50 protein-coding genes and 2 tRNA genes (1 of these 52 running past the window's edge) are annotated in these 57,671 nt (G+C 36.5%); 19 read left to right on the top strand and 33 right to left on the bottom strand.

Annotation, left to right across the window (positions count from 1 at the left end; translation table 11 throughout):
• From Q8P68_05505 to aroF, 5 genes are all read right to left on the bottom strand, one after another.
• Positions 1-1,363, bottom strand: the beginning of a protein-coding gene (locus Q8P68_05505) for a hypothetical protein (protein ID MDP4008617.1). It extends 1,760 nt beyond the left edge of the window; the window shows 1,363 of its 3,123 coding nt (coding positions 1-1,363); it begins with the start codon at positions 1,361-1,363; the stop codon falls past the left edge of the window.
• Positions 1,364-1,444: 81 nt separating this feature from the next.
• Entirely contained in the window at positions 1,445-1,990 is a 546-nt protein-coding gene (locus tag Q8P68_05500) for a shikimate kinase (GenBank protein MDP4008616.1), read from the bottom strand.
• Between the two features lie 2 nt (positions 1,991-1,992).
• Positions 1,993-3,315: a 3-phosphoshikimate 1-carboxyvinyltransferase gene (gene aroA, locus Q8P68_05495; protein ID MDP4008615.1), complete on the bottom strand. Its 1,323-nt coding sequence runs from the start codon at positions 3,313-3,315 to the stop codon at positions 1,993-1,995.
• Positions 3,316-3,323: 8 nt separating this feature from the next.
• Positions 3,324-4,370, bottom strand: coding sequence for a 3-dehydroquinate synthase (gene aroB / locus Q8P68_05490; GenBank protein ID MDP4008614.1), 1,047 nt, complete (start codon positions 4,368-4,370; stop codon positions 3,324-3,326).
• Positions 4,371-4,411: 41 nt separating this feature from the next.
• Positions 4,412-5,470, bottom strand: a complete 1,059-nt coding sequence (aroF, locus tag Q8P68_05485) for a 3-deoxy-7-phosphoheptulonate synthase (GenBank protein ID MDP4008613.1) — start codon at positions 5,468-5,470, stop codon at positions 4,412-4,414.
• A gap of 495 nt (positions 5,471-5,965) precedes the next feature.
• Between aroF and Q8P68_05480 the strand changes: the two genes are divergently transcribed.
• On the top strand, positions 5,966-6,394 hold the full coding sequence (locus Q8P68_05480; GenBank protein ID MDP4008612.1) for a hypothetical protein: 429 nt from the start codon (positions 5,966-5,968) through the stop codon (positions 6,392-6,394).
• A gap of 96 nt (positions 6,395-6,490) precedes the next feature.
• Positions 6,491-7,324: a TatD family hydrolase gene (locus Q8P68_05475; GenBank protein ID MDP4008611.1), complete on the top strand. Its 834-nt coding sequence runs from the start codon at positions 6,491-6,493 to the stop codon at positions 7,322-7,324.
• A gap of 7 nt (positions 7,325-7,331) precedes the next feature.
• Here Q8P68_05475 and Q8P68_05470 read toward each other — a convergent pair whose 3' ends face one another.
• From Q8P68_05470 to Q8P68_05405, 14 genes are all read right to left on the bottom strand, one after another.
• Complete coding sequence (locus Q8P68_05470; GenBank protein MDP4008610.1) at positions 7,332-9,566, bottom strand: hypothetical protein; 2,235 nt, start codon at positions 9,564-9,566, stop codon at positions 7,332-7,334.
• Between the two features lie 129 nt (positions 9,567-9,695).
• Positions 9,696-11,078 carry a class II fumarate hydratase gene (fumC, locus tag Q8P68_05465; GenBank protein ID MDP4008609.1) on the bottom strand — a complete coding sequence of 461 codons (1,383 nt, stop codon included), beginning with the start codon at positions 11,076-11,078 and terminating at the stop codon, positions 9,696-9,698.
• A gap of 42 nt (positions 11,079-11,120) precedes the next feature.
• Entirely contained in the window at positions 11,121-11,750 is a 630-nt protein-coding gene (locus tag Q8P68_05460; GenBank protein MDP4008608.1) for an RlmE family RNA methyltransferase, read from the bottom strand.
• 13 nt (positions 11,751-11,763) lie between these two features.
• Positions 11,764-12,279 (bottom strand): hypothetical protein, encoded by a 516-nt coding sequence (locus tag Q8P68_05455; protein MDP4008607.1) that lies wholly within the window; start codon positions 12,277-12,279, stop codon positions 11,764-11,766.
• Positions 12,280-12,293: 14 nt separating this feature from the next.
• Positions 12,294-15,005 carry a hypothetical protein gene (locus tag Q8P68_05450; GenBank protein MDP4008606.1) on the bottom strand — a complete coding sequence of 904 codons (2,712 nt, stop codon included), beginning with the start codon at positions 15,003-15,005 and terminating at the stop codon, positions 12,294-12,296.
• Positions 15,006-15,112: 107 nt separating this feature from the next.
• A complete protein-coding gene (locus Q8P68_05445; protein MDP4008605.1) occupies positions 15,113-15,868 on the bottom strand; it encodes a type II secretion system F family protein in 756 nt (251 codons plus the stop codon).
• Complete coding sequence (locus tag Q8P68_05440; GenBank protein ID MDP4008604.1) at positions 15,869-16,582, bottom strand: type II secretion system F family protein; 714 nt, start codon at positions 16,580-16,582, stop codon at positions 15,869-15,871.
• Positions 16,563-17,792 carry a CpaF family protein gene (locus tag Q8P68_05435; GenBank protein ID MDP4008603.1) on the bottom strand — a complete coding sequence of 410 codons (1,230 nt, stop codon included), beginning with the start codon at positions 17,790-17,792 and terminating at the stop codon, positions 16,563-16,565. The genes Q8P68_05440 and Q8P68_05435 overlap by 20 nt, the downstream gene beginning before the upstream one ends.
• The gene (locus Q8P68_05430) at positions 17,792-18,511 is read right to left on the bottom strand and encodes an AAA family ATPase (GenBank protein ID MDP4008602.1); all 720 of its coding nucleotides are present in this window, start codon (positions 18,509-18,511) and stop codon (positions 17,792-17,794) included. Before Q8P68_05430 ends, Q8P68_05435 begins: the two co-directional genes overlap by 1 nt.
• Before the next feature lie 2 nt (positions 18,512-18,513).
• On the bottom strand, positions 18,514-19,200 hold the full coding sequence (locus Q8P68_05425) for a hypothetical protein (protein MDP4008601.1): 687 nt from the start codon (positions 19,198-19,200) through the stop codon (positions 18,514-18,516).
• Entirely contained in the window at positions 19,200-19,706 is a 507-nt protein-coding gene (locus Q8P68_05420; GenBank protein ID MDP4008600.1) for a Tad domain-containing protein, read from the bottom strand. Before Q8P68_05420 ends, Q8P68_05425 begins: the two co-directional genes overlap by 1 nt.
• Positions 19,696-20,091, bottom strand: a complete 396-nt coding sequence (locus Q8P68_05415; protein MDP4008599.1) for a pilus assembly protein — start codon at positions 20,089-20,091, stop codon at positions 19,696-19,698. The genes Q8P68_05420 and Q8P68_05415 overlap by 11 nt, the downstream gene beginning before the upstream one ends.
• Before the next feature lie 12 nt (positions 20,092-20,103).
• On the bottom strand, positions 20,104-20,280 hold the full coding sequence (locus Q8P68_05410) for a Flp family type IVb pilin (protein ID MDP4008598.1): 177 nt from the start codon (positions 20,278-20,280) through the stop codon (positions 20,104-20,106).
• Between the two features lie 19 nt (positions 20,281-20,299).
• Positions 20,300-20,575 carry a hypothetical protein gene (locus Q8P68_05405; protein ID MDP4008597.1) on the bottom strand — a complete coding sequence of 92 codons (276 nt, stop codon included), beginning with the start codon at positions 20,573-20,575 and terminating at the stop codon, positions 20,300-20,302.
• 181 nt (positions 20,576-20,756) lie between these two features.
• Between Q8P68_05405 and Q8P68_05400 the strand changes: the two genes are divergently transcribed.
• The 3 genes from Q8P68_05400 to Q8P68_05390 all read left to right on the top strand — a co-directional run bounded on the left by Q8P68_05400 (position 20,757) and on the right by Q8P68_05390 (position 24,918).
• Positions 20,757-23,513, top strand: a complete 2,757-nt coding sequence (locus Q8P68_05400; protein ID MDP4008596.1) for a type IV secretion system DNA-binding domain-containing protein — start codon at positions 20,757-20,759, stop codon at positions 23,511-23,513.
• A gap of 2 nt (positions 23,514-23,515) precedes the next feature.
• Positions 23,516-24,736, top strand: a complete 1,221-nt coding sequence (locus Q8P68_05395; protein ID MDP4008595.1) for an LCP family protein — start codon at positions 23,516-23,518, stop codon at positions 24,734-24,736.
• Positions 24,737-24,843: 107 nt separating this feature from the next.
• Positions 24,844-24,918: transfer RNA gene (locus Q8P68_05390), tRNA-Met, on the top strand.
• A 69-nt stretch (positions 24,919-24,987) separates the two neighbouring features.
• On the opposite strand, the gene Q8P68_05385 is transcribed toward Q8P68_05390, so the two are convergent.
• Complete coding sequence (locus tag Q8P68_05385) at positions 24,988-25,995, bottom strand: TMEM43 family protein (GenBank protein MDP4008594.1); 1,008 nt, start codon at positions 25,993-25,995, stop codon at positions 24,988-24,990.
• Positions 25,996-26,261: 266 nt separating this feature from the next.
• Here Q8P68_05385 and Q8P68_05380 point away from each other — a divergent pair, with 266 nt between their 5' ends.
• Complete coding sequence (locus Q8P68_05380) at positions 26,262-26,837, top strand: sigma-70 family RNA polymerase sigma factor (GenBank protein MDP4008593.1); 576 nt, start codon at positions 26,262-26,264, stop codon at positions 26,835-26,837.
• Positions 26,838-26,870: 33 nt separating this feature from the next.
• Complete coding sequence (locus Q8P68_05375) at positions 26,871-28,544, top strand: hypothetical protein (GenBank protein ID MDP4008592.1); 1,674 nt, start codon at positions 26,871-26,873, stop codon at positions 28,542-28,544.
• Here the strand turns inward: Q8P68_05375 and Q8P68_05370 are convergent.
• Positions 28,528-30,681 (bottom strand): LPXTG cell wall anchor domain-containing protein, encoded by a 2,154-nt coding sequence (locus tag Q8P68_05370; protein MDP4008591.1) that lies wholly within the window; start codon positions 30,679-30,681, stop codon positions 28,528-28,530. The two genes, Q8P68_05375 and Q8P68_05370, sit on opposite strands and share 17 nt — an antisense overlap.
• 46 nt (positions 30,682-30,727) lie before the next feature.
• Complete coding sequence (gene trmB, locus Q8P68_05365; GenBank protein ID MDP4008590.1) at positions 30,728-31,405, bottom strand: tRNA (guanosine(46)-N7)-methyltransferase TrmB; 678 nt, start codon at positions 31,403-31,405, stop codon at positions 30,728-30,730.
• Between the two features lie 123 nt (positions 31,406-31,528).
• Here trmB and Q8P68_05360 point away from each other — a divergent pair.
• Positions 31,529-31,605: transfer RNA gene (locus Q8P68_05360), tRNA-Met, on the top strand.
• A gap of 6 nt (positions 31,606-31,611) precedes the next feature.
• Here the strand turns inward: Q8P68_05360 and Q8P68_05355 are convergent.
• Positions 31,612-32,028 carry a hypothetical protein gene (locus tag Q8P68_05355; protein MDP4008589.1) on the bottom strand — a complete coding sequence of 139 codons (417 nt, stop codon included), beginning with the start codon at positions 32,026-32,028 and terminating at the stop codon, positions 31,612-31,614.
• 113 nt (positions 32,029-32,141) lie between these two features.
• Between Q8P68_05355 and Q8P68_05350 the strand changes: the two genes are divergently transcribed.
• Positions 32,142-33,443 (top strand): cyanophycin synthetase, encoded by a 1,302-nt coding sequence (locus Q8P68_05350; protein MDP4008588.1) that lies wholly within the window; start codon positions 32,142-32,144, stop codon positions 33,441-33,443.
• Positions 33,444-33,513: 70 nt separating this feature from the next.
• Here the strand turns inward: Q8P68_05350 and cysS are convergent, their stop codons facing one another.
• The 3 genes from cysS to Q8P68_05335 all read right to left on the bottom strand — a co-directional run bounded on the left by cysS (position 33,514) and on the right by Q8P68_05335 (position 37,356).
• Positions 33,514-34,899, bottom strand: a complete 1,386-nt coding sequence (gene cysS, locus Q8P68_05345) for a cysteine--tRNA ligase (protein ID MDP4008587.1) — start codon at positions 34,897-34,899, stop codon at positions 33,514-33,516.
• Between the two features lie 7 nt (positions 34,900-34,906).
• Entirely contained in the window at positions 34,907-35,161 is a 255-nt protein-coding gene (locus Q8P68_05340; GenBank protein MDP4008586.1) for a YggT family protein, read from the bottom strand.
• A 77-nt stretch (positions 35,162-35,238) separates the two neighbouring features.
• Positions 35,239-37,356 (bottom strand): hypothetical protein, encoded by a 2,118-nt coding sequence (locus Q8P68_05335; GenBank protein ID MDP4008585.1) that lies wholly within the window; start codon positions 37,354-37,356, stop codon positions 35,239-35,241.
• Positions 37,357-37,531: 175 nt separating this feature from the next.
• Between Q8P68_05335 and Q8P68_05330 the strand changes: the two genes are divergently transcribed.
• On the top strand, positions 37,532-39,076 hold the full coding sequence (locus Q8P68_05330; protein ID MDP4008584.1) for a 7TM domain-containing protein: 1,545 nt from the start codon (positions 37,532-37,534) through the stop codon (positions 39,074-39,076).
• 15 nt (positions 39,077-39,091) lie between these two features.
• Positions 39,092-41,530, top strand: coding sequence for a DUF1704 domain-containing protein (locus tag Q8P68_05325; GenBank protein MDP4008583.1), 2,439 nt, complete (start codon positions 39,092-39,094; stop codon positions 41,528-41,530).
• A 2-nt stretch (positions 41,531-41,532) separates the two neighbouring features.
• On the opposite strand, the gene Q8P68_05320 is transcribed toward Q8P68_05325, so the two are convergent.
• The 4 genes from Q8P68_05320 to Q8P68_05305 all read right to left on the bottom strand — a co-directional run bounded on the left by Q8P68_05320 (position 41,533) and on the right by Q8P68_05305 (position 44,578).
• Positions 41,533-41,919 carry a response regulator gene (locus Q8P68_05320; GenBank protein ID MDP4008582.1) on the bottom strand — a complete coding sequence of 129 codons (387 nt, stop codon included), beginning with the start codon at positions 41,917-41,919 and terminating at the stop codon, positions 41,533-41,535.
• A gap of 22 nt (positions 41,920-41,941) precedes the next feature.
• Positions 41,942-42,742: a HAMP domain-containing sensor histidine kinase gene (locus tag Q8P68_05315; protein MDP4008581.1), complete on the bottom strand. Its 801-nt coding sequence runs from the start codon at positions 42,740-42,742 to the stop codon at positions 41,942-41,944.
• Position 42,743: 1 nt separating this feature from the next.
• Entirely contained in the window at positions 42,744-43,934 is a 1,191-nt protein-coding gene (locus tag Q8P68_05310; protein MDP4008580.1) for a HAMP domain-containing sensor histidine kinase, read from the bottom strand.
• Positions 43,935-44,071: 137 nt separating this feature from the next.
• Complete coding sequence (locus Q8P68_05305) at positions 44,072-44,578, bottom strand: prepilin-type N-terminal cleavage/methylation domain-containing protein (GenBank protein MDP4008579.1); 507 nt, start codon at positions 44,576-44,578, stop codon at positions 44,072-44,074.
• A gap of 191 nt (positions 44,579-44,769) precedes the next feature.
• Here Q8P68_05305 and Q8P68_05300 point away from each other — a divergent pair, with 191 nt between their 5' ends.
• Genes Q8P68_05300 through pilM form a run of 7 tightly spaced genes read left to right on the top strand, consistent with a single transcriptional unit; the run spans position 44,770 to position 51,750 of the window.
• Positions 44,770-46,443: a GspE/PulE family protein gene (locus Q8P68_05300; GenBank protein ID MDP4008578.1), complete on the top strand. Its 1,674-nt coding sequence runs from the start codon at positions 44,770-44,772 to the stop codon at positions 46,441-46,443.
• 15 nt (positions 46,444-46,458) lie between these two features.
• Positions 46,459-47,538: a type II secretion system F family protein gene (locus Q8P68_05295; GenBank protein ID MDP4008577.1), complete on the top strand. Its 1,080-nt coding sequence runs from the start codon at positions 46,459-46,461 to the stop codon at positions 47,536-47,538.
• A 22-nt stretch (positions 47,539-47,560) separates the two neighbouring features.
• Positions 47,561-48,019: a prepilin-type N-terminal cleavage/methylation domain-containing protein gene (locus Q8P68_05290; GenBank protein ID MDP4008576.1), complete on the top strand. Its 459-nt coding sequence runs from the start codon at positions 47,561-47,563 to the stop codon at positions 48,017-48,019.
• Positions 48,006-49,853 (top strand): hypothetical protein, encoded by a 1,848-nt coding sequence (locus Q8P68_05285; protein ID MDP4008575.1) that lies wholly within the window; start codon positions 48,006-48,008, stop codon positions 49,851-49,853. Before Q8P68_05290 ends, Q8P68_05285 begins: the two co-directional genes overlap by 14 nt.
• The gene (locus tag Q8P68_05280) at positions 49,843-50,385 is read left to right on the top strand and encodes a prepilin-type N-terminal cleavage/methylation domain-containing protein (protein MDP4008574.1); all 543 of its coding nucleotides are present in this window, start codon (positions 49,843-49,845) and stop codon (positions 50,383-50,385) included. Before Q8P68_05285 ends, Q8P68_05280 begins: the two co-directional genes overlap by 11 nt.
• Positions 50,386-50,393: 8 nt before the next feature.
• Positions 50,394-50,792, top strand: a complete 399-nt coding sequence (locus Q8P68_05275; GenBank protein ID MDP4008573.1) for a hypothetical protein — start codon at positions 50,394-50,396, stop codon at positions 50,790-50,792.
• Between the two features lie 4 nt (positions 50,793-50,796).
• The gene (gene pilM, locus Q8P68_05270) at positions 50,797-51,750 is read left to right on the top strand and encodes a pilus assembly protein PilM (protein MDP4008572.1); all 954 of its coding nucleotides are present in this window, start codon (positions 50,797-50,799) and stop codon (positions 51,748-51,750) included.
• A gap of 57 nt (positions 51,751-51,807) precedes the next feature.
• Here pilM and Q8P68_05265 read toward each other — a convergent pair whose 3' ends face one another.
• Positions 51,808-52,902, bottom strand: coding sequence for a SpoIIE family protein phosphatase (locus tag Q8P68_05265; protein ID MDP4008571.1), 1,095 nt, complete (start codon positions 52,900-52,902; stop codon positions 51,808-51,810).
• Complete coding sequence (locus Q8P68_05260) at positions 52,903-55,299, bottom strand: HEAT repeat domain-containing protein (GenBank protein MDP4008570.1); 2,397 nt, start codon at positions 55,297-55,299, stop codon at positions 52,903-52,905. It abuts the gene before it with no gap.
• Between the two features lie 186 nt (positions 55,300-55,485).
• Here Q8P68_05260 and murJ point away from each other — a divergent pair, with 186 nt between their 5' ends.
• Complete coding sequence (gene murJ, locus Q8P68_05255) at positions 55,486-57,102, top strand: murein biosynthesis integral membrane protein MurJ (GenBank protein ID MDP4008569.1); 1,617 nt, start codon at positions 55,486-55,488, stop codon at positions 57,100-57,102.
• Here the strand turns inward: murJ and Q8P68_05250 are convergent.
• On the bottom strand, positions 57,020-57,418 hold the full coding sequence (locus Q8P68_05250; GenBank protein MDP4008568.1) for a hypothetical protein: 399 nt from the start codon (positions 57,416-57,418) through the stop codon (positions 57,020-57,022). The genes murJ and Q8P68_05250 overlap by 83 nt on opposite strands.
• Between the last annotated feature and the right edge of the window lie 253 nt (positions 57,419-57,671).

Below are 57,671 nucleotides of genomic sequence, written 5' to 3'. Positions count from 1 at the left end.
TATCTGTCTTTATCCATCCTTTGTTTATGTCAAACACGTAGCAGATTTCTTCTTTGTGATCTACGAAATGTAGATTTCTTGCGTAGTACTTGCCGTCAGCTCTACCAAAGAACCATGGTCCGTTTTCTTCTGTGAAATCCGGCATATCTACTCCATCCGCCTCTAACTCTTCTTTGCTATTCAACATTCTTTCCGGAACGATCATGATTAATTGTAAAAGTTCGTAGTTTGCTTGGAATATTTCACTTGATTCACTACTTTTGATTAATTCACTACTTCTTCCTACTATGCTACCGTAAATTTCCATACCATCTTTTAAGATTCCTGCTATTTTCTTACCTTCCTCTCCCCCGAATTCATTGTTCGGATCTACTAGCTTAGTTAGTGCAGGGTTGAGTTTCTCTGTATTGTAGCCATAAGTTGCATATAGGTAATCCACCCCATCTTCCAACTTTTTGTCTTTCGGTTTATATGGCACTACGAGTCGACCGTTCACTATGGCTATTTTGTTTTTTGTTATATTTTTCTTATCAAAAATTTTGTAAACATCGAGTTTAGTTTCTCTCGATAGGGCCGGTTGGCTGTTTATTGCATACCAGAGTAGGGCGGCTTCAGTTGGATTTGAGGCATTCCTCTTTACCAAATCAATCCTTACCTCGAAAGAAAGTACTTCTGTACTAATCTTGCTTTTTGCCATTAGTGTCGCTTTTTTTTCTGAATAATCATGATTTATCTCCGCAAATTGTCTGATAGTTCCAACTTTTCCTATGTCAGTTATTAGACCTTCCATTGAATTATAGTTCTTATCTAGAAAATCAAAGTGTTTTTTTGCAGTATCAACAGCTTCTATCACTTGATTAGATAAATCTTTCGCGGTCATATCTTCTGAATCCACTTCTTTGAATCCAGCTGTCTTTACGTGGTTTTTAAGATTGTCTTTGAGATATTGTCCAAGCGTATTCCCTTCTATTTCAATAGGCGTAGCTCCTTTTATTTCATATTTCCCGTCTGTATTTATGAAAAATCCAAATATAGCTTCACTTTTCGCAGGTTTATCACCTTTTCTTTTGAAAAATGAATGGATTTCATCATTACTTCTTGCCGCTTTATGCAATAGGTGGTTGAGAATCGCTTTATCTTCATTTTCCGGTAGCTCTTTTATGCCCATCAAATCATCGAAATTCGCATTCATATAGTTCAATCTATCCTCTTCTGAAAGTTCTTTCGGTGTCGCAGTTGGAATTTCTTCTGATGATTCATCACTTTTGAAAACTAGGCGGTTTTCTATGTGAAAGCCTTTGTGTGAGCCGTTCGTACCGAATTGGCAGTAGAAATCTTGCATTGAGATTTGAAATATATTCATTAAATCTCTTAATTCTACCAGAAAAACCGAATTTTTTCAATCCTGAAGAGGGTGGCGGGCGTGTTATTGTGCTCAGAGGTGTCAGATTGCTATTTTCTCTTTTACTAGAGCGATAATCCGCTCTGCTTTCGCTTGTATGTCAGCGTGCCTATCCAATGATTCCCCTGATACGTCAAATACAATATCGGCTGAATTGAAGTATTTTTCCTTTCTTTCTAACCAGATTTTATTTATTTCATCTTCCGGATTTTTGTCGATTAATGTAGGTCGATCTTGATTGTTTTTCTTATCTTTTTTGAGTCTATTTTTTAGAACATCAACGTCGCAGTTGAGTAAAATTATGAGTCCATTCTTCTTTAAATTTTCGATATTTTTTTCATTTAGAATTATTCCGCCTCCAGTTGAGATTATCGCATTGTTTTCTTGACTAATCGACTTGCAAATTTTGGCCTCTTGCTCGCGAAAGTGGGGCCAGCCTTCCTCCTTTACTATCTGAGTAATATTTTTGTTCAAAGCTGTGGTTATCACACCATCTAGATCAAAAAAATTGTACGATAAAATCTCTGCGATTTTTTGCCCAATATCAGTTTTACCGGACCCCCTCATTCCTATCAAAACTATGTTCATTTTTAGTCTTTTATAAGTTCGGTTTTGACGTTGAATTTTTCTAAATCTTTCCAGAAATCAGGATATGTTTTGCTTACGCAATCCGGATTTAGAATTGTTATTCCGGGGACTACTGTTCCGAGTATGCCGAAGCACATTGCGATACGGTGATCATCGTATGTTTCTATTTCAGCTCCATGATATTTGTGAGGATGACCTTTCACCTCTATTCCATCTAGCATTTGACGTGCTTTGCAGTTAACTTTGTTCAATTCCTGCGTCATAGCGAGTATACGATCAGATTCTTTTACACGTAAATTTGGGATGTTTTTGAGTCTAGTACGGCCTTTTGAGAATGTGGCAACTATTGCCATGGTTAGTGCAACGTCAGGCATAGTATTCATGTTTATGTCTCCTATGGATTTTAGATCATCTAGTTTTTCCGGGCCTTTGACAGTTATACCTTGTGTTTCTCCTTTTTTAATTTGGCAGCCTGATTTCTCGAGAAGGTTTACGAGTTTTATGTCACCTTGTGCGGATTTATATTTCGCATTGGTTACAGTGACTTCAGTTCCGTGTAGAGCTGCTAGTGCAAAAAAGTAGCTGGCAGAAGAGGCGTCAGCCTCTATTTCATAGTTCGTGCCATGGTAAGTTGCTTTGTTGTTTATGATAAATCTTTGATATCCATTGCGTTTACCTTGGCTGACGCCGAAATCTTTCATGACTTTGAGTGTCATATCGACATATGGCTTTGAGGCTAGGACACCTTCTATCATGACATCGGTGAGCTTTTCTGTGTATGGACTTATGAGCAGTAGGCTTGAGACAAATTGTGAACTGATTTCACCCGGTACTTTGATTTTACCGCCTTTAAATCCGCCTTTGATCAAAAGTGGTGGATAGTCTTCTGTTCCTAGGTATTCTATTTTAGCTCCGCCGGACCGGAGGGCATTTACGAGGTCTTTGATTGGGCGATTTTTCATGCGTGGATTTCCAGTGATTATACATTCAAAATCTTGCATTGCTAGTGCTGCTGCCATAAAACGTATTGCCGTGCCTGCGTTTTCGAAATACAGTTTACCGTTTGGTTTTTTAAATTTCCCGCATCCTCCATGTACCGTTATCGTCGTACCTTTTTGAATTATTTTGATTCCAAGTTCTTTTAGAGCTTGTATCATAACTTCTGTGTCATCGCTGATAAGCATGTTTGTTAGGACGCTCTTGCCGCAGGCAAGAGCGGCTGTAAGAAGAGCTCTGTTCGCATAACTTTTTGATCCTGGAACGGCTATCTCAAAATGTTTAGGGATCTTATTTTTGTCGATGGGATGCATTTGAAGTTTTTCCATGGTTTGTTTTACATTTCAACTATTGCGGCAGTGCCGATTTTTGGAACTATTACGTAACTTTGGATGTCGTTTACTCGTTTTTTATCTGATTTTATACATTTATTTAATGAACTTGCTGAAATTTTCTTTGGTAGCTTTGTTGGAAGCCCAGCTTTGGTTAGGAGTGCCTCTATCCTCGCGGCATGACTTTGTTTCATCCATTTGTTTTCAACTGCAATTGAGTTAATTCCGCACATCCCGATAGAAACAGCATACCCATGTAGGATACTGTATTTGCTTATTTTTTCGATTGCGTGACCATATGTGTGTCCGTAGTTGAGTATCATTCTTATCCCGGCCTCCTTAGTGTCCCTTGAGACGATATCCGCTTTTATTCTTATGGATAATTCAATTGTTTTTTTGAGCTTCCTCATGTCTTTTTTCAGAATTTTGTCATTATTTTTTTCTAAAAATTTAAATAGGGATTTGTTCCTTATAGTAGCCATTTTTATAATTTCTGCATAACCATTTTTTAGCTCATTTTCCGGCAGAGTGCTTAATGTTTCTATATCAACAAAAACAGTTACCGGTTGATGAAATGCACCTATTAGGTTTTTGCCTGATTTTGTATTTACACCGGTTTTACCCCCTATCGATGAATCTGCCATTGAGAGTAGTGTAGTTGGTATTTGTATGAAATTTATGCCACGCATAAATGTTGAAGCGAGGAATCCTGCGATGTCGCCAACGACCCCACCTCCGAGAGCAAGTATGCAAGTATTTCTGTCGCATCCAAGACCAAGCATTTTATCGAGTAATGTTTCTATAGTTTTGAGATTTTTACTTTTCTCCCCAGATAAAAACGATAGAAGTTCTACATCAAGATCATTTTCTATTAATGCTTTTTGTAGCTTTATTCCATATAGTTTACGGACGGTCATGTCTGTAACTATCACATATTTTGAATAATGCAGTTTTTTTAAATACTTTGGGATTTGCTTAATTATGCCTTTGCCAATACGTATTTTGTAATCTTTGCGTTTATTTTCCTCCGGTATGAGAGTGATAGTTGGCATAGTATTACTTTTAACTTATCGTTTCAATTTATAGCGTATTTTTATTTTTTGTGCACGCATTTAAGTTCACATTTTATATCAGAGTTTGCTAGGCGTTTCCCTATAGCTACGGCAATTGGTGCGAGCCCTTCCATTACTATTTCAAATTGTTCCGGCCTCAAGGCTTGTGCTCCGTCGCACATAGCAGTTTCCGGGTTACAGTGAACATCTATTATGAGTCCGTCTGCACCAGCCGCTATCGCCGCCTTACTCATCGCAGGGATGAGTGACGGCCTACCTGTCCCATGACTTGGATCTACTATCACAGGCAGATGTGTTAATTCTTTTACAAGAGGCACCGCATCTATAGCGATTGTATTGCGAGTTGAATCTTCAAATGTACGAATCCCTCTTTCACATAGAATTACATTCGGATTTCCTTCTTGCAAAATGTACTCTGCGGCTAGGATCCATTCTTTTACTGTTGCTGACATACCGCGCTTTAGCATAACCGGCTTCTGTGATTTACCAACCTCTTCGAGTAAGCGGAAGTTTTGCATATTTCGCGTACCTATTTGCAAAATATCTGCGTATTTACAAACCATAGGGACGTCTCGCGGATCAAGTACTTCAGTGATTACCGGCATATCGTATTTATCCCCTATTTCTCTTAAAATTTTTAAACCTTCCTCGCCGAGCCCTTGGAATCCGTATGGAGAAGTACGAGGTTTGAACGCTCCTCCGCGTAGTATATTCGCACCCGCGGACTTAACGGCTTTTGCGGCTGCATCCACCTGCTCAAACGATTCAACCGCACATGGGCCGGCTATCATAGCGATAGTGCCTCCACCTATTTCCACTTTCCCTACTTTTACAATAGTAGGTTCGCTTTTCGTTTCTATACTTGCTAATTTGAATGGTTGTAAAACCGCCATTACATTGCTAACCCCCGGGAAAGCTTTTATGTGATTGATATCTAAAATTCTTTCATCTCCGATAATTGCTATTACAGTTCGTTCAGTCCCGTATAGTGGTACCGGTTTTAGACCGACCTCTAATATTTTTTCCATTATGTAGTCGGATTGACTCTGAGGAGCGTTGCCTTTCATTACGATAATCATATTTGTTGTAGTTAAAAGTTTTGGTTTATTTGTATGCTGGGTCAGTTTTTTAGGCAAGATAGGGTAAATGTCTGTTTTTTCTTACCTGCGGTATCTTAACAGTCAGTGATTCGATGCGCGAGATTAAATTCTTTTTCATAGTTTTTTTGGTTATGAATTATTTATTAAATAAAAAAAACTTCCTTTTTTGTGAGGAAGTGTGTTTAAGTCTTTTGTCTTAAGTCGCTTTATCTGCGATAGCGATCATCCTTCCTCACTTTTACTGGTGCATAATAAAAGAACCCAAAGAAAAATCGGAAGAAATTTTGCACAGCTTGTAGAAAGTTCTTTTGTTCCATATAAGATGATGATTACTCTAATATTCTATACCAATTATTTTCATATTGGAAGTAATTTTAAATGAATAATAAAAAAACATTAAAAATAACCTCTTCCATTTTTTAGAGAATTTTTAATTTTGTGTGGTAGTGTTTTTTTTATTTTAATCTAAAATATATGAAATATGAGACTAGAAAACAGGAGGCTAGGAATTATTATTCTGCACTTAAGAGTGTGTATTGTCCTTATTTAAAAGATAAGATAAGTTTCCCGTTACAGTCTTGGTATCACATTCTTTATAAGCGTGGGCATATTCAACGTGATAAAGATCAGCAAATGGTTCGCTTTAGGTATTTGCGTTCTGTTGAAGAAATTTTGCGTTATTCTGGTACTTTACAAGAATACGAAGCAAGACAAACTCTTATTAGGCATAATGATAAAGTCGTTTTGTTTTGGGGTTTTATTGCGATAATAAGAGGTAAAAAGTTGAAAGTTGTTATTAGGCAGGTTGGTATGGGTAAAAAACATTTTTATAGTGTTATCCCAAATTTTGTTACTAGAAAGTTTGCTGATTTGGAACTAAAAAAGACACCTGTCGACAGATGATTTCCGTCAGAAGCTTTCGCTTCACAAGCGTCTAACTTGATGATATCAAAAGTTAGGCTACAATGCAATTGTAATCATATTTATTATAACCCACCTATGTCTCAAGATATTCGGCTTATAGATACACATTCACATATTAATTTTGATTTGTTTGACGATCGGCGAGAGGAGGTTATTGAAAATTATAAAAGAGTAGGTGGGGGTAAAATGATTTTGGTTGGTTGTGCGAAGGATTCGAGTGAAAGAGCTGTTAAGTTTGCAAAAGAATACGATAATTTTTATGCGACAGTTGGTGTTCATCCGACATCAGTCAACGAGTTGACGGATGATTTCCTTGCGTGGTGTCATGAAAGGGTTATTTCATGTGAAGCCGTTGCAATAGGAGAGACCGGCCTTGATTATTATCATATGACTTTCTCTGAGGAAGAGCAGATTGAGGCTTTGCGAAAACAGGCGAGATTGGCCAAGGAGCTAGATATACCGCTAATCATTCATTCGCGTGATAAGGGGATGGTGAGTTCAAAGATTGATATGGATAACAAACCAAACCCTGGTGCTGTTGGTCCATGTGGTCAGATGTGTTTTGATGTTTTGCAAGAAGAAGGCATAGTTAAAGCTATATTTCATTGTTTTTCTTATAATTTAGATTTTGCAAAGAAGGTTTGGGAGGCTGGGTATTTGACCTCTTTCTCAGGGATTGTGACTTATCCAAAAAACGAATATCTTCGCGCAGTTGTTTTGGCTGCTCCAGCCGATATGTTTCTTATCGAGACAGATTGCCCATATTTGAGCCCACAATCAAAACGAGGTCAGGACAACGAGCCTGCTTTTGTTTTCGAAACCGCCAAAGAGATCGCTAAAGTTCGTGGGGTGTCAGTAGAAGAGATTGGTGAGTTGACTGCTCAGAATGCTGAGAGGGTGTTTTTCTAAAATTTAGTTATGCTGCAGTATTTAATTCCTCAATTTGTCTGTTTATATTAGCTATAGCATATAGGTCATCATTTACAGCCAAGTTTACGTCACAGTGGGCGCCTCTTTCGCCATTCTCAATATCTCGGCGGACTTTATTTAATAGTTCGATTTTTTCTTTTAATAACTGCGCATGTCTTTGGTAACCTTCATTTTGACTTCTATCATACATATACATCAAATGCATTGATGCGATATTTAATCTTAGAGCTTGATCATTTAATTGCGTTCCAGGGAAATATTGTCCCGGATAAAAATTCCCATGTAATTCGAGTGAGCGTAAGTATTCATATATTTTATGATGTGCCGGTGAAGATGGGGACATTATCTCACAATAATCTTTTGGGTCGTATATTTGGAACTCGCAGCCGGTTCTGAGTGGTTCCGGCATGCGTAATAATAATTTCATACATCTAAATAGTTGATTTGAATTACCATTTAAGCCGCGTAGTTCAGTGTCTTCTATAGTAGCATTCCCAGGTTTTTCTAAGCATGGCTTTCTGCCAAGTAATGAATCGTAAATCTCTTGTGCAGAGTGAGTTTGCCAAGTTCCAACATTTTTTAAATCCATTCCTCCATTTTTTTGGCATAGAGAAACACCTCTTATTTCCTCAGTTTTTGGTATCTCGATTTTTATTTCCTTTAAATATGAGTAGATGAAGTACAATTTATCTTTCATAATTACTTCTTTTGCTTGTAACATGTTTCTATTCTCATCTATCGGATACATAACAATCCCATCTCTAACTAAATCCAGGAGTTTTTTTGGATCGCCTCCTGAATTTTTTATATGCGCTTTCAGTGCAATTGAAAGTTTTTCTTTGATCGGTTTTTCACCGAAGAAGAAGGTCGCATACCTTATATCTGACAATGGTGATTCCCAAATTCTTGCGCGCTCGTTTACTTCAAGTGTGTATTCATCATTTTGTATTGTTGAACGATCTCCTTTTGCATTTTCATAATAAGTAAAACTTGCCCAGTCCGGGTTTCCTTCTTCATCTTTTTCAAAATCAAATGATTCACGAGCTTCGGCCATTACATCTGCAGATTCTTCTACATGCCTATATTCATGGTTAGTTCTAATCCTAATGAATTTCAGCATAGCGTAGGCGCGTAAAGTAGCTTGGTTACGCCAGTCTATAGAGTTTTTTGGATTCATTGTAAATGCAAGTAACTCGTAGAAATTCATTATTTCGAGTTTTTTCAAAAAATGAGCCTTGTCATAGTCTTCAAAATCACCAGGTTCTCGCATTTTACGTTGGAGGTCTTTTATCATTCTTTCACCTGTATTTAAAAATTCTGTCGCTTTGTAACTAGACCATTTAAGTATTTGTAAGATACTGAGTAAGCTTGCTCCAGATATTTCACCTAGTTGGATTTCCCCTAATAAATCCAAAAGTACAAGTAATTTAATTACGACTTCCTCCTTATCACTTTTTAAGAAAGATAATGGTATACGTGGTGACCTGCTATCGATATCTCCGCTCCGGCTATCATCATTATTCTGCATTTGTTCTTTTGCAACAGTTCTAGCTTCATTAAGAGTATGCTTTGCTAGACTTACTTTCTCATTATTCATATCATTGATATCTAGGATTTTTACGCGTGCGAATCTAGTCATAATGTCCTGAACTGAGAATTTGCCATCTTGCGTCTCAATTTCTTTATGGTTCCTCATTAATATGCTTAAATTCTTTTTATATTGTTTTATAAGTTTTCTTGATAATTCCGTTAGGGTTTCTTCATTACCTTTTGGAAATCCTGACTCTATAATCCCCAGTTTGAATAAAAACATTAGATTATCTTGAATCATTTTTTTTTGCTTCCCTTGACCTATTGGAAATGATTGCATTTCAAGGCCAAATGGCCCTGTTTTACATGGATTATTTGACAATGCGAGCCGAAGCTCCGGGCTAAAGTCAGCTATTTTTCTTTTTGTATTAATGTATTCAACTGCTTTTTTGAAATCTATGATTTTCGCACCATCCTCCGGCCCATCAATGTAACAATCTTCCCATGAATTAGGGTTGTTTTCCGATTTTTGTATTTTTATTGATGGTAAAGATACTTCTGAGATGGTTAGGTCACTCAGTGCATCCGTGATAGCTAGCCTAGTTTGCTCGTATCCATCAGGAAGTGTTGGTTGATGCATTGCATATGGAATTCTATCTTCTTCTAATTGTTTTTCTGCAAGTTCTGCCATTAGTTTTAATTAAAGTTCCTAATCTATATTAGTTACGGAATTATAACACAAAAAGGCGTGTTTGTCTAAATTGTAATGGCAGAATTTAAAATGTCAACACTTAATGGCTATACCATAATGCTTTCTCGTTTAAATCATATTTTCAGGACGTACCCACTCAGTGAATTGCTCTTCTGTGAGTAGGCCGCTTTGGATGGCTGAGTCGCGGAGGGAGATGCCTTTTTCGTGAGCGTATTTGGCGATTTTAGTTGAGTTGTCGTAGCCGATGTGTGGATTGAGTGCGGTTACTAGCATTAGTGAGTCTTCCATCAATTGGTTGATTCGGTCTTTGTTTGCTTTGATGCCGGTTATGCATTTTTCAGTGAAACTTCCGGTGCAGTCTGCGAGTAGGCGGATGGATTGGAGTACAGCGTATGCCATGACTGGTTTGAATACGTTTAGTTCGAAATGTCCCGTTGCCCCGCTCATTGTGATAGTTGTGTGGTTCCCCATTACTTGTGCACAGACCATTGTGAGGGCCTCGCACTGGGTTGGATTGATCTTTCCCGGCATGATTGATGAGCCCGGTTCGTTTTCCGGAAGTGAGATTTCACCGAGGCCAGAGCGAGGGCCGGAGCCGAGTAGGCGAAGGTCATTTGCTATTTTCATTAGGCTGCATGCTAGTGTATTCATAGCTCCACTAGCCTCAACAATCGCATCGTGTGCAGCTAGTGCTTCGAATTTATTTTCTGCAGTTATAAATGGAAGGCCTGTTAATTCTGATACGGTTTTTGCAAATTTTTCTGCAAATCCATGCGCGGTATTTAGTCCAGTGCCGACCGCTGTTCCACCCTGCGCTAGTTCGTATAGATTTGGCAATGTGTCTTTTATCCTTTTGACTCCTTTTTTTACTTGTGTGACATAGCCTGAAAATTCTTGTCCGAGTGTAAGTGGAGTTGCATCTTGGCAGTGAGTTCGTCCGATTTTTATAATATCTTTAAATTCTTCTTGTTTTTCTTTTAAGGCTGCATATAGATCTTCAAGAGCTGGGATTAGTTCATTATGAATTTGCTCGACCGCTGAGATGTGCATAGCAGATGGGAATGTGTCGTTTGTAGATTGTCCTTTGTTTACATGATCATTTGGATGCACCGGAGTTTTAGAACCGATTTCCCCACCTAGCATTTCAATTGCACGATTTGCAATTACTTCATTTACATTCATGTTTGACTGAGTCCCTGAACCTGTTTGCCAAATTGTTAGTGGAAAATGATCGTATAGAGTTAGATCGATTACTTCGTCTGCAGCTTTCATTATTGTATCAGCGAGCGCCTCGTCTAGAACTCCTAGGTCTTTGTTTGTCATTGCTGCCGCTTTTTTTACAATTCCGAGGGAACGTACAAGTGGACGAGGAAGTTTTTCATCTCCAATTTTGAAATTTATCAAAGAGCGTGCGGTCTGCGCTCCGTAATAAGAATTTGTTGGTACTTGTAGCTCTCCGAAACTGTCTGATTCTTTTCTAAATTCCGTCATTTTGAAAGATGGTTTATGTGATTTCTGCCTTTAGAGGATAATCTATGCAGAATTTTTATCAAGGCAAACTAGGTATACCTCAAAACTTCTATCTCTAACTGCTTTTGGCTTAACTACTCTTACGAGTTTAAAAAGTTTTTTGGTGTTTTTGAGGAATTCATCGAAGTCCGCGCCCTGAAATACTTTCATGAGGCAGTTGCCATGGATTTTTAAATGTCTTGCGGCGATTTCCAGTACTTGTTGATTTAGTTCAACTGATCTCCATTGATCTACATCTTTTTGTCCGGAGGTCTTGGGAGCGAGGTCTGAGAGTACTACATCAAACTTTGTTGTTGCAGGCGTATGAATGCCTTTTGTCTCAAGAAACTTTTTGATTAGCTCATCCACACTGTTGTCCTCATAAATATCGCATATTTCTGTGTGTACATTTGGTAATTCTAAATCTATTTCTTGTAAGTCCAGGCCGAGTGCAGCACCATTCTCGCCGATGACTTTTGAAGTGTATTGCAAAAAACTCCCCGGTGCAGCCCCTAGATCTAGAACTAGATTCCCTGATTTTAGGATTTTGAGTCGTTCTTGAATTTCTTCTAACTTAAAAGCACTTCTAGCCTTATAGCCTTCTTTTTTTGCTTTGTGAAAATATTTATCTTGAGGGTTGAATGGTTTTGGCACAGTGTGTTATATTTTATCCTGAAGGTGTATTTTCATATTTTGCCCAAATGGCCTTCATCAACTTAGGTGATTCTCCTGTAATAATGTGAATCAACTTATCGATTCTAAAATAATCAAATTCCCGTATATCATCTTTGATTAACATGATTATTCGTCTTAGCTCTTCTTCTTCTTTACTTGAATATTCCATAACCTTTCTTTTATCTTTGGGTAGTTGGATGCCTATTTTTTGAAAATGTTTCATTGATGGACGATCTCCTAAAATCACATCAAGAATATATAATGCAAATGCTCCTTTTTCTGGAGAGTCTTTAAATTCATCATATGTTATCTCGAAAATATCATGTGCAAGTTGTATCATTTCAGAATTTGAAAGATTTAATATGGCATCATGGAAATCTTCCATAAGTTTCTCTTCCTCTTCATAATTCATACCGGTACTTAATAGCTCAGGCTCTTTATTAGCAATTACGACTCTGATGTAGGCGCGAATAAAGGCTTTATCTAAATTTTGTTTTGTTGAATTCATTGTATATAATTTATTTAGAATGATACTCTTGAAAACTCAGGTAACTCAAGGCCAAATTGTTCTTTGAACGCTTCACGCACAGCACTCTGCCCTTCAATATCACTAGCATTAGGTTTGTAGTGCCCTGACATATTATCCCATGATTCTATTGATTTACCATCTTTACTGATGTTCATAGTCCCAGCATAATCAACATTTCCTCCTTTTGATATGAATGAATGTTTTTCTCCAAATTTCAATTTGCCGTCTTGTAAAATATAATCAACTGTTTTAATAGAGCGTCTTTCATTGTTAACAAAGTACCGTATTTTACCGTCACTAGTCTTTTGTAAGTTATAAAGCCTTCCAACCTCATCATTTGATAAAAGGCTTTTGTATTTCCCAGGTTTTGTAATTATTTGGCTTACATCCTCAGCGCTATCTAAAATTTTAGCATCTTTAGAAAAAAGATTTTTTATTAAATTTAATATGCCTTCTGAGTTTTTTGTAGCTTCAGCAACTTTCGCCACCCTTGCTCCTTTTGATGCGAGAGATATTTCACCTATTCCTATAATCAATGTTGTAACATCAAGGCCAAGCATGGTTGCGAGTTGGGTTGGGTTGTCAGCTTTTACCCAGTCAGGGTTTATAGGGCCGTGAAGGTCAGATGGAATTAATCGTTGAGCTGAGCTTAATTCTGTTTTATTGAATCCAAATGTACTTATTAATTGTTCATTATATTTGTCTGGAATAAATGAAGATGAAGTTATAATTAAACGTCCTAGTAATTTTATTCCATTTTCTCCAAGCGTTGAAAGTGTGACGAGAGTTTGAGGGCTTGTTAAGACTTCTACTAGTCCAAGAGCCCATTTTCCAGTTCCAATCGCTATGTCTTCCCTTGTCTGTTTAGGCATCATGAGTACACCTAAAGCTGGGTTTGTTATTGTAATCCCGGCTATAGTGACCACTTTTACCGGCACTTTCACCTTATCATAAATGGTTTTTGCAACTTGGCTGGTTTCTTTGACTTTTGTAGCAATAAACTGTCTTATATCTTGTACCTTTGTGATTGCTTTTTGGTATGTCTCGATTATAGGAGTTACTATTTTTTCTGTTACATTCTTGTATATTGTGCTTGCGACTTGTTTTGTGATGTCAAATGCTTTGTTGACTGTTCTCTCCGCTTTTTCGGTTACATCGTACGCCACTTGTTTTATGACAGGTACGAGTTTCTCAGTGAATTTTACTACACTTTCGTATATGGTTTTTGGGACCTGAATTACTTGTTTTACTTTTTCTGTTACATATTCAGTTACTTGTTTGAATTTCGTCACTGCCTGTTGATACGTTTCAACTATTGGTGTGATGATTTTTTCTTTGACTGTTTCGTAGATAGTTTGTGGGATTTGTTTTGTAACTGTAAATACTTTGTCCACAATACGTTTTGCTTTCTTATATACTGTATATGCCACTTGTTTTACAACTGGGACTAATTTGTTTACGTAGTTTGTAACGGTTTTGTAGATGGTTCGTGGGACGCTGATAACTTGCTTTACTTTTGTAGTTATATATTCAGTTACATTTTTGAATTTTGTAATTGCACGTTTAACATAAGTTACAACAGGTGTTATTATTTTCTGTACTACTTTTGTGTATTGAGTTACTTTTTTCTTAAGCCATCCCCATCCACTCTTGATCCAGCTATATATGGTTTTTGGTATATATTTTGTTACATATGAGACCCTATTGACTACTTGTTTGACGGTTTCGTAGACAGTGTAAGGAACTTGTTTAACTACTTTGACGGTTTTGTTCACGTATCGCGTTACATTCTCATATATAGTTCTTGCTACCTGAGTACTTTCTTTTATTCGTTTACTTACATATTCAGTTACATTTTTGAATTTTGTTATGGCCGCTTGGTACGTTTCGACAACAGGCCGAACAACTTTTTCTTTAACAGTTTTATATATTGTGCGTGGTACTTGTTTAGTTATTTCAACCACTTTATTTACAGTTCTTTTTGCTGTTTCGTAGACTGTGTATGGTACTGTTTTTACTACTGCGACAGTCTTATCGACTAATCTTGTTACGGTATCGTATATTGTTCGCGGCACCTGAACTATTTTTTCAAATGTTTGCTTCACATATTCCGTAACAGGTTTTAATTTAGTTACTATTTTATCGTAGGTTTCAACGACTGGTTTGATTATTGTTTCCTTCACGGTGTTGTAGACAATCTCTGGTACTTTTTTGGTAACTTCTATAACTTTGTCAACCGTCCTAGTTGCCGCTTCATATACTGTTGAGGATACTTGCTTTGTCGTTTCCACCATTTTTGTGACATTCTTGGTTACATTCTCATATATGGTTCGTGGAATATTTTGTATTTTGTAAGTTATTTCATCTTTTAATATATCTGCGGTTTTTTTGACTATGGCCGTTGCACCTATGATACCAAAAATAGCTGCAAAAGGTGTTTTTGGCTTTGGTTTTTCAGTGCTTTTGCCTATAAGTGAACTTGGATCCTGTCCTGCCGCAGCTTTCTTTTCTATCTTAAAGAATTGGATTTTATCAATATTCCCTTTGTTCAAATTTACCTCATCATATTTTTTGTTTGTTGTTGATCTAGAAATAGGTGTACTGAAATCAGCAAACGCAATATAATTGACAGTATATAGTGATATTATTATCACTGCTGACAACGGCAAAAGCAATTTTTTAAATTTTCCAATCTTCTTAGCCATAGAGAGGGGTTAGGTAAGAAGTAAAACATTCGCAATTTATGTTTTAATTTTTGTGAATACAAATATTATTTGTTGACTAATACTGGTATCATTTTGAGTTCTGCATATTACGACATAAATAATCTTAGTATGCCAGGCATTAGGTATATAATCAGCAGGGCAGGGAATATACAGAACACCAATGGTATCGATATTTTAACTGCTGCTGTTTGGCTCAACTCTTGCGCCCTTTGTTTGCGGCGTGTTCGTATCAAATCAGATTGGATTTTTAGAGTTTCCGCTATGGATACACCTAGTTGTTTTGCTTGCTTGATAGCACTGACGAATTTCGTAAAATCATCAATAGATATTCTGTCAGCCATATTTTGCAAAGCTTCCTCTTGGCTTACACCAAATGATATCTCACCTTTAGTTTTGCTTGTCTCCTCTCCAAGCTCACCCTTTGTTTTGCTACTTACATAGTCAAATGCGTTGTTGAAATTGAGTCCGGACTCTATTGCCATCGTGAGTGCATCTATGAAATCTGGTAATTGCTTTTTTATTTTTCTATTTTTTAATCTTAAAATTCTGGTAAATATTGTTTCAGGAAGAAAGCATATTGTCAGATCCATGGCCAAATTTAAAAATATTCCTTTTAGAAATAGGCCGGTTACCAATATATATATAAAGAAAAAAATAAATGTGAAATTACAAAGGAATTGTTTGATTCTCATTATTTCCAAATCACTTAATTGTATGTCATCAAGTAAGTGAAGTTGTTTGTTTAATTTCTCTTTATTTGTAAATTTTTTGACAAACCATCCAGGTTGAGTGAATGGGAGCTTTGGTATCTTGTAAATGAATTTTATTAAACTTTGATCCATTTATAATTTTATATGAGTAATATTCCATATGAGTCGAAACCCTATGATTTCGAGCAATACGGCTAGTATCAAGAAGAATTGTCCGGTTATAGTGTCGTACATTGGAGCGACGTATTCTGGGCTTATTATAGAAAACATAAATAATGATAATGGAAATAGCATCGATACCAATATTCCTGAAAACCGCCCTTGTGCAGTGAATGTTTTTAAGTCGTTTTGTAATTTTACTCTTTCGCGAGTGACATCAGCGATGTTTTCTAGCATTTCGATAAGGTTGCCACCGATTTTGTATTGCATCAAGATACCATCTACTACTAGGTTTATATCCGAGTTATTTGCTTTGTTTTTTAGGTTGTTCAGGACTTCTTCCGTTGAAAAGTTATATTCAAGCTCTCTTACCGTTTCGGTTAGGTATCCTTTGATTGGACTTATAGATTCTCTGGATACAAATGATAATGCTTGCTCAAATGAGTAGCCTGCTTTCATTGCATTTGAAATGGCACGTACGGTTTCCGGTATTTGTTCGCTAAAGCGGCGCTTTCTTTTTATTTCGGCGAATTTTTGTACTATATATATGAAGGCCATCGGACTTACTGCAATGAAAAATGAGAATAAAAACTTAATTCCAATAAGCATGCAAAGTATGAAGATCAAGAATTCACATATCAGAAGAAAATATTTGTAAGAATAAATTTTATTTAAAGAAATCTTCATTTACGTCTATATTATAGTCTTTGAATTTTTTTATCATTTTCGGTATGAAGCCAGTCGGAACATGGGTCATGGTTTCTCTTGAATAGACAAATATATCATTGACTTTGTATTCAGTCGAATTGAAGTTTTTGTCTATTTCACTTATGTGTGTAATTCGTCTTTTACCTTCGACGTCACGCTCTTGTTGTATGATTATATCTATACTGCTTATAATTTGATTTCTAATAGCAGGCAAAGGTAAGTCTAGGTTTGCCATCAATACCATCGTTTCAGTTCTGATTAGCGCTTCACGTGGTGCATTTGCATGGACTGTAGTGAGCGAACCATCATGTCCAGTGTTCATCGCTTGCAGCATATCTATCGCCTCTGCACCTCTGATTTCACCAACTATAATTCTGTCCGGGCGCATTCGCAGGGCATTTTTGAGTAAGGTACGGATGGCTATTGATCCTTTACCTTCCATATTTGCAGCTTTGCTTTCCAGACGAATCAAGTGAGGTAAGTCTAGTTTTATTTCGGCGGCATCTTCTATAGTTATTACTCTTTGGTCCTTTGGTATTAAGTTCGCGCACACATTGAGTAGGCTTGTTTTACCGGATCCGGTTCCACCGGATATAATCATGTTTTGCTTTGAAAGAATGCAGTAATATAGGAATTCAGCCATTTTGTCTGAGAGTGAATTGAATTTTAGCAGGTCTGCGATTTCAATAGATTTTTCCGGAAATTTTCGAATAGTTAAAATCGGCCCAGTGAGGCTTAATGGAGGTATGATTGCATTCACACGTGATCCGTCAGGTAGGCGTGCATCAACTAGTGGGCTTGATTCATCTATTCGACGACCAATTCTACTTACGATTCTATTAATTACTTGCAGTAGGCTTTCATCTGATTGGAATTTTATGTCGGTTTTTTGTAGTTTGCCGTTTTGTTCTACGAAGATATCATCTTTTCCATTGACCATAACTTCAGTGACTGTACTGTCTTGCATCAGAACTTCAAGTGGCCCAAGTCCGGTGATTTTATTTATGATATTCGTTACTATTATCTTTTTAATTGAAGTCGGTAGGATGTAGTTACCTTCTTCGATTAACTTCATAGCCTCTTTTTCCAGCTCAAATTTATTGAATGATTCGGACTTTTTTATAGAATGAAAAAGCTTTTTGTGTAAAGCCTCCTCTATTTCATGAATTGTTTGTTCAGAAGTAATCATTAAGATAAAATTTTATCCAATATTGTTTCTGTTTTTTTTGATAATTTGGATGGTCTGTCTACATATGGAGTTGAAAACGCTATATTGTCCCAGGCGCCTTCATTGTCAAATGGTAGTGTGTACGCGACCTCTTTCTTGAAATAACTTTGGAAATCCTTTTTGCTTATCGATGCTGGGGTTTGATTTATGATCAATTGTTTTTGAGTTTGCGGTAATTTGCGTTCCAACTCTTCAGTCAATTGATTTGTTTTCACTATGCTTTGTGGATCTAGGTTTGAAGTGATAATAATTTGAGTTGCGCTATATAGTACAGCATCTCTCTCCTGGAAATCATTGCTTAGATCTATTATGATATTTCCATAGATCATAGCAGCCGTCCTTATAATCTCTGATATTCGTTCACCGCTTAGGTCACTTAACTCCTTTGTATTGCTTGGTGAAAGTAAAATCGAGAGGTTGTTTTTTCTGTAAGTAAGAGCTTGGTAGGTTTTGATGACGTCTTCTTTGTTTTCTAAGAAATTTATCACATGCGTGAAGTTTTTTTCATTATCTATGTCAAAAAATGTGTGTGCATCAGGATATCTTGTCAGTTGAATGAATAGGGTGTTAGTTCTTTTGGATGCCAAATAGGCCATATTGCTTGCTATCAATGTTTGACCAGTCCCGCCTTTGGCTGAGGTGAATGCGATAATCTGTTTGTGGGATTGGGTATTGTTCATGTTTATTGTGTGAGAACTATAGTTATTGCAAGGCTTTGTGATTTTGCATATAACAGATTTCGACTTTCATCGCTCGTTACTTTTATTGTTATATAATTTGAAGAACTGTTTCTCTCGTCCCTTACGAAATCAATGACCTCGACTGATTCTACTATAAATACCGTATCATCAATTCCTCTTTTCGGGTTGCTGACGAGTACGCTGAGGCGATCTCCTTTGATTAACTGTGGGAGTTTACTTTCCAGCCATTTCCCATCTATAGTAAATGCCACTTCATTTTCGTTGAGTTCTATTGCCATGGAATCGGCTTTTATAAATCTTTTCACATCCTCTGGTGTGATAATTGCATGGCCTGGTATTGTTTGTATTGCATATAGCCCTATCAATTCATCTTTGTTTGTATAGTAATCACTTGGGAGTTGGTCTCTCGTGAATTCATCAGTAGCGAGGTTTGAGTCGATAATTTGGGAGGCTTTTGCTAATTCGTTATTACTTACGATGACGCTTATCAGTTCTGCGTTGTATTCAGTTTTTGCATTATGGATGATCAGCCATATGAAAAATATCACAAGGGTGATTAGTAATATTATTTTTCGTTTTTTCTTACGCTTCTTGAAATACTGCTCCCAACTTAAGGTTGTTTTTGGGGCCGCCGCCTTTAACTTTTTTTGTAATTCTTTATATTCCATTATTTAATACCGATTAGAGCTATTGACTCAGCAGTGACTTGTTGGTTTTGAATTCCAAGCATAGAGGTGAAATATAGTTCATGTATAGTACCTAAGTCAATTTTAATTGATATATTGGAGTCTCCAGGTGAATAATTGTATGGGAATACAATATCTTCTTGATTTAGGTTAAAGTTATTGGAATTGTTTAAGGTTATGTATTCGGATGCTTTGCTTTTTGGGCCTGAGCTTGCGGCAAGTTGATCTCTATCTGTATCGTCTAATGCATCGAGTATATTTTCTGGCACTTCAAATTCTGGGTCGGCGGCCAGTTTTGCATTTACTATATCCACTATTTCATCTCCTACCATTGACGCTCCGGCATTAGCGGCGTTATCGGCTATTGATTGAAGTTTTGCTTTTTTTACGAAAACCATGCCTCCATCTATGACCAAACCGGTGAGAATAAGTACGGCCGGAATCATAACGATTGCAATAGTTAGTGCATTTGCATTTTTAGATTTCAATTCTTGCAGTTGCTTGAGAGGTTAAGGTAATATCGTTTGATATTATATTTAAAATAAGTAGTGGCATAGTATATTCAATTCGAATTGTTAATTCATCTCCTCTGTTTCGAGTGGCTTCGGATTCCGGGATGATTTGGATAGTAATTCGACTATTACTCTCATCTATAAACTCTGTGGCAGCTTGTATAGCACCCTCTATTTGAGAGTTCTCGTTTGTAAGTGCGCCAACCCTGGCTCCTTCTCTTGCAGCATAGGTTATGGTTTGTTGTGCGGAAAGGGCGATCCCAATTTCATAGATTCCAAAAAGTAGAATGATGATCAATGGGAAAATCACAGCAAACTCTACCAAGGCTTGCCCTCGTTTATTTATGATGAGTTTAAACATGGGTTTTGTCTACTACGAACCAAATGAATCTACAATGTTTTGGAATGTCGTTCTTAGAGTTGTACCAAGTAGAGTGACTGTTACGACAGCGATTACGGCAATCAATGCAAGGATAAGTGCGTATTCAGACATAGCTTGTGCCTTTTTATCCATAAGGCGAAGATATAGTGTGCAAAGTTGTAGTTTCATATTAGGAGGGGTTATATAATTAGAGAATTATCTCTATTGTAGTTGTTGTTTTTTTTGGGCCTATTGCGATCCGCCAAGGTTTTAGTTCATTTATTCTTTTTAATTCATTTCCATCTTTATCTTGGAATACGATAGCGAGCCTGTGTTTTATGCCGAATGTATGAACGGCTCTACACTTAGGGAAAGTTATTGTCTGCCCTTTTTTAGGATTTTTCAAGTTTTTTATCCCAAGGAGTCGACTTAAAAACGTATCTGCAATAATGTGTTTTGTTGGTCCCATTGTGTACCGAATCATATAATGGTGTGTTTTTTTTGTGAAATAAGACGGCTTGACATTTGCCGTGAACGTGTCGCTCCGCCACATCGACTTGGTATGTTGGCCACTGGAGCCATTTTCCTCGTTGGCGCGTCAAGCCTACATAATTGAAAAAATATTAAAAAAATGGTAAAATTTACAGATTTAATAAGTTATTACTTTGAAAGAGACACTTCTAACAATTGGTACAGCTCTGTGGAGTTTTATTCTGACTCATCCTGTGATTTTCATTGCGATTTTAATTTCAGCTTGGCTTTTACCAAAATGGATATTCCGTTCACTTGAATATTGGTATACGAGGTTTCATCGCAACGACACTGTTTACATGAAGGTTATTTTGCCAAGGAAGGACTCGAAGCTTGATAAAGAGAAAGAGACTGAAAAAGATTTCAAAGAGAAGATTGCTGTGATGGAGCAGTTTTTTCGTAATATACATGAAATTCGTGAGCTTAATCTGTGGAATCAACTTAAATCATATATTTTTAATCATGATTCGGTTTCATTTGAGTTAGTGCTGCAAAATAAAGAATTATATTTTTATGTGGTGACGTATAAGTATTTTAAAACGCTTGTTGAAAAACAAATTACTTCATATTACCCGGATGCGGAGATTACTTATGAGGATGATTATAAGGTTGGAAATGAGGGGGATAGTACAAAAGGTTATTATTTGTATACTAAGGGTGAAGATCATTTGCCAATTCGTACTTACAAGACGCTTGAAAATGACGCTTTGAATGATCTTACGAATGTGTTCTCCAAACTTCAAGAGGATGAATTTGCCTCTGTGCAAATTATAGTGAATGCTCTTGCGAAGGGTTGGGGAAAGAAGGCTGAGAAAAAAGGTGAGATGATGTTCAAAGGGCAGGGGAGCAAATCTTTTTGGTCCAAAATACCCGTTATAGGTTTCCTCAATTCTATTCTAGTAGGTGCCGTACTTGGTGCGGATCAAGTTAAAACAAATGCTCCCGGCGCCGACTCCGGAGATAGTTATGTGCGTATGTTGCAGTCACGTGAGGAGGTCGCGAAGAAGGTTGGTGAAAAAGCGCTTCAAGTAGGTTTTGATACTACAATACGTGTAGTTGCGTCATCTAAGACGAAGAATAGAACAGAGGATATTTTAAATAACTTGGTCGTGGCGTTCAATCTTTTCAATGAGCCGGAGATGAATTATTTTCAAAATAGGCGCTCTCTCCTTCCATTAGATTTTGTGAGCACACCACTTATATTGCATGGTTATAAGCTGCGTCTTCGTAAGTTTTTCAATAAGGTTTCTCTTATGGTGCCGGAAGAGTTGGCTTCTATGTATCATTTCCCTTCGACCAAATACAATTATACTCCAACGATTAAGTGGTTATCTTACTCTATTCTTCCGGCCCCTACGAATTTGCCTACAGAAGGGGTTGTCCTTGGTTATAATGTCTTTAGGGGGGAGAAACATGAAGTACGTATAATGAAAAATGATCGTACTCGTCATCAATATATCATTGGTAAATCCGGTTCAGGTAAATCTGCGCTTTTGAGTTATATGGCTCGTCAGGATATAGCGAATGGTGATGGAGTCTGTGTGGTTGACCCTCATGGTGATTTGATTGAGGATGTTTTGCATTATATTCCAAAGGAGCGTGCAAAGGATGTTATTGTTTTCAATCCATCCGATATGGATCGTCCTATGGGACTTAATATTCTTGAAGCTGATACCCCCGAGGAGATGGACCTTGTATCCAGTCAGGCGACAGAGATATTTATAAAGCTGTTTGGTGATGAGATATTCGGACCTCGTATTCAGCATTATTTCCGTAATGCATGTTTGACTTTGATGGAAGACAAGGAGGAGGGTGCTACCCTTATAGATGTACCACGTATGTTCACGGATGATGATTTTATGAGATACAAGGTTTCAAAGGTTAAAAATCCAGTAGTTAAATCCTTCTGGGTACATGAGTATGCACATACTGCAGATCGTGAACGTCAGGAAATGATTCCATACTTCAGTTCAAAGTTTGGACCGTTTATTACGAATTCGATTATGCGTGATACGATTGGTCAAACTAAGTCTGCATTTAATTTTAGAGATGTGATGGATAATAAGAAAATTCTACTTATTAATCTGTCAAAAGGTAAGATAGGGGATTTGAATACGCAGCTACTCGGACTTATTGTTGTGGCACGTATTCAGATGGCTGCTATGTCTAGAGCTGATATTCCGGAGGATGAGCGTAAAGATTTCTATTTATATGTGGATGAGTTCCAAAATTTCGCTACAGATTCATTTTGTGAAATTCTTTCTGAGGCTCGTAAATATCACTTGGCATTAATTATGGCTCATCAGTATATAGGGCAGCTGACTGTTTCCAAATTTGGTAATTCCAGTACGAAAATTCGAGATGCCGTTTTTGGTAATGCCGGTACTATAGTATCTTTCAAAGTTGGTGCTGAGGATGGTGAGTATTTGGAGAAAGAATATTCTCCGGTGCTTTCACAGCAAGACATCATTGGAATCGCTAAGTATAAGGCTTATATTAAGCTCAGTATAGATAATAGTCCAACAAGGCCATTCTCATTGCAGACAATTTGGGATACTACCGGTAAGAATGCAAAGATTGCGGAAATAGTTAAACAGTATTCGCGTATGAAGTATGGTCGTAAAAAGGAATTCGTTGATCAAGAAATTGCAGCTCGTATAGGTATTGATTTAAATGACGATAGCGCCGCTGTACTCGGCGAACTGGGAAAACCTCCCGGGTCTGAGTCCAAAGCGCCCGAGGGTGCCAATGGTGACCCTGCCGGAGGTATGCTTGGTGCAATCGGGGCAATGGCTGCATCAGCTATAAAGAAGCCTGAAGATGATAAAAAAGATGATTCTAATATTACTAAAGATGCAGATACTAATGATGCTGCACAAGATAACAAATAATTATGAATTATAATGATGAAAATTTGGATAAAGATTTGTTAGAACAACGTAATCGACTAATGTCGTACGTGCCAAATGATTCATTGAATCTTGATTCCTCCGGCACTGTTCAGTTGAAAATAAGTATTCTTGTGACTATGTTTACACTTCTAGTAGTAACAGTTGGGGCTTGGCTTACATTTAATAGTCATGCCTCATCTTTTCAGACAAGCACTGTCAAAATGGATTCAATCTATAATGAAATGGGTGATGTTCGTGGTGAAAATACAGACGTATATATGGAACTTAAAAAAACTCAGACAGAGCTTGCTTCTGTTCAGGCTTCACTTGAAAACCTTAGCGATAGAATTAGTGAATTGGATTCAGATGAAGCTTCTCAAATAAAAGTTGATATTGAGGCTTTAAGTAAAAAATTCCAAAATCAATCTTTAGTAAAATCCGCTACTCAGAAGGATGGGCAGATCGTTCTTCAGTATCCGGAAGACATGGTTAATATATTGATAGTAGGTTCTAATTCAGGGCTAACTGATACTATCATGGTAGCCTCTGTAAACCCCAGTACTCAAAAAATCACTCTTATATCAGTACCTAGAGATCTTTATGTAAATGGACGTAAGATAAATGCGATATATACTCATCATGGAGTTGAGCGTTTGGAGCGGGCTTTGGAGGATATACTTGGTTTGAAAATAAGCGAATATATAGCGGTTGATTTAAAATCATTTCCGAAGATTATTGATACTATTGGAGGCGTTGATATATATGTAGAAAAAGATTTGGCAGATTATCAATATCCTACTGCAAATAAAGGATATCAGGTATTCAGTATTGCTGCCGGTCAGCATCATATGGATGGAGACGCGGCCGAAAAGTACGCGCGTAGTCGTAAATCAACTTCTGACTTTGATCGTGCTAAACGCCAGCAGCAAGTTATAGAGGCGTTGTATCGTAAAGCTAAAGAATTAAAGATTGCTGATGACAAAACAAAGGCTATTGAAATGTACAATACTCTCAAAGAATATGTTCACACAGATTTGGATATTTTCTCTACACTTGCTTATGCAAAAATGTTTAAAAACTATGAGATAGAAAGAAATAATGTCCTTACTAGTTCAAATTATTTGTACAGCATGATTAACGTCAGCGGAGCCTATATTCTCCTTCCAAATTCCGGTAATTACGACCAGATCAAAAGCTATGTATTTGAATTGGTTGTGGAGTAAATATTTTTACTGCGCCAATATGGCTTTTACATCATTTACAGCAATTCAAGGCTAAAAAATTTGACTTAGAGAGGTTTCTTAAGTAGAGTGCGTGAGCCTTCTTTTAACGCGGAGTGGAGCAGTGGCAGCTCGTCGGGCTCATAACCCGGAGGTCACAGGTTCGAATCCTGTCTCCGCAACCATTTAGATATCAAAAAGGCCCCGTATGCGGGGCCTTTTTATTTTGGGTGATTTGAGCAGTAGGGGCTCGGTTATTTTTTGACTGGTCCGGCGTCTTTCTTTTTCTTCCATGCATAGATTCCGAATCCTAAAAGTAGTAGTAGGATTAGCCACCAGAATTTAAGAATTATAGTTGCCAGTAGTACTACAACTATTCCAAGTATCAATGATACGAAGAATACTACGGCTTGCAAAGCCTTTCCAAGTCCCGGAAGTACATTGAGTAGCATAAGTACCGGAGATACTATAAGTGTTAGTCCTGCTGCGAACATAAGTGCGGCAGCGGCTTTTAGTATCCAGAATAAGGTACTCTCTTCACCTTGTAATTTAGCAAGTAAAGCGTCATTACCAAGGTCAGTAACGATAAAAGTACTTCCGCTTGATACACTATCTCCTAAGTAGTCACCGACAACGAGTAGGGTAGTTGCATCACTTGGTACGAAACCCATAGTTTTGTGACGATAAGTTCCAACTACACATTCTCCTGAGTTGAAATTACCTTCTTTTGATAATTCAGTAAGTTGTAGCTTGTTCATAGCAGCACTTGGATTTACTTTGATACCTCCTACTGTAAAAGTAGCCCATTCTTCCAGAGGTTCTCCTTTCCATACGTTTCTTTCTTTTTCTATAGTTTGTTCAACATCTTGACCGTCTCTTTGTACAACCTTTGTTTCATTGTACGTTTCCATTTCACATCTTTCATCCAAATAACTGTAATAAAGGGCGTCTCCACCAGTTGGTGCTACGATCGCATAGTCTTGTACATTTATTGGCCCTTCGAACTTTACAGTCCCTTCAACTAATGCTGAAGCCTCACTCATAGGGACCGCTTCAACTACTTTTGAGTGTTCTGTGAAGTTTTCTGAAAACCACATTACACCGAACGATCCGAAAAAGAGGATGAGTCCAAGGACAACACCTCCAACAGACTTCATAAGGTTTCTAAAATAACGTGCTATAGGATTGCTAGATCCGAGTACGCGTTCAGAGACCACGCGCCCACCTCCAGGTGGCGTTCCCATTCCAAAGTTTTGCTGCATAGCATTTTGGGTTAATTTGTATTTTGGTTTTTTTTGTGATTTAGCTTGTTGCCAAGCTGTTTTACAGCATAGTTGATTATATTTTGTGTTCAACTAAAAGTCAAATGAAATTCTTATTTATTTTATTGTTATGAAAAAGTGTAACTTTTGTGCTGTACTCGTATTTGAATGTCGTACACAAATGATCCTTTACACATCGTGTTTCTCCGTAAATTGAGAATAAAATATATTTCTTTTTTAGTTTAACGTGGTATTATCGGCTTTGTATGGAAGAATTAACAAAAGAACAGGAAGAACTTTTGATAGAGTCAGCTAAAACTTCTGAAGAGGGGTTTGGCACTCTATATGAACGTTATTTTAATATGGTTTTCCACTATATTTTGAAACGTACAGGAGATATTGAGCTTGCGGCTGACCTTACGTCTGAAACTTTTATGAAGATTTTGCATTATTTGCCAAAATATAAAGTTACAGAAGTTCGGTTTTCTTCTTGGATATACCGTATAGCTACAAATCAAATCAATCAACATTTTAGGAAGAAGAGTTTTATTTCAATAGGTTTCTTTTTACCAAGTATGGAGCCTGTTAGTTTTGAAACTGCAGATGAAGATATGAAGCAATGGGAAGAAGAAAAGCAAAATAAGGTTGAATTCACACTTATGATGGAATACGTTAAAAAACTCAAAGATATCGATCAATCAATAATTACATTAAGATATTTCGAAAATAGAAAGTTCTCTGAAATCAGTGAAATACTAAATTTGAGAGAAGGAACCATAAAAGTACGTATGAATCGTTCTCTTAATAAGCTGAATAGATGGATGAAAGGTGAAACACAATAAAATTACTTGTACTAAAAAATTGTTCAAAAAAATATGAATGACGCAAAGACAAAATTAGGCCAGATGAAAGCATATGAATATGACGCTTCAAAATTCAAATTGGAATTGAAGAGAAAACTTATGCAAGAATATCATGCTCAATATGGTATTGAAGAAGACTTTAGGGCGCAGGCTCCAGAGAAGAAGTCATTCTTCAATTTCAATAAGCTGGTATTTACGCCTATTATGGCGATTTTGGTTTTGGCAGTATTTATATCTTATGAATATGTTAATAAGCCGATGACGGCTTATGCTTATCTTAAACAAGTTGAAAAACATAATAGTGATCTTAAAGATGGTGTGAAAGTTCATACAATACATACTGTTAATGGTTATACTCTTGATGTAGAGGTTCTTCGTGATAAAGATGGGAATTTACAGGTAAATGTTTCTCAAGAAGGAAACACAGTTGAAAATTTTGTTATGCATGATGGCGTGTTATATGTAAAAGAAGATGTAAAGCCTGTTGTTGAAATGATGGCAGAGGCTGCTTTTGTTGATAACGTTGCGACAGATAGGGCTGATGAGTTGACTTCGATTTTGAACTCTCTCGTACTTGCCGATCTCGCTGATCCTCAAGATGAATGGAAAGATATTATGACTAAAGATGATGTTACATTTACAGAAGAAGAAAACGGACTTGTTCGTATAGCTTATGAGGAGAATTTTGATGGAAAAGTGTTTATAAACGAGCTATCTTTTAGAGATTTCGCTCCTGTAAGCAAAATCCGTAAACAAAAATTCGCAGATGATGTGAACAGGTCTATGATTGCAAGAAATGACGTTGAAACGATTGAATATCGTGAGCTCCAAGCTATAGAGCACAAAGTTAAAAAGCCAAGTGAATACGTAGTATTTGTGCAGAATAAAGAATTTAATAAAAAGATGTCTGAATTTGTCGATACGGATATTGATGATCTTGTACGTGAATATAACGATTTATCTGATAAAGAATCTTATTTTGCTTGGGATAGAAAAGAACTAGCCCTTCCTGTAGTCGAGCCTGAGGTTGCCGCTATAATGTCTGATATTGCACAGCCGACAATAGAGCATGAACTTCCAACGATAGTTGCACCTACTTTGGTTGGAATGCCGGGTACCATTGAGACTATGGAATTGCCTAAAGTTGCTCCCGGTCATAAGACTTTGGTACGTGATGCTTATTTAGAGAATGTTTTCTATGATTTGCTCAAAGATGATGAACAACCAAAAACGGCTCCACCGACTGAAGGGCGTTTCGATGGTGATGAGGCGCTAAAGATCATAGAGGCACCATATGTTGATGTGATTACTCCTTTAGAGAAGGTTATTCCTGTGTCAGATCCACACGTTATCGATTTACCAAAAGACGACCTTATTGATAAGCATTTGGACGTACCTATCTCAGATGTTCCCGTCCCAGTGGATGGTGTTGTTGATTTAATAGATCATTCTATTCCTGAACCCTATATGGCTGAACCAATGGATAAGCCCTTGGATGGTGTGGAAATTAATGCAACCAAAACCCCATCTTATATGGAGCTTCTTGAAAATAGAGAAACTATGCAGGATGATCTGGCTAATCGTAGATTTCAACTTCGTATGCAACAACAGACTGAAGAATTGAATCCAACTGATCGAGTGTTTGTACCTACTCCGCCTAAGAGTGAATTTAAGAAAGTGGAGTAGGTATCTTATTTTTGCGTTTAACTATAAACGTTGCTCCTCCGACTAGTATCAGTAATCCTATTAATAATAGTATTACGTTTTGGTTACCATCTAATTTTAAGATTGTAGCCACTGTACCTTCGCTTATTGAGAATTCAAATGTAGTATCATTACTTTTTATCTCTGTGTTCGGATCAACTGAATATAGCCATACAGTGTGGTCTCCCGGCTCGAATACCGCACTATCCGGAGGAGATACTTCGAAGTAACCTTCCGCATCTGTCATTACAGCTGATGAAACGATAAGACTTTGCCAATATACTTCAACAATACTTCCGGGGTTTGCATAACCTCTTATGGTATTTTTTTGACCTTTTTCATAATATTGTAATTTGAGTTTCTCTATTTTTGCTGCACGTTGTTCCGGAGTTAGTTCTAGGGTTTTTTCTAATTCAGCATTGCTATCTAAAGTTATCTCGTTTATACTTTCAACAGTTGGAGCTTTGGCAATTTCTGTGTATACTGCTTCATCGACAATTGTTATTTCGATCGGAGCGATGTAGTCTATCGACATTCTATTGTTGTTGAAAACACGTGCTGAGATTCTCTGTCTACCTAGTGGCAATTCGTACGCCGGTTCGAATATGAATTTATTTCCACCGGTCGCTATTACTTCACCCATTTCTATCGCAACTCCGGTTATTTGGTCTCTGTAGTAGAAAACAACTGTTGAATGTTCAGGGGCGTTTCCTTTGATCAATGGCGTTTTGTCCAGTATGACCTCTCCATTTTTGATATTGATTATACGTGCTTTTTTTGTACTTCTAATTAATTCACCGGCTCTAAGCCTTCTTTTTCTTTGACTGAGGGTGTTTCGATAATCAAAAATAACTTCGCCATCTGAGAATCCATTGTTAAATGAATTGTTGGTTGTTGGGTCTGTACCTTTTATTAGTTCGACAGCATCTGCGATACCATCAAGATCTGTATCTTGATATCCAGTCTCTATTACAATCCCCGTTTCTTTCGTGAAAAAAGCTTCCGCATTATTCTTACTTGAAATTGTAGTACCAGCCGGTATACCTAATTTTTTCTGTACGAAGTCAGACATACCATTTTTATCCGTATCCCAGTTATTTGGGTCTGTTTCACCGGGATCAATAGAACCATTATGGTTGGGATTTTCATCACCATCTAAAAGTCCGTCTCCATCAGAATCATCATTAGATGGGTCTGTACCTGCGCGTCTTTCATCCTTATCAGAGATACCATCAAAATCAGAATCAGGTTCTGTTGGGTCTGTACCATATAAATATTCCTCTTTATTTGTAAGTCCGTCTCCATCAGAATCCAAATTCGCCAGCTCTACCACTTCCCCTAAATTATCTACCTCTAAATTATATGCAGCTTCAAAGAAGTCAGGTAGTCTATTGTTATTATTGTCGTCGTTATCATCATCATCAATGACATATGGTTCTTCACTTGGTTGTTTCGTAGTAGTTGATCCCTCTTCAACGATTGGTTCGTAAATTACTGTGTTTTCTGTAGGTTCTTCTCCCGGCTCTTCGATGACTTCATATATAACTTCCGGTTTCATATCTTCTTTTATTACTTCAGGTACAACTTCCGGTTTCATATCTTCTTTTATTATTTTAGGTACAACTTCTGGTTCTACCGCCACTTCTTTTTGTGGGGCATTGGAATCAATAAATTTTGCACCCGGGTGATTTTGGATTGCTATAGCTGCGTAATTAAAAGAGTCGATAATTTGCCCAGGTCCATATAGTTTGGAACCAACTAAGCTAAGGTTTTTGTTTATGAACTTCATACATTCAGGACTGAAGTCCATCATTTTTTTGAATTCCATTGTGAATGCTTCTGCTGTGAATGCTTCTGGACTATTAAATGATGGTTTGCCCATGTATCTAGTAAAGTTTTGGCAAGAAGGGTCTTGACCGGTCTTATGCAGTACGTTTGCACTTGCCGTAAGTATTGCGCGTAAGTCATTTCCTTCATATTCTTTGGCTTGATCTCTATATAGTTGAAGTAAGGCGTCATCTTCTGCTGCTGCTAAATTTATAGGACTAGCTAAGCTCACGATCAATAGCGTAAGGGTTGAGAAACTCGCAATCTTCTTAAAAATATTTTTTATTTTCATGGTTTTGTTTGTTTTGCATTTAATTTATCGTGTAATTCTAGCACATTCATTGTTTTTTTGCAATGATTTGAAAGATTGGTTTACCTTCACTTCGATATCTTTTTTCAAATTGAGTTGGGATGTTGTTTTCATCGTCTTCTAGGTTTTCGTTGGTAGACATGATTTCTATTTTACTGTTCTCCAATTGCTCTAACGTGTATCTATACATATTCTCATTATCTGTTTTTAGGATAAATTGACCATTTTTTTTAAGAATTTTTTCATATATTTTTATGAATTTAGCGGTGGTCATACGGTTTTTTGTATGTCTTTTTTTTGGCCAAGGGTCGGGGAAATTCATAAATACTGTATCAATTTGTTGTTCATTAAAGATTTGATCTAGAAATTCGACTGACATTCTGATTATTGTTGTGTTTTCTATGTTTTTTATAGTGGCTTCATCCAAAGCATCCAAGATTCTTTCTTCTTTTACTTCTATTCCAATAAATGTTGTTTCCGGTTCTCTCAGGGCTATTTCATTTAGAAATTCGCCATTACCAATTCCAACTTCTACGCATATACGTGTTTTTTTATCCTTGGTACGTTGTTGAATAAGGGCTTGTAGGTCATTTTTTAGCTGTAATCGAAGATTGTTATCGTAAGTTGAATTATCTATTAAGATTTTCTCCGGATAATTGAAAATTTCTTTTTTTGCTTCGAGTTTTGAACGTCTTCGCGGTCTCATATGTATATTTATTTAGTGTACTTCGTGATTGTATGGTTAAAACAGCTTGCAATCAATCTTAGAAATTCCTAAAATAGGCGAGCCTTTAGATTTAAGGCTTTCTTTGAGGGTACATAATAATGTGGCAGGGTAGCTCAGGTGGTTAGAGCACGGGACTCATAAGCCCGGGGTCGGCGGTTCAAGTCCGCCTCCTGCTACCATATGTTTTAGTACTTAAATGGATTTTCCGTGAAGAAAAATGCCCACCATCTGCCAGGGTTGGATAATTTATTGAGTCTGGTAGTTTTTTCAGTGTTTAAATCATCCAGTTCAAATACTTCTATTTTTGCTGAAGGTGGAATAACGATCACTTCTTCGCCAGGATTTATACGATTTAGATTTTGTTTGGCGATTTTATCTTTGTATTCGAGTGAGGTGTAGTATTCATAACTTTTTATCTTTTTTTCTAATTCATTTTGAATTTTCAAATTATCTTGTTCGTATTTCTCTATATGCGTGTTGATACTGTAGTTTCTGTAAATTGAAAGGGTCAATCCATAAAGCATGTAAGCGATCATGCAAAAACCGACAATTATGATTGCCATTATCGTATTTGATTCTTGTGAGGCACCGCGTATCGACATTGAAATGTTTTTTGTGAATTTGCGTATTTGAATTTACTACAAGTCATTTTATTTATCTAGTTTTTTTGTATTTGTTTGGTAGAATTCAACTTGATTTCTTAAATTTTGCATTCATGAAAAAGAAAGAGTTTTTTTATAAAGGGCGGCATATACATATGGTTGGGGTTTCCGGCATTGGTATGAGTGCATTGAGCGCTTTTCTTCTTGATAAAGGTTGTAAAGTGACAGGTAGCGATACTGTACAAAGTAATGACATACCATCTAAAGTGAAATTTTTGGGAGAACAATCTGAGAAAAATATAAAGAAGGGTATTGATTTGGTGATAGCTTCCCATGCTATATCTATAGATAATGAAGAACTTAAAAAGTCTCTTGATTTAAAGATACCTGTTTTGACTTACCCTGAAGCTGTTGGTCGTCTGACTGATGGATTTAAATTGATTTGTGTTAGTGGTACGCATGGTAAATCAACAACTACCTCTATGCTTTCAAGGATTTTAATAGATGCAGGGTTGGATCCAAATATTATCGTTGGTACTCGTGTACCTGAGCTTGATGGCAAAAATTACCGTATCGGTAAGTCGAATTTGTTTTTGTTGGAATCCTGTGAATATAAGGAATCTTTTTTACATTACCACCCGGATGTTCTTGTAATTACAAATATTGAGCCGGATCATTTGGACCATTATGTGACAGAGGATAATTATTTTAGGGCATTTAAAGAGTATTTGGAAAATGTGAAGAAGGGTGGGGTTGTTATCGCAAATGGTGATGATGCACCGAGTCTTGATGTAATCGAAGGATATGAAGGGCATAAAGAGATAGTTTCTTTTTTGAACAATGCACCTTTGAACCTGAAGGTGATTGGTAAGCATAATCAGTATAATGCATGGCATGCTATTTTTGCCGCTAAATCACTGGGTGTAAAAGAAGAAGATGCGATAAAATCACTTGAGAAATTTGAAGGCACATGGAGAAGACTTGAATATAAGGGGGATTTTAATGGTGCGAAAGTTTATGATGATTATGGACATCATCCAACAGAGGTTACGGTAACTCTGAGCGCTTTAAAGCATGAGTTTCCTCATAAAAAGATTGTATGTGTTTTCCAACCTCATCAGTATTCTAGAATGATTTCATTTTTTGATGAATTTGTTGAGTCGTTACAAGCTGCTTATTATGTGATTATCCCCGATATATATGAGGTGCGTGATGCAAAGGAAGATATAGATGAAGTGGACGTTGATGAATTTGTTCAAGCAATTAATGAATACGAGGGTATTGATCGTGCTGTAAATGGTGAAGGGTTAGATAATACTGCAAATATTCTAAAAAGAATACTAACGCATAATGACATTTGTGTGATTATGGGAGCTGGAAATGTTACTCAAATTTGTGACTTACTACTTAAGTAAGTTAGAATTAAATGCTGTCTTACGTCGAACACTACATCAGCTAAAAAAATTGTAAAGCAAGATTTTTTTATTATGATTTGCGCCACTTTACTCCGTCCGGAGTGTCTATAAGTTCGATACCTTTTTCTGCTAATTCATCACGAATACGATCAGCCTCTGTATAGTTTTTTTCTTTCCTTGCTGTTTCACGCATTTGGATCATAGCATCTACTTCAAGGTCTATTAGCTCCTCACCTTGCTTTTCTTCGACAATACCTAGTACCCCGTCAAATTCTTTTATTATTTGCAATACTTCCATAGCGTTTTGTACTGACATGTTTTTTTCAGCCATGAATATATTTATTTCTTTGATTAGAGAAAATATTGTTGCGAGAGCTGATGGTACTTCGAAGTCGTCATCCATAGATTTTTCGAATTCTTCCTTTGCTGATTTGATGAGTTTATTTACGTTTGCATTGTTTTCAGAGTTTGATTCGTATGTTTTTAAATTGAATACGAAATCGTTTAAGCGTTGTAATGTTTGTACCGCCTGCTCGAGCTGAACGTCAGAAAAATTTATCGGGCTTCTGTAATGTGTAGAGATTAGAAATAACCTTACGGCAAATGGATTATATTTTCTGAAAATATCTTTGAGTGTGAAGAAATTGCCGAGACTTTTGCTCATTTTTTCATTATCTATTTGTATGAAACCATTGTGCATCCAGTATTTAGCATATTGTTTCCCTGTTGCAAGTTCGCTTTGGGCTATTTCACATTCATGATGAGGAAACGTTAGATCCAGTCCTCCGGCATGTATGTCAAAAGTCTCGCCGAGTAGTTTCATACTCATGGCACTGCACTCTATATGCCAGCCCGGACGACCCTTGCCCCATTTACTTTCCCAACCAGGTTCTCCAGGTTTTTCAAATTTCCACAGTACGAAGTCCTGATGATTATGTTTGTCTGTTCTTTCTTCAACTCGTGCACCAGCTCGTAGGTCTTCTAATTTCTGTCCTGATAATTTCCCGTATTCGGAATCTTTTGCAATGTCATAGTAAATTCCATCTTCGAGTTTGTATGTAATACCTTTTTCTTCCAGAGCCCTTATTATATCGATCATTTCTTCAATAAAATCAGTTGCCTTTGGACTTACATCCGATGGAAGGATATTTAATTTCCCATAATCTTCGGCGTAATGTGGGATTATTTTTTCTGATAATTCTTTTACTGAGATCCCATCTTCATTTGCACGGTTTATCATTTTGTCATCTATATCAGTGTAATTTGAAACAAATTTCACTTTATAGTTTCTGTACATGAAGTATCGACGTATAACGTCGAACGCGACTGCGCTCCGCCCATGTCCTAAATGTGCGAAATCATAAACTGTAGGGCCACAGAGGTACATACCAATATTACTTTCATTTACAGGTATGAAGTCTTCTTTTTTCTTTGTTAATGTGTTGTGTATCTGCATTGTAAAATTAATACATCATTGAATTGACGATCATGATCAGTAAGTCGATTGCAAATATAGCAACGATTGGAGATATATCAATCATGCCGATTGGCGGTATGTATTTTTTGAAAAACCCCATGATTGGTTCAGTTACATCTCTTATAAAAAGATAAAATGGACTGGTTTTATTTATTTTTATCCATGAGAAAATCACTCGTATAATTATTGCAACTGAGAGTAGTTTTAGAAGTACGTTGATGAATGTAAGTATAGGGTTCAATTCCACATCATTATAAAATACGCTATCGTATTTTAGCGATGGGGACAACTTAAGTCGAGATTAAATACTTTTATTTTTTAAGCGTTTTTTCTTCTTCTGTAAAAGATGTCTACAAGTAGAAGTGAGCTTAAGAGTATAAACCAAATTTCCGGACCTGTTTCCGGAGTTCTCGCAGGGAGTTCTTCGAGGACGACCGGGTCTTCTAAGCTGGCCCCGAGCTCAGGAGCGGGTTCTATGGCTTGCGCCACTATAAGGTCGCTTATTGGACCTGGATTGCCATCTGAGTCGATAGCTTGTATACCAAAGTAATTTGGTTCTCCATTTGCCAGGTAAGGTATGTACCATGTAGTACTCGAATCAAATGTAGTTGCTTCAAATGTAAGATCCTCCGGGTCAGGCCCATATGATATTTTGTAATTTGTAATGTATGTGTCATCCTCTGCGCTGGCCCATGTTAGAGTTACACGTTGGTCTGATCCTACAGTATCAATCTCTACGACTTGCGATGGTATGAGAATTTCATCTTCCACAACTTGAAGTATAATATGTTTAGGGAAATTCCCTTCATTTCCAATGTTGTCTTTGAGCACAAGATCTATTTCATATTCACCACCTTTTGATGGAGCTTTGAACATACCTGTGTATTCACCAGGCATATCAATATTTTCAGTTAATTTGATTATTCTATCTTCTACTATCAATGAAGCTGATCCTAAGTTTGCTTCCGAGTTAAGTTTCGCATTGATGTCAGAATCAATTTGTACCGCATCTTTTTGATCTATTTCAAAGGCTTCAATCATAGGTGCAACCGTATCTATTGTCACTGTCACTTTGCTTGATCGTCCTATCATCTTGTCAGTTGCATCTACACTTGTTACAAAGAACAAATGGTCACCATCTTCTACGTTTTGTAATGTAATATCAAATCCTCCATCATTGTCGGAAGTGATTTCTTGAAGAACTAAATCATTATCTGTTATTTGTAATTTTGTGTTTGGAGCAGCGGATCCACTTATCTTTACTTCATTCGAATTATAAGACCCTGTAGAGGGTGAAGTTAAGTTAACTTCTTTACTTACTCCAACTACAGGAAGTAATTCAGTTGGCGTTATTTCAAATTCCACTTCGCCTTTTACTGCGAAACTGTCTATGTCGTTTACGCTTAAAATTTGAGTGCCTTCTATTTTAAAAGTTACTCCAAGTGCGAAATCGTGAACCCCTAAGTCTTCGTTTGTGAATGTGTAATCCTCAGGTAAGCTTGCATTTTCATCTGTTGCAGAAAATCTTATTGTACCTGTGTAGTTTGGAACGACATTACCAAGTTCGTCTACTGCGGATACACTTATTGATGCACTTAGATTTTTTTTGATTTCTCCATTCATATCGTTATCTCCATTCTCATCTTTTAGTTCTATGATAAGTTCATAAACTTCTCCTATATCGGTAATACTGGATAAAAATATGCTAGCATCTTCGAAGTAATTGTCATATGAGAGGTCACTACCTCCAATAGCTTTTATGTCATCCGGCGCAATAAATGCTATTTTTGTTCTGGCATCTAGCGTTATATTGTCAGAGGTGTCTATTGCGGAGAGAGTACTCATGCCGCTTTTCTCTGAATTGACAAGGAATGCGATAGCTCCATTATCATCTGTATAAGGTAATTGTGATAATAGTTGGATGTCGTCTTCACTGCGGCTAGATAAAAGTTCAATTGAATGTCCTTTTATAGGGTTGCCAAAATTATCAACCAATTTCACTTCTGCTATTATGTTTTCAAAGATTCCGGCTTCTGCCGTTTTTCTATTAACTGTTAATAAAGATTTATTTACTGATAAATCCCCAGGATAAACTGTAAATGAACATTTATTTCCAAAATCCTCGTTTTGTTCTGCAAATTTTGCTGAAATCGTATAATCACCTGATCTCTGTAAATGATAATCCGCTACGCTCGTTGCGAGACTTCCCGCATCATTGCTTTTTTCTTGTAGGTATACTTTTCCTCCGCTTGGAGTCGATAGCATTAAATTGATCTCTGTGTTTTTTAAAGTGTTTATTTCAATATCCGTATCATATCCGGCAATTGTGTCGTTGCATTTTACTGTTACCGGGCTTTTTGTTTTTGCAAAAACAGGGCTGACACCCAACCCAACTATCATAACTATTGCGACTATACTGCTAAGTAACTTTTTCATATCTTTTTGTGATTTGTTTTTATTTTCAATTCATTATAGCACTTAGTTGCAATTCTTTCAAAGAGTGTGGTTCTATCACGATATGAAATTGGCGTTACGTCAAGATGAAGTAGAAATTGATAAGTTAGTTTAAGTTTGCTAGAATCCAACGGACAAAATCTAATATCCAAATCGCATGCTCTTATCTTTAAAAAGATCGCTCTTAGTGTCCCTCGCCACCTTGATGGTTTTTACATCTATTAGTCCTGTTTTTGCAGATGAAAGCGTTGAGCCTGATTCACTCCCTGACTCCATAATAGAAATTCAGATTAATTCTGTAGATACTGTTGGAGTAGGGCGCAAGTTGATTCTTGACGCACGTAATTCTGTGCCACAGCCTAAGCTTGATGACTATGTATTCAAATGGAGCTTTGGAGATGGTTCAAATGAATTTGGCCCAGAAGTTGCTCATAATTATTCTAAGCCCGGTCTCTATGAGGTGCATCTGATTATCTCCGGAGAAGATCAAGAAGCTGAATTAACCAAGCAGATTTTCGTTTATAACAATAATATTTTGCTTGTAAGTGATTCATCTGTGAGAGAGGAGATGATCAATGGTTTTATGAAATCAGCAAGAGAGCAAAATACATTCGTAAATAATTTTCGTTCAGATGGTGGTGTTTCTGAGTTCCTTATAGAGGAAGAATTGCTTGTAAAACTTTCTGATGGTCAACAGCAGATCAAAGATGCGGATACTATAATGTTTTGGACGGAAGGTTCGCTTGGGGCGACACTTCTTTCTGCTTTGCGCAATACTTTACCTTCAACAATTATTGATTTTTCAAATAAAACTATAGTGTTTGTCACAAATAGTAATCTTCGGGGTCTTGAGAATATAGCTCAAGGTACTTTTGATAATACTCGTCCCAAGTATATAATTATTACTTATCCGGAGGCTCGTTACCCACTGCTTGAATCGCTTGATTTGAGTTCAGAAGACAGGGGGACTTTGACTGAAACGTTGGATGCTCGAGGCGTTGGATATGAAGTTATAGATACTAAAACTAAGTTTAAGATCCATCGTTTTATGTCATATTTTATTAATTATATGATAAATAATGGTGTTCCCAGTAATACGATTAAGCTTATATTGATTTTGTCAGTGATCGTTACAGTTGTTTCTTTTATGAAGCAGGTGATTGGGTTTGATACGCTTGGAGTATATACGCCATCGATGCTTGCGATTTCATTTATTGCACTTGATATATGGTTTGGACTTATGATCTTACTTACTATCCTCGTCGTCTCATTGCTTACGCGTAGATTTATGAAGAGGTATAGGATGATGTATATCCCACGTATGAGTATTGTAATGATTGTTATAAGTTTGTTGATTTTGTTTTTATTGGTGCTTACGACTTATTTCAATGTTTCAAATATTATCGCGATTTCGATCTTCCCAATGTTTTTGCTTATAAATGTAGTTGAAAGGTGTGTCAGTCTTGTCAGCGAAAAAGGTATGAAAGTTGCGACACAGGTTATTTTTGAAGTTTTATCGGTTTCTGTGCTTGCGTATTTCGTGGCAGATAGCGCATATGTTAGGACTATGATGCTTGCATTCCCAGAAATTGTATTTGCTCTGCTTTTTGTAAATTTCTTTCTTGGACGTTGGAAGGGGCTTCGGCTTATCGAATATATTCGATTCAGAGAGGTTTTCACTCATTATGCTGAAGAAGAATAATTATAAATATTGTTTATGTTAAAAAGACTTTTCAAATTGAACCAAATAGGTGTGCTTGGGATAAATGCACGTAACCTTTCGTATATCAAAGCTTATAATTCGAAAAAAGCTATGAATCTTGCTGATGACAAGATGCGTACAAAACAATTTTTGTCAGCTAGGGATATTCCGGTTCCGAGGCTTTATAACACTATAAAAAAACGTTCTGAGCTTGAACGATTTGATTTTAATGTTTTACCGGATAAATTTGCACTTAAGCCGAATTATGGTTATGGAGGCGAGGGGATCATAATAGTTGTTGGTCGAAATGATAAAGGTTTTATTACATCATCAGGTAAGGTTTTGTCTGTTGATTTTTTGAGAGCTCATATAGAAGATATTATGGATGGTCGTTTTTCTATTGCAAATCAGCGTGATATGGCTTTTTTTGAGCAATTGATAGAATGCGATGAAACTGTCGCTAAATTTGCTTACAAAGGTCTTCCGGATATTCGTATAGTTGTACATAACTTGATTCCTATTATGGCGATGCTTCGACTTCCGACGGAAGCATCTGATGGGAAGGCGAATTTACATCTTGGAGCTGTTGGGGTTGGAATAGATATTTCTACAGGTCGTGCTACTCATATTATGCATCATAATAAAATAGTTGATGAAGTGCCCGGAGCGGGTGGGATTCGGGATTTGATCATTCCGCATTTCGATGAAATGCTGCTAATTGCATCTAAGATCCAACTTGTAACGAATATAGGTTACCTTGCTGTTGATTTAGCTCTTGATAAAAATGCAGGGCCTATGTTGCTGGAGGTGAACGCGAGGGCGGGACTTGCTGTACAAATAGCGAATCTTGCGCCACTCAAGCGTCGACTTGAGCGCATCAAGGGTGTAAAAGTTTTGAATCCGGAAAAAGGGGTGCGTGTTGCTCAGGATATGTTTGGTAATAAATTGGATAAGGAAATTAAAAATATTTCCGGTAAAGAGGTGATTGGTGTGGATGAACCCGTGGCTTTGTATTTGCCGGATGGAGGTACGGCAAAAACGATGGCTCATATAAGTATGTCTTTGGAATCTACAGTTATAGATAAAAAATACGCTGAAATGTTTCAAGTAGATGATGATTCTATACAGGGTGATATTGAGAGGGTACGTATTAAGTTCTCATTGGGTAATCAAAGAGTGCAGACGCTTGCTACCGTACAAGACTTATCAGATAAAGATTATAAATTACTCATTGGGCGTAAAGATATTTCAAATCATTTCTTGGTTGACCCTTCTCGTAAAAAAGATGAGAAAAAACTCCCAAAAATGGGAGGGAATAAAAAAATAAATTCTTCAACTCAAAATAACACTGACGTAATAAATTTTGTAGAGGTGGATAAGACGATTAATTTGATAGATAGCAAAATCAAGCTTTTGTATTATTTGAAACCGATGAATTTGGCGGAGGAAAAAAATAAATTTTTTGCTGATGAATTATATAACCCACAATTCGTATATCCTGATTTGAAATTTGATCCATATGAGGCTCGAACTGATCTTAAGAAAATAAAAGTTGATGATTCTGATTATGGGAAATTATTTTTAGCAAAAAAAGATGAGATTTTAAAAAAGATAAGTTTGCTTGAAAAAAGAGGGACCGAGGCATTTACAGCCGCATCTATAGATTTGTTTGGATATCCTGATTCACATCTTGTTTTGATGGCTTCTAAAGAATTTGAAGAGACTGTGAAAGAACATGGTAAGGTTGTATGGCCTAAATTGGATGAGGATTCTATAGGTACGTTGAATGCTGATAATGTCGTGAAGGAATTCAATAATATTTTTAAAGAATATAAAATTGAGTGGAAGGCGAAAATAAAAGAGGATCTCGTTTCACGTTGTATAGCTGGTAAGAAAAATTCTCTCTTTGTAAGAAAAGGTGCTTTGTTTAATGAAAAGCGCATTAAGGCTTTGATTGCTCATGAAGTTGAAACACATATATTGTCGGCTGAGAATGGGAAGTTACAGCCTTATACGATCTTTAATCGTGGTACTGCAAATTATTTGGAAACTCAGGAAGGGCTTGCTATTTATAATACTAGAACGGTTTCAAAAGATGATCCGGATTTCTTTAATATCGTTCCTCATGTGATAGTTATGGCGACTTCTGTCGCTCGAGATGGTGGTTTCCGAGATGTATATAACTATTTAAGGAAGCTTGGTTTTTTTGAAGATAAATCATTTCGTATAGCTCTTAAATTAAAAAGAGGACTTGAAGACACTAGTCAAAAAGGAGTGTTTACTAAAGATTTTATATATTACAAAGGATACAAAGAGATAGTTCAGTACGTTGAAAATGGTGGTAAGATAAAAGACTTATATATAGGTAAAGTAAGCGTTCATGATATTGACTGGATAAAAAAGCTCCGCGGAATTAAGCAGCCGAAGTATTTGCCGAAGTGGTTGGAAGAGTAGGGTTATTTGGTTTCCTTCAAATGTTCTTTGATTTTCCCCGTTACTTCATCGATAGAAAAATTTGCTTTTATCAAAAAGTCGATGGCGCCTAACTTCATCCCTTTTTCAACATCGGATTCTTGGCCAAGATTTGATAAAATGATTACAGGAATGTTTTGCGTCGTGCTATTAGCTTTTAGTTCTTCTAGTACATCAAAACCATTTTTTTGTGGAATAAGAAGATCTAGTAAGATGAGATCAGGTTGTTCAGCTATTATTTTTTCCACCGCATCGATTCCGTTGTTTGCAGCTATAATAGTATAGTCCTCTTGTTCTAGCCTTGTTCGATAAATTTTGCTTAGAAACTTGTCATCTTCAGCTATAAATATTTTAATGTTTTTGTTTGTCATATTTTTATTTAATTTTGCTTAATTATAGGTCTTTTTTGATATCTTTTACAATAAGCTTTTGTCCTCCTTTTCCCCTTTTCCATTTAATGCATTGTGGTGGCAAGGTGAAGTAAAAGCAACTTCCATGCTCATTATTTTTCGTTTCTTTTTTTGTTTTAGAATCAAACCATATCTTCCCTCCGCTTGCTTCGATGATACACTTTGATAAGTAAAGCCCTAAGCCGCTGCCATCGATTTCAGCTTCTATTGCATTATCTGCTCTGAAAAATTCCTCGAAGATTTTTTTTTGTTGAGATTTAGGTATTCCGACCCCATTATCAGAAATTTTAAATTGTATGCCTTTTTCTTTTGGTGTGATCTCAATTTTAATTAGTCCTTTTGGGCAGTATTTTATAGCATTTGAAATCAGATTGATGATTACTTGCCTTATTAGTTCTGGGTCAGTATTTGTTTTTGCCAGTGACTTAGATGGTTTTATGAGTTCTATTTTCGTTCCTTTTCTTTTTATAGTTGGTGTGATCTCAGAAATAATATCTTTGGTTAATTTGAATATGTCAGTTGCTTTTGGATCAATTAAAAGTTGTCCAGATTTCACTTTGGAAATATTTAACAAATCGTTTACAAGTATAATCATTCGTTCATTGCTCTGGTGCGCATCATGTAAGAGTTCTTTTTGTTTCTTTGGATCGAGATTCCCTTTCATTAACATTTCTAGAAACCATTTGATTCCAGAAAGAGGTGTGCGTAATTGATGTGAAATGGTAGAAATTAAAGCAATCTCTACTTTCTTAATTTCATCCTGTTTATTATTATCTTTGCTCATGTTATTTTATTTTCGTAAGAATAGGTATGCTAAAGTAGAATGTAGACCCTTTGCCTTTTTTGGATTCAAACCAGAATCTTCCTTCGGAAGCTTCGACTAAGTGTTTGGTGATAAAGAGACCGAGGCCAGAACCATCTGCATGTAAAAGTGCTGCGTTACTACCTCGGAAAAATTTACTGGCGATAGCCTTTTTGTCTTTGTCTGGTATACCTATCCCTATGTCATTCACACTGAATACTATTTCTTTTTCTTTTGTTAATTTTATACTTATAACAATTTCGCCATTCCCTTCATTGTAGAAGATGGCATTTTCTAACAACCTATTAAGAATTCTATTTAGCTGGTATGCGTCTGCTTGTATGTGTGGGATTTTGTTTTTTTGTAACTTCAAGGTAATTTTTAGCTTTTTTTCTTTGGCATCTTCCTTATATTCTTTAATAGCTTTTTTGACAATTTTGATTGGATCTATATCACTTGGTCTGAGTGTCAGAGATCGTTTTTCTATATCAAGTACCATAACTAGATCGTCGATAGTTCCTATTAGACGTAAATTGTTTTTATAAGTATTTTCTATTATTGTTTTTTGTTCATCATCTAGTTTTCTTCCTTCTTCGGCCAATATTAATTCTAAATTCCCTCTGATTGCTGAAACTGGTGTACGTAATTGATGTGAAATTACAGTAATGAATTTTGACTTTAATTCAGACAGCTCTTTTTCTTTGAGAAGGGCTCTTTCGAGTTTTTCTACTGCTGAATTGAGGTTGTTTTGAGAATCTCCAATAAAACCACTCATTACGTTGAAACTACTGTAGATCTCAGATAGTTCGTTTTCTATAACTTCATCCGTTTTTAGTCGATATTCAAGATTCCCTTTCGCCATTTCATCCGCAGCATTTTTGAGTGCAAGTAGTCGTCTTGTTATAAATTGAGTTGTAAAATATGCGACTGCTGAAATTAACACGATTGTAAGTAATCCACTTCCTACTGAAAATGCCTTGATTCTTGTAATGTGTGTAAGTTGAATTGGATCAGTGATAACTTCTTGTAATGAGCCAAAAGCTTGCAATGTAAGCCAAGTTGTTAATAGTAGTGGTACTATAACGACTATGACGAAATGAAGTATGATTTTAGCTACTAGGCTATTAAACATCGATTTCTGTTTTCCTGTTTTTTGTTTATTTTTACTTCTCATTTATAGTCAAACCTATAGGTATAATAATCTTATAATTGTACCATGCTTTATTAATTGTGGCAATTATGAAAAAACTGCAAGTCTCTATGATAGAAACTTGCAGTTTTTTATTTGTCTTTTGAGTCTTGGAGTAAGATTTATCTTATAACCTTAACTGTTGGGGCAGCTCCAGCACCTCCGGCACCTTCTCCTTCAGTGTCACATGATCCGACGGTTATAGCTCCGTTGGCATCTTTCATTATGTAGTAGTCTGTAAGTGCATCAGTTCCTGTTTTAGGATCTTTTGGCACAGCTCCTAAGTAGTTAGAACCAATTGCAGATAAGTCAGCACAGGCTGCTTGGGTAGTTTGTGCTGTACATCCTGTATCACCTCCTGTAGCACAGGTTCCAATTGTATGATAATTCCCTGCCGTTAAGGCAGCGACAGTACTATAATGTGTCCCATCATTGTCAGCTTGATATTTGATAACGGCATCTAGTACAGTGCCCACATCATTTGCACGAGTTGCATTCCTAGATTCGTTTAGACGTCTTGCAGGGTCTATAGCAACGAAAATTGCTCCAGCTAAAATAGCTATTATCGCAATAACGATAATAAGCTCAATGAGCGTGAAGGCTCGGTCTATTTTGGTTTTTGTTTTCATGTTTGTTTGGGTTAACTAATTTTAGAAAACTTTTCTTTGTAAGAGTATCATTGTTTTTGTCTGATTTCAAGCTACATAAAGTATTTTATATGGAAATGACCAAGAATTTCTTATTAGCTAATAGAGGGTAGCTTTTTCAATTGAAATATGTTAAAATAATAGGATTATATTTATGTAATAAATGGCTAATTATGGCTAAAGAAATATCACAAACAATAATTGATTTTTTGTTGAAAGATGATTTCATAACGCAGGAGCAATTTTATGAATTAAAGAAAGAGCATGAAAAGACTGATAAGTCGTTTGAAAAATTGATTATTGATAGTGGCTTGATGACTGATCCACAGCTTGGAAGCTTGATTGCGAATCAAAATGGTTGGCAATTCGTAAATCTTCGTAAGGAAGTTGTTAATGAAGGGATGCTAAGAATGATTCCTGAGAAGGTTGCAAGGAAGCAGAAGGTTATTGCTTTTCTGAAAACAGATAAAGGCGTTAAGGTTGCAATGAATAATCCAAAAGATACCACTTTGGTTCATTTGCTTAGTAAAAGGCTTGGTAAGGTAATCCCTTACTTTGCTACGAATGAAGATATTGAAGAGCATTTGACTTTGTATAAATCAGATATACAAGAAGAATTTGAGAAAATCTTCAAGGCTGAAATAGATGGGAAAGCTGGTTTGATGGAAGATAGCACAACTGTGAAAATCATTGACGTTTTAATCGCTCGTGCATATGAAAGTAATGCTTCAGATATTCATATAGAGCCATATGAAGACGAAACAGTTATTCGTTTTAGAATTGATGGTGTGATGCATGATATTATTTCAATTCCTAGAAAACATCATGATTTCCTTATATCTCGTATCAAGGTTATGGCGAAATTACGGACAGATGAACATCAGACTCCTCAGGATGGTAAGTTGGAATTCAAGTTTGGAGATAGAAAAATCGATGTTCGTATTTCAGTTGTGCCTACAACCAAAGGGGAGAATAGTGTAATGCGTCTTCTTTCTGATAAGGCTCGTAATTTCACTTTTGATCAGCTTGGTTATTCTGATAAGGATTTTGAAAAACTCATGGCAAATATTAAAAAACCATGGGGGATGATCCTTGCTACAGGGCCAACTGGTAGTGGTAAGACTACGAATCTTTATGCGATTCTTAAAATTTTAAATCAAAAAGAAGTCAATATTGCTACGATTGAAAATCCGGTTGAATACAATATCGATGGTATGACTCAGATTCAGGTGAATCCTAAAGCTGAGCTTACGTTTGCTTCTGGGCTTAAGTCTATTGTTAGGCAGGATCCGGATATAATTATGGTTGGGGAAATTCGTGATTCTGAAACGGCAGATATCGCTGTTAATTCTGCGATGACTGGACATCTGGTACTTTCCACGCTTCATACAAATGATGCAGCGACGACAATACCGCGTTTACTTCAAATGGGAGTTGAGCCATTTTTGATATCTTCTACCGTTAATGTCACTATTGGGCAGAGGCTTGTTAGAAAAATTTGTCCAAAATGTATACATACTTATGAAGCAGATGTCACGGAGTTTTCTGAGACACTTCCAGTCTCAGTATTGGAGCAGCTTGCTCGTGGCAATGACAAAATAACTTTGTATAAGGGCGCTGGATGTGAGCTTTGTGCTCATACTGGTTACCTTGGTCGAGTTGGGATTTTTGAAGTTTTGGAAGTGGATGATGATATACGTGAGTTGATTATGAAAAATTCTGATGCAGATACAATCAAGGCCAAGGCGGTTGAGAATGGAATGACTACAATGTTTGATGATGCTCGTGAGAAAGTCTTGAATGGTGTTACTACCATAGAGGAGATGCTTCGAGTTGTGCGTGATTAATTTGTATTCTTAATTATGGAAAAGAAGAGTTTATTTCAAAAGGAACTTAGTATAGGTGGGATTAATGCTACTGCTATACTTCTTTTTACCAAGCATCTTGCGATTACAATTAAAAGTGGACTTACTCTTGTGGAGGGGCTTGAGATTTTGCTTGATCAGTCGAAGGGGAAAATGGAGAGTGTTCTTATTGGTGTGCTAGAGACTGTCAGGTCTGGTAAATCTTTTTCTGAAGCTCTCTGTGCTTATACTAAGTATTTTTCCCCTATATATATAAATATGGTGCGTACTGGTGAACTGTCTGGTACTTTGGAAGATAATCTTGCGAGGCTTGTAATTGATCTTAATAAAGCTCAGATTCTTAGGAGAAAAATTAAATCAGCAATGATTTATCCTATGTTCGTGTTCGTAGCTGTGTTTGGGCTTGGTATGTCTGTTGCACTTTTTGTATTGCCGAAGATATTACCTCTTTTCCGTACACTTGATGTGGAATTACCTATTACTACTCGTGGACTTATTTGGGTGGCTGAAGTTTTTGAAAACCATGGTTTTAGTCTTTTGGTAGGTACGGTACTAGGTGTGACTTTGTTGCTTTGGTTGCTTAGGCGAGATTTTGTAAAACCTTTTACCCATAGGCTTATATTAAAAATTCCAGTTGTTAAAACTATTGTGAGAAATATAAATCTTGAACGTTTTACACGCACATTTGGAACTCTTCTTGAGAGTGGGCTTCCTTTGGATCAAAGTCTTCAGATTACGGCGGATGCTATGGAAAATCGAGCATATCATAGTGTTGTTCTTTCATTTCTTCCAGAAGTTAAATCTGGGAATAGTCTTTTGATGGCTGTTTCTAAGCACCCTAAGTTGTTCCCGATGATTACCTCGAGAATGATAGGGGTAGGGGAGAAAACTGGTAATTTGGATAATACATTGAAATACTTGGCTGGTTTTTATGAAGATGAAGTTGATGAAACTACTAAGAATTTGTCTACTGTTCTTGAGCCAGTGCTTTTAATTGTTATTGGTATTATCGTTGGTACTGTCGCTATATCTATACTTGGACCTATTTATCAAATAACAGGGAATTTAAGTGGTTAAAGATTTTTTTAAAATTAGGTTGTTGAAAAAAAAAGGATTTACTTTGCTTGAATTGATTCTCGTTATTGCTATTTTTTCAATAGTGGTTGGAGGAACTATTTTGTCTTTATCTTCTTTTTTTGCAAAAAGCCAACTTACTGATCATTCTAAGCAGATTGTTAATTCTCTCCGAAAAGCTCAGTCAAATTCAATGATGAGGGTTAAGGTAAGTCAGTGGGGAGTCAATTTTGATAGTGGAGGAGGGGTTGTGACTTTTTTTCAAGGAGCTTCATACAGCGCTCGTGATACTAATTATGACCAAGCTCAGACTCTTCCGCCAAGTCTTTCATTGAATAATATCTCGTTCGACAGTGGTGGGACTGAGGTTGTTTTTACAAAGGTGAATGGAGAGACGGATGACTTCGGTTCTCTACAGGTGCAAGGTGATATCGATAATTATACAATTACTATTAACAAATTCGGGCAAATTGAAATCAATTAATTTTTTACAAAAAGTTTTTCTAAAGAAGCAGGCGAGTCTTCTTCTTGAGATTATAGTTTCTATTGGTGTGTTTATACTTATTGCAACTTCTGTTGTGGTTATGTCACTCGGAAGTCATACTGGGACTCTTCGTTCTGAAGGTCGTTTAGAGGCAACTGCTATAGCTCAGCAAGGTGTTGAAGCTGTACGTTCAATACGTGACTTCGATTGGACCAACTTAACTGTTGGGGCACATGGGCTAAGTCGAGTAAATGGATATTGGGAATTTATTGGTACATCTGACACAATTGGTGCTTATACTCGTTCCATTATTGTTACTGAGATTAGTCCAGACCGGAAAGATGTAGCCGTGAATGTATCGTGGGAGGTTACTACTGGAGTGCCAAATTCTTTGACAATGACTTCACGTTTTACAGATTGGCAGAGCTCATCGTGGATTCTTTCTTCTGTCCTTGATTTTACAAATGGATTTTTGAACAGTCTTGTTATTACTAATACTTTGGATGGTGAATTGGAGTTCGATGTTATTAGTGATTGGTCTACTCCTTCTATTTTGACTTCATTTGATTTTGATGGTTCTTCTGATGTAAATGATATATTTTTGGTCGGTAATACTCTCTATATGGTCACAAATCAAACTAGTGCTGGAGCAGAATTCATAGTTCTTGATGTGTCTGATGTTGGGAATGGTAATATTACTAAATTGGGTTCATTTGAGCTTAGTGTAAATGGTAATCAAATTTTTGTAGATGGTAATTATGCATATTTAGCTACGAATCATGTTGATGAAGAAGTTATGGTGATTCGTTTATCTGACTATACGAAAGTGGATACTATTGATCTTCCAGGTGCGGATGATGCTAATGCTGTATTTGTAAAAAATAATACTCTTTATATTGGATCTAAGAGGGATGGTAATGGTAATGAGTTGTTTGCATACGATGTAAGCAATCCTGAAAGTATCTCAAGTACTCCAATTGTTGAGTTGGAAATTAATAGCGATGTGAATAGCATTTTTGTAGATGGTAATTATGCCTATATTACTACCGAAGCTAATACGGCTGAATTGATGATTATACGTTTGAGTGATTATGCGAATATTAATTCGTACGATCTTCCTGGGTCATCTAGTGATACGGCATTACATGTCGTTGGAACTGTTGCTTATATCATTCGTGATGGTAGTGGTGTAAATGATGAGTTTTTCGCACTCGATGTGAGTGACCCTACCGGTACCATTACTCTTCTTGGTTCTGTAGATACTGGTAGTGCTGATATGCGCGATTTATATACTGAGGGAGATAGAGCTTATATTGCAACTGGAGCTCAAGGAAATGAGGAGCTTACAATCATTGATTTAACGACATATACAATTGAGGCCACTATAGATTTGCTTGGTTCTTATAATACTGGGGCGATATGGTTTCAGGGGGCTTATATTTACGTTGGTTCCGATGATAATACCCATACTTTGCAAGTTGTGTATGCAGGTGGTGTCCCATCAGGGCCAGGTACTCAATATGCGCAGTGGGGGACATTTATATCGCAAGCATTTGATAGTGGCTCTGACTCTACAATTTATACAGATATTTTATGGACACAGAGTGGTACAGGAACTATAAAATTTCAATTACGTTCTGCTAATTCTGAGGAGAGCCTTTCTGATGCTGATTGGATAGGCCCTGACGGCACGACTGCGACTTACTATACGACATCAGGGACTATTATTAACGCAGCCTCTAATAAACGTTGGATTCAGCTTCAGGCTTTGTTCCTTGGGGATGGAACAACTACTCCTATACTTGAAAATATAACAATACCATATGCGAAATAAAGGATTTACATTAATTGAATTGATCATTTACGTAGCAATTGCTTCGGGAGTACTTGTATCTGTTATTACATTTGCTTGGGCTGTTATTGGCTCTGGTGTGAAGGTCGATGTGTCTTCGGAGTTAACTCAGAATGGTCGGTTTGTACTTGAGAAGATAACGCAAGAAATACATGCTGCTGAGGATGTAGTAATAGGTAGTTCGACTTTTGGTGTGAGCCCAGGCGTCTTGACTTTGGATCTTTCTGGTCCGAATACTGATGTCGTTTTTGATACTTATGCTAAGGATGTAACTGTAGGTGGCCAGGTTATTAGTATAACAAAATTACGTATGCAAGATGGGACCGATCCTGCGGTGGATATTACAAGTGATAAAGTGAATTTAACGAATTTTGTACTTACGAACCTTACTCGTGATACCGAACCTGCTAATATTAATATTGAAATAACACTTGTGCATATTACAACTGGGGAAGATCCTTTGCGTGATCGTAATTTGAGTTTCGAGACCGCGGTATCTATTCGTGAAAAATAATAAATATTATGAATTTGAATGCATATACAAATAGACGAGGAATTGCGACACTTATAGTTATTATCATTGTATCTGCAGTTATACTTCTTATTGCGATGAGCGCAACTCTCAAAGGTATTGATGAAACTCAAACTGGAGCACATCAAAATAAATCTCTTGAGATTTTCTCAGGCACTGATGGGTGTCTTGATGAAGGACTGTTGGGATTGAATAATAGTAGCTCATATACTGGAGAAGTTTTAACATTGGGGAATATCTCCTGTATTATAGTTGTGACAGGTCATGGAAGTACGCGTACAATAAATGTTGTGGCTACGTATGGCACTGATTATGATAGGGAAATAGAAGCTGTTGTTACTTTGTCGCCTGAGTTCGTGATTACTTCTTGGAGTGAGATAACTGATTAAAATTATGCTTGAATTTCTAAAAAATTTGATTCCTGGTAAGCCGTTTGCATTGTATATAACTGATGAGTTTATACAGGCTCTGCAGCTCGATGGGAGGCCTGAGGCTCCGCAAGTCCTTGCTATTGGTGAGAAGAGGTTCAATGCTGGCGTTGTGAAAGATGGGGAAATCTTACAAGAGCAGCCTCTTAGTGAGGGTATTAAAAGGTTTTTGGCTGAAATCAAACCTAATCCAATTATTTCTAAAAAATGTTTTGTTGCTTTCCAAGAGTCTCAAAGTTATGAGTATCTTTTTCATTTACCTTTAGCTCTTAAAGGTAAAGAATTTGATGCGGAGCTTGAAAGGCTGGTTGGGGAGACTATCCCAGTGCCTTTGCATGAAATCAAATATGATTATCACGTCTCTAGTCATGTGGATAAACAGATTGTTTTTGTTGTCGCTGTGCGAAGGCTTATAATTGACCAGTATTATGAAGTTATCAAAAATTCCTGTGGGCTTAAGCCTGTTTTTCTTGAGCCTGAATCTTTGAGCCTACTTCGTAATATTCCTTTGAATTTTGATAAGGTTAAGAATTTTTTTCTTATAAATATTCGTGGAGGATTTATTACTTGGTTTTCATTTTTGGGGAAGGATGTTGTTGATAGTAATATGATTGCTTTAAATAAATTTAAAGAAAAACCTGATTTGCTTTTGGAGGATTTGAAAAAATCAAAAGAAGCTTTCGTAAGTGTTGTTGGGACTGAGATGACACATGTCCTGGTTTCTGGTGATATTGATGGTGTCGGGAAGTCGATGAAAGAGCTGCTTGGACCTGGGCTTTCTCTTTCAGTTGCTTTTGTTGAGAAATATAGATTTTTACCTGATGGTGAAGATGCGTCAAAATTCAATGTTATTTCAGGGCTTGCGTTGAAAAGTCTCGGGTTCGATATGGAAATTAAGATAAATCTTTTGGCAAAATAGGCTTAAGGCTGAACATAGTTTGGATGATATAGTTGGAGAGCTTATTAAGTAGTTTTATCACTTCCTTCTTACAATCATAATACTCATGTCATCATCTTGAATGTGCCCTTCGATGAATGAACTGAAGTCTTTTGAGATACTTTCAAAAATTAAATTTGAACTTGGTAGGTTGCCGAATTTCTCAGCAGCTTTTTTTAATCTTTCAAGTCCATATAATTCGCCGTTTGAATTTTCTCCTTCAGTTATTCCATCAGAATAAAGTATTAATGTATCCCCCGATTGAAAGTCGATTTCTTTTTCAATTAGCATTTTCGAATTATCAGGCACCATACCAAGAGCTATTCCTCCAGCAGGATATGATTCGCATTTATGTGTACTTTGGCGATATATAACGACGTGCTCATGTCCCGCACCTGTGTAATACATTTTTTTATTTTGCTTATCCCATCTGAACATTACCATCGTCATAAACATTGTGGACGATATTTTTGGTTGTAGATATTTGTTTGTGTTTGTAAGTACGTCTTTTGAGTTCATCTCTTTGTCTATGAATGTATCAAGTAGAGTATCGACCATGATCATAACCAGTCCTGCCGGCACGCCATGTCCAGTCACATCCCCAATGTAAAAGAAGAGATTGTTTTCTTTGTCCATAAAATCGAAGCTATCCCCTCCGATTTCTTCGGCGGGTTTTGTTTTTGCAACAATATCCAGCTCGTCTACGTTTGGTGCTGATTGAGGTAAGAGATTTTGTTGTATCTGATGAGCTATATCCAGTTCTTTTGTTATACGTCTGTGAGCGTTTAGATCTGTGGATATTTGTTCTAGGTTTTTTGTTATATCATTGAAGAAATGTCCGATTACACCTATTTCATCTACGCGCGTAGTAATTACTCTTCTATATCTTTTCCCTGTTAAAAGAGCTTTCATTTCATGGAGTATCTTTTTTGTTGGACGAATGAATTCTATATACATGAATATTATGTAGAGTAGGGAAGTGATTATCATAATGCTAAGTCCACTGACTAATGAAATATCTATTTTATTAGTTTTTTGTAATATAAGTAGTCCGATTGTTGCTATACACATAACAAGCAATATATGTATGATTACTTTCAAAATTAAACTACTTTTTATTTTGTAGAAATTCATTTAAGTGTTTTGTGGATTAAGTTTGTTTTTGTAACGCTTCATGTGAGGTTTTAAAGTTTTGTCGATTATCTCTGAAATATGCGTAACCTCTCTGTCTTTGCCGATAAGATCATAGAAATGCTTAAGTTCTTTTAATGTATAGAGGCTGAACTCTGATAATGTTTTATTGTTATTTTGAAGCAGTATTCCATGTATGTGCATACTGACTTTATCATTAAGTTTTGCATTTATTAGTTTTTTGAATTTCTCACTAATATGCTCACTTTGCATGTACGTTTTGATTTGCTTGTAATTATGTTTGCTATTTAGCAGCAAGTTTATAAATGGAGCTATCGCATCCTTGTCTTCTAGTTGCATCAATACTTTCAAAGCGGATTCTTCTATGGCTTGTCTTTTTGATTTACTTAATTCTAAGATATGTGATTTGAAATCCATCAAGCGTAATTCTCCTATAACTTCCATCGCATTTATTACATGATTGTCTTTTGATGATTTCAATAATGACTTGAGTTCTTTTCTGATAAATTGTTTATGTTCATCATTTATCCAAACTGCTGTCATTGCAGAGCATCGAAGTTCAACATTATTAGAAATGAGGAAGCCTTGGATGAAATGTGATGCGCTTGTATCTTTGAAGCATGCCATTACTTTAATACAATCACGTTTTAACTCTGCTCCGCCTATACGCAGTAATTCAATTAAATATTCTACTGTAGCTTGTTGATTAACCCTTGTGAGTATTTTTATCACTACTTCTTTTGTTTCTATTGGTGCGTTTCTTTCAAATAGATTTTTTAGCGCCGTTACGATTCTGAATTTAGCGAATGCATTTTGAAAAAGATGTTTATTTATTTGTTTATATTGATAAAGAGCATTGACTGCCGCCATCTGAACTTCCGGGTTTGGATTGTCGATATATCGAATTATCATTGGGATAGCGTCTCCATCTTTTATTCTCCCTAGGGCTTCAAGGATTTTAATTTTTACTATATTTTTTTCGATAGGACTATCCAATGCTTTCATCAATATTTTAGCGGAGTCCCTGTGTCCCTTTTGGCTTAGCAATTCTATTGAGTTTAATTTGTCGGCAGTGTTGTCTATTAGTTTCAATGCATGGCTACTTACCTTCGTGTATTCTTTTTGTGAGTTGTAGATCACGTATGACATTACAAATGCGACCGCCAACATTGCGATATTGATACCGAGAGTTATTTGACTGTCATGTAATAAATATTCAAATAGAAATATAAATCCAGTACCGATTATTGCTCCGAGTGGAGTTATGATACCTTCCATAAATTCTTTTATTTCTTCACGTACTTCTTCTCTCAATGAATAATAGCTTGTTAAGTATGCATTTTGAAAAATCGATCTAGTCATTTCAAATCCTGTTTTTGATATAAATGCAGTAGAGATGTTGAAATGCATTGTCATAATTGAAAAGTTTGCAATCATAAGCAATGGATGTACGAGTATACTTTGTATGATACCGATTTTTTTTATGATTTTACTTGCAACGAAAAGTTGCATTAATAATGCAAATGCACTTATTATCATCTGGAAAAATCCGAGCGTATAAGCGAGTTCTTTTTCCAGTTTAGAGTTTTCTATGAATGTCGCATGAGATTCGTCCGTTGTTGCATATTCTGTGGAGGCTAGTTGTATTCCAGTGTCCATTACTATGGTCTCCTCATGGGCATTGTATACTTTTTGCTGGATCGCTTTGGTATATTGAAACTCAACAAGATTGAAAATGATAAATTGGCACAATATGATAACTACAACTCCTTGTAAGAAGCTGGTTTTTTTTATTTCAGCCCAGCCTTCCTCGATCCTTTGTAATTTACTAATTTCTCTTAGTTTTTCTTTTTTGTGTAAATTTAAATTTGGAAGGTCATTGTGACAATTGCGTTTAAAAACAGCTATTGTTGGTATTATTAAAAATGAAATAATTATGAGTAAATAAAGAAATTTGTACGGTGCTATAAAGCTACCAAGCGATGTCAGTACGATACCGGCGACGATACCTCCTATAGTTTCTGACGTTTCAATAACCGGAAATGCAGACTCGCTTTCTATTGGCGTGAACATATCTTCGATGAAGAGTTGTATTAGTATATTTAGTTGTCCGAGGAAGAGGCTTATTCCAACGAGGCTTGTTATCAAAAACCATAATTCGCTGCGTGGTAATATGAATGTTGCTGCGGAGAATAATATCACTGCTGCTATCATCAAAGTTACCGTAATTAGAGTTGCTTTGTTGATAAATCTTATTAGTTCAGAGAAGACTAAAGTCCCGCACATTACAAGAATTGCATTTCCTATAAATAGAAATGGTAATGACTCTATTCCGATTCTATTTACAAAAATTGCCGTTATAACAGTCCACCCAAGCATAAAGCTAAATCTGTAGAAAAAATTTACTAGCCAAGACACAGATATTCTAGAGAATGAGCTGCTTCCTACCCCAAATGTTTTGATTAGGTTTATTTTGCCGAACATTTGCTGTTTTATTTGTATATAATAATCTTTATAGTATACCAGAAAAACGATCTTTCTAAAAGTACTAAAAAAGGCGAACTTATGACGAAATCACTTCTCTATAAAAGCGCATTTATATTGGGGTTTTCTTCTCTTTTGAGTAGACTTCTCGGGGTTGTTCGTGACCATCTGCTTGCCGGTACATTTGGAGCTCAAGGAGAAGGGGCTTTTAATCTTGATGTTTATTATGCTGCATTTCGAATTCCTGACTTTATATATGCTATTTTGATTATGGGCGCTGTGTCCGCGGCTTTTGTGCCTGTATTGACTGAAGTGATGCATGGTAAAGGTAAAACTCTTGATGAAGGTGGCTCACTATTTGTTTCAAACGTTTTGAATGTTGTTCTTTGTGCAGTTATTTTATTTGGAGGTATTGCTTTCTTGTTTGCTCCTTTCATTGTTCGATTTTTAGTCCCTGGTTTTACCGGAGGAGATTTTCCGCTCACTATTTTAGTTACGAGGATAATGCTTGTTTCACCAATATTTTTTGGTATTAGTGCTGTCTTGCAGGCGGCTCAAAATACTTTTGATAAATTCTTTTATATAGCTATCGCACCGATTTTTTATAATATTGGTATTATTTTAGGTATATATTTTTTTGCGCAGCAGTATGGGGTTTTTGCTGTTGCCGGAGGTGTAATCGTTGGTGCATTTTTAAATTTACTTATTCAAATTCCCGGGGTATTGGCACTGAAATTTAGATACAGGCCTTTTGTTTGTTTGAAAGATCCGTATTTACGTAAGATGATTCGTCTGGTTATTCCGCGTATTTTGGGCATGTCAGTCATGCAGGTGAATTTGATTTTTGATACTTTGGTTGGTTCATTGTTAGCTACCGGGAGTATTACAATTTTAAATTATGCCGTAAATTTGAATAGTTTGCCGATGGGGATGGTGGGTATTTCGTTTGCTATTGCGTCTTTTGCGACACTTTCCTCTATGGCGGTTGATATAGAAAAAGCAGGCAAACCAACTCTCGAATTTCGTAAAAAATTTGCAAATCATCTAGGTAAAATAGTTGTAAGTATTTTGTATTTTGTAGTACCTGCCGCAGTTGGTCTTTTTGTGCTTCGATTTCAAATCGTAGATGTGATTCTTGGCAATGGTGCGTTTACAGATAATGATATTTTGCTTACCGGCAATACGCTGGCTTTCTTTCTTATAGGGCTGCTTGGTCAAAGTTTGATTCCTGTCTTTGCACGAACTTTTTATGCATTCAAAAACACACTTACTCCTGTTTTGATAAGTGTTAGTGCTATGATTTTAAATATCGGATTGAACTTTTATTTCGCACTTTCCCTAGAGCTTGGTGTTTATGGTATAGCACTTGCGACTAGCTTAACTTCACTTCTGAACATGGTTTTATTGGTGATATTCTTGAGATCAAAATTCTTATCAGGTATGCAAATTTTTGATCTGAGAAGAGTAGGGGCTATTTTATTTGCAGGGATAATCATGGGAATTGCTGTATATTTCATGAATATTTATCTTATAGCTTTTGCAGAAGTTTCTTCACTAAATCAAATACTCGCACTTTGTGCGAGTATAGTGGTCGGTATTATAGTATTTTTCTGTTCTATTCTCCCGTTTGGGCTCGAAGAGACGAATTACTTGCTGAAAAAGCTGTTTTTGAAGAATGTGCTTCATCTTCGAATCTAACCTCGGCTTCCTTTTCAGTTATTTGTGGATAGGCGCTTCCGTCATCTATTTCCCAACCAATCTCTTCTCCAGGATATGCATCTATTCTTTCGTTGAGTGGTATTTCTTCAGGATTTCTTTGGCTATTTATTAAGTCGTTTAATTCATCTCGAAATCCAAATGCTAAAATAGCTGCCATTAAAGCTCCAGGTAAAGCTAATTTTTGTAGTAAGCTTTTTTGCGGAACTAGCTTATCAACACTTTCTATTAGTACACGATCTCTTTTTCCTTGTGTTATACAAACACTTAGAATAGGTTTTTTATGATTTCCTCTCATTTTAATATACTTAAAATGTAATTAGACGCAAGGGTACACCATCTGGGCTGAATTTGTCAAGTCGCCTGCGGTTCTTGAAACAAATTGGGCAATCAAAAGTATGTTCGAGAGCATGTAGATGCTGAAATCTAAAAAATCCAAACGTACGAAAACAAATTTAATGAATTTTGATCATGTGGAAGTGTGCACGTGCACAGATTTTGTACGTTATCTTGTACAAAAACTCTTCCCGGAAGGAGGGATTGTACAATAA

It is taken from the genome of Candidatus Peregrinibacteria bacterium (genome assembly GCA_030700255.1).
Classification (GTDB): Bacteria; Patescibacteriota; Gracilibacteria; order UBA1369; family JABINC01; genus JABINC01.
Note: the sequence above shows the minus strand (reverse complement) of the source record. Positions and strands in the feature narration are given on the sequence as shown.

Excerpts from the sequence above, each read along its gene's own strand:
- aroF (MDP4008613.1), bottom strand. The coding sequence starts at position 5,470 with ATGATTATCGTAATGAAAGGCAACGCTCCTCAGAGTCAATCCGACTAC.
- Q8P68_05320 (MDP4008582.1), bottom strand. The coding sequence starts at position 41,919 with ATGACAAACAAAAACATTAAAATATTTATAGCTGAAGATGACAAGTTT.
- Q8P68_05275 (MDP4008573.1), top strand. The coding sequence starts at position 50,394 with ATGAATTTGAATGCATATACAAATAGACGAGGAATTGCGACACTTATA.
- fumC (MDP4008609.1), bottom strand. The coding sequence starts at position 11,078 with ATGACGGAATTTAGAAAAGAATCAGACAGTTTCGGAGAGCTACAAGTA.
- Q8P68_05475 (MDP4008611.1), top strand. The coding sequence starts at position 6,491 with ATGTCTCAAGATATTCGGCTTATAGATACACATTCACATATTAATTTT.
- Q8P68_05280 (MDP4008574.1), top strand. The coding sequence starts at position 49,843 with ATGCGAAATAAAGGATTTACATTAATTGAATTGATCATTTACGTAGCA.
- Q8P68_05375 (MDP4008592.1), top strand. The coding sequence starts at position 26,871 with ATGAATGACGCAAAGACAAAATTAGGCCAGATGAAAGCATATGAATAT.
- Q8P68_05355 (MDP4008589.1), bottom strand. The coding sequence starts at position 32,028 with ATGTCGATACGCGGTGCCTCACAAGAATCAAATACGATAATGGCAATC.
- Q8P68_05380 (MDP4008593.1), top strand. The coding sequence starts at position 26,262 with ATGGAAGAATTAACAAAAGAACAGGAAGAACTTTTGATAGAGTCAGCT.
- cysS (MDP4008587.1), bottom strand. The coding sequence starts at position 34,899 with ATGCAGATACACAACACATTAACAAAGAAAAAAGAAGACTTCATACCT.
- Q8P68_05435 (MDP4008603.1), bottom strand. The coding sequence starts at position 17,792 with ATGATTACTTCTGAACAAACAATTCATGAAATAGAGGAGGCTTTACAC.
- trmB (MDP4008590.1), bottom strand. The coding sequence starts at position 31,405 with ATGAGACCGCGAAGACGTTCAAAACTCGAAGCAAAAAAAGAAATTTTC.
- Q8P68_05500 (MDP4008616.1), bottom strand. The coding sequence starts at position 1,990 with ATGAACATAGTTTTGATAGGAATGAGGGGGTCCGGTAAAACTGATATT.
- Q8P68_05260 (MDP4008570.1), bottom strand. The coding sequence starts at position 55,299 with ATGCTTGGGTGGACTGTTATAACGGCAATTTTTGTAAATAGAATCGGA.
- Q8P68_05430 (MDP4008602.1), bottom strand. The coding sequence starts at position 18,511 with ATGAACAATACCCAATCCCACAAACAGATTATCGCATTCACCTCAGCC.
- Q8P68_05315 (MDP4008581.1), bottom strand. The coding sequence starts at position 42,742 with ATGAGCAAAGATAATAATAAACAGGATGAAATTAAGAAAGTAGAGATT.
- Q8P68_05450 (MDP4008606.1), bottom strand. The coding sequence starts at position 15,005 with ATGGCTAAGAAGATTGGAAAATTTAAAAAATTGCTTTTGCCGTTGTCA.
- Q8P68_05410 (MDP4008598.1), bottom strand. The coding sequence starts at position 20,280 with ATGAAACTACAACTTTGCACACTATATCTTCGCCTTATGGATAAAAAG.
- Q8P68_05445 (MDP4008605.1), bottom strand. The coding sequence starts at position 15,868 with ATGGATCAAAGTTTAATAAAATTCATTTACAAGATACCAAAGCTCCCA.
- Q8P68_05330 (MDP4008584.1), top strand. The coding sequence starts at position 37,532 with ATGCTCTTATCTTTAAAAAGATCGCTCTTAGTGTCCCTCGCCACCTTG.
- Q8P68_05310 (MDP4008580.1), bottom strand. The coding sequence starts at position 43,934 with ATGAGAAGTAAAAATAAACAAAAAACAGGAAAACAGAAATCGATGTTT.
- Q8P68_05395 (MDP4008595.1), top strand. The coding sequence starts at position 23,516 with ATGAATTATAATGATGAAAATTTGGATAAAGATTTGTTAGAACAACGT.
- aroA (MDP4008615.1), bottom strand. The coding sequence starts at position 3,315 with ATGGAAAAACTTCAAATGCATCCCATCGACAAAAATAAGATCCCTAAA.
- Q8P68_05265 (MDP4008571.1), bottom strand. The coding sequence starts at position 52,902 with ATGAATTTCTACAAAATAAAAAGTAGTTTAATTTTGAAAGTAATCATA.
- Q8P68_05480 (MDP4008612.1), top strand. The coding sequence starts at position 5,966 with ATGAAATATGAGACTAGAAAACAGGAGGCTAGGAATTATTATTCTGCA.
- Q8P68_05405 (MDP4008597.1), bottom strand. The coding sequence starts at position 20,575 with ATGATTCGGTACACAATGGGACCAACAAAACACATTATTGCAGATACG.
- Q8P68_05295 (MDP4008577.1), top strand. The coding sequence starts at position 46,459 with ATGGAAAAGAAGAGTTTATTTCAAAAGGAACTTAGTATAGGTGGGATT.
- Q8P68_05305 (MDP4008579.1), bottom strand. The coding sequence starts at position 44,578 with ATGAAAACAAAAACCAAAATAGACCGAGCCTTCACGCTCATTGAGCTT.
- aroB (MDP4008614.1), bottom strand. The coding sequence starts at position 4,370 with ATGCCAACTATCACTCTCATACCGGAGGAAAATAAACGCAAAGATTAC.
- Q8P68_05415 (MDP4008599.1), bottom strand. The coding sequence starts at position 20,091 with ATGTTTAAACTCATCATAAATAAACGAGGGCAAGCCTTGGTAGAGTTT.
- Q8P68_05440 (MDP4008604.1), bottom strand. The coding sequence starts at position 16,582 with ATGAAGATTTCTTTAAATAAAATTTATTCTTACAAATATTTTCTTCTG.
- Q8P68_05250 (MDP4008568.1), bottom strand. The coding sequence starts at position 57,418 with ATGAGAGGAAATCATAAAAAACCTATTCTAAGTGTTTGTATAACACAA.
- Q8P68_05370 (MDP4008591.1), bottom strand. The coding sequence starts at position 30,681 with ATGAAAATAAAAAATATTTTTAAGAAGATTGCGAGTTTCTCAACCCTT.
- pilM (MDP4008572.1), top strand. The coding sequence starts at position 50,797 with ATGCTTGAATTTCTAAAAAATTTGATTCCTGGTAAGCCGTTTGCATTG.
- murJ (MDP4008569.1), top strand. The coding sequence starts at position 55,486 with ATGACGAAATCACTTCTCTATAAAAGCGCATTTATATTGGGGTTTTCT.
- Q8P68_05350 (MDP4008588.1), top strand. The coding sequence starts at position 32,142 with ATGAAAAAGAAAGAGTTTTTTTATAAAGGGCGGCATATACATATGGTT.
- Q8P68_05300 (MDP4008578.1), top strand. The coding sequence starts at position 44,770 with ATGGCTAAAGAAATATCACAAACAATAATTGATTTTTTGTTGAAAGAT.
- Q8P68_05425 (MDP4008601.1), bottom strand. The coding sequence starts at position 19,200 with ATGGAATATAAAGAATTACAAAAAAAGTTAAAGGCGGCGGCCCCAAAA.
- Q8P68_05455 (MDP4008607.1), bottom strand. The coding sequence starts at position 12,279 with ATGAATTCAACAAAACAAAATTTAGATAAAGCCTTTATTCGCGCCTAC.
- Q8P68_05470 (MDP4008610.1), bottom strand. The coding sequence starts at position 9,566 with ATGGCAGAACTTGCAGAAAAACAATTAGAAGAAGATAGAATTCCATAT.
- Q8P68_05385 (MDP4008594.1), bottom strand. The coding sequence starts at position 25,995 with ATGCAGCAAAACTTTGGAATGGGAACGCCACCTGGAGGTGGGCGCGTG.
- Q8P68_05335 (MDP4008585.1), bottom strand. The coding sequence starts at position 37,356 with ATGAAAAAGTTACTTAGCAGTATAGTCGCAATAGTTATGATAGTTGGG.
- Q8P68_05325 (MDP4008583.1), top strand. The coding sequence starts at position 39,092 with ATGTTAAAAAGACTTTTCAAATTGAACCAAATAGGTGTGCTTGGGATA.